The organism is Pelagibius sp. 7325, assembly GCF_037652055.1.
GTDB lineage: Bacteria > Pseudomonadota > Alphaproteobacteria > Kiloniellales > Kiloniellaceae > Pelagibius.
Genome location: NZ_JBBKAH010000015.1, coordinates 1 through 55,531, shown reverse-complemented (window position 1 = coordinate 55,531; position 55,531 = coordinate 1). Strand labels below are relative to the sequence as shown.

At 67.1% G+C, this 55,531-nt stretch carries 52 protein-coding genes (1 of these 52 cut by a window edge); 28 read left to right on the top strand and 24 right to left on the bottom strand.

Going from position 1 to position 55,531, the window contains the following annotated elements; all coding sequences use genetic code 11:
- The 3 genes in view from WDC82_RS24425 to WDC82_RS24415 are tightly spaced (at most 48 nt apart) and all read left to right on the top strand, a layout consistent with a single transcriptional unit that may run on beyond the window.
- On the top strand, positions 1 to 314 hold the end of the coding sequence (locus tag WDC82_RS24425; RefSeq protein ID WP_340120057.1) for a homocysteine S-methyltransferase family protein. It extends 640 nt beyond the left edge of the window; 314 of the gene's 954 nt are visible here — the last part of the coding sequence; its start codon lies beyond the left edge, outside the window; the stop codon is at positions 312 to 314.
- 48 nt (positions 315 to 362) lie between these two features.
- Complete coding sequence (locus WDC82_RS24420; RefSeq protein ID WP_340120056.1) at positions 363 to 1,259, top strand: alpha/beta fold hydrolase; 897 nt, start codon at positions 363 to 365, stop codon at positions 1,257 to 1,259.
- Between the two features lie 34 nt (positions 1,260 to 1,293).
- The gene (locus tag WDC82_RS24415) at positions 1,294 to 2,610 is read left to right on the top strand and encodes a PLP-dependent transferase (RefSeq protein WP_340120055.1); all 1,317 of its coding nucleotides are present in this window, start codon (positions 1,294 to 1,296) and stop codon (positions 2,608 to 2,610) included.
- A gap of 74 nt (positions 2,611 to 2,684) precedes the next feature.
- On the opposite strand, the gene WDC82_RS24410 is transcribed toward WDC82_RS24415, so the two are convergent.
- The gene (locus WDC82_RS24410) at positions 2,685 to 3,104 is read right to left on the bottom strand and encodes a hypothetical protein (protein WP_340120054.1); all 420 of its coding nucleotides are present in this window, start codon (positions 3,102 to 3,104) and stop codon (positions 2,685 to 2,687) included.
- A gap of 186 nt (positions 3,105 to 3,290) precedes the next feature.
- Between WDC82_RS24410 and WDC82_RS24405 the strand changes: the two genes are divergently transcribed.
- The gene (locus WDC82_RS24405) at positions 3,291 to 3,779 is read left to right on the top strand and encodes a YtoQ family protein (protein ID WP_340120053.1); all 489 of its coding nucleotides are present in this window, start codon (positions 3,291 to 3,293) and stop codon (positions 3,777 to 3,779) included.
- Positions 3,780 to 3,945: 166 nt separating this feature from the next.
- Here the strand turns inward: WDC82_RS24405 and WDC82_RS24400 are convergent, their stop codons facing one another.
- The 6 genes from WDC82_RS24400 to WDC82_RS24375 all read right to left on the bottom strand — a co-directional run bounded on the left by WDC82_RS24400 (position 3,946) and on the right by WDC82_RS24375 (position 10,473).
- Positions 3,946 to 4,827, bottom strand: a complete 882-nt coding sequence (locus WDC82_RS24400) for an N-formylglutamate amidohydrolase (RefSeq protein WP_340120052.1) — start codon at positions 4,825 to 4,827, stop codon at positions 3,946 to 3,948.
- Between the two features lie 2 nt (positions 4,828 to 4,829).
- Positions 4,830 to 5,867 (bottom strand): oligopeptide/dipeptide ABC transporter ATP-binding protein, encoded by a 1,038-nt coding sequence (locus WDC82_RS24395; protein ID WP_340120051.1) that lies wholly within the window; start codon positions 5,865 to 5,867, stop codon positions 4,830 to 4,832.
- The gene (locus tag WDC82_RS24390; RefSeq protein WP_340120050.1) at positions 5,864 to 6,853 is read right to left on the bottom strand and encodes an ABC transporter ATP-binding protein; all 990 of its coding nucleotides are present in this window, start codon (positions 6,851 to 6,853) and stop codon (positions 5,864 to 5,866) included. Before WDC82_RS24390 ends, WDC82_RS24395 begins: the two co-directional genes overlap by 4 nt.
- Positions 6,854 to 6,866: 13 nt before the next feature.
- Positions 6,867 to 7,799, bottom strand: a complete 933-nt coding sequence (locus tag WDC82_RS24385) for an ABC transporter permease (RefSeq protein ID WP_370661578.1) — start codon at positions 7,797 to 7,799, stop codon at positions 6,867 to 6,869.
- Positions 7,796 to 8,773: an ABC transporter permease gene (locus WDC82_RS24380; RefSeq protein ID WP_340120049.1), complete on the bottom strand. Its 978-nt coding sequence runs from the start codon at positions 8,771 to 8,773 to the stop codon at positions 7,796 to 7,798. Before WDC82_RS24380 ends, WDC82_RS24385 begins: the two co-directional genes overlap by 4 nt.
- Before the next feature lie 98 nt (positions 8,774 to 8,871).
- The gene (locus WDC82_RS24375; protein ID WP_340120048.1) at positions 8,872 to 10,473 is read right to left on the bottom strand and encodes an ABC transporter substrate-binding protein; all 1,602 of its coding nucleotides are present in this window, start codon (positions 10,471 to 10,473) and stop codon (positions 8,872 to 8,874) included.
- Positions 10,474 to 10,704: 231 nt separating this feature from the next.
- Between WDC82_RS24375 and WDC82_RS24370 the strand changes: the two genes are divergently transcribed.
- The 4 genes from WDC82_RS24370 (at position 10,705) to WDC82_RS24355 (ending at position 14,906) form a co-directional block, all read left to right on the top strand.
- Positions 10,705 to 11,664: a LysR family transcriptional regulator gene (locus WDC82_RS24370; RefSeq protein ID WP_340120047.1), complete on the top strand. Its 960-nt coding sequence runs from the start codon at positions 10,705 to 10,707 to the stop codon at positions 11,662 to 11,664.
- Between the two features lie 32 nt (positions 11,665 to 11,696).
- Positions 11,697 to 13,250 (top strand): M81 family metallopeptidase, encoded by a 1,554-nt coding sequence (locus WDC82_RS24365; protein ID WP_340120046.1) that lies wholly within the window; start codon positions 11,697 to 11,699, stop codon positions 13,248 to 13,250.
- A gap of 2 nt (positions 13,251 to 13,252) precedes the next feature.
- Positions 13,253 to 14,212 (top strand): M14 family metallopeptidase, encoded by a 960-nt coding sequence (locus tag WDC82_RS24360; RefSeq protein WP_340120045.1) that lies wholly within the window; start codon positions 13,253 to 13,255, stop codon positions 14,210 to 14,212.
- Positions 14,213 to 14,300: 88 nt separating this feature from the next.
- Entirely contained in the window at positions 14,301 to 14,906 is a 606-nt protein-coding gene (locus WDC82_RS24355; RefSeq protein WP_340120044.1) for a CDP-alcohol phosphatidyltransferase family protein, read from the top strand.
- Positions 14,907 to 14,913: 7 nt separating this feature from the next.
- Here the strand turns inward: WDC82_RS24355 and WDC82_RS24350 are convergent, their stop codons facing one another.
- Both WDC82_RS24350 and WDC82_RS24345 read right to left on the bottom strand, forming a co-directional pair.
- A complete protein-coding gene (locus WDC82_RS24350) occupies positions 14,914 to 15,276 on the bottom strand; it encodes a hypothetical protein (RefSeq protein ID WP_340120043.1) in 363 nt (120 codons plus the stop codon).
- A 116-nt stretch (positions 15,277 to 15,392) separates the two neighbouring features.
- Positions 15,393 to 17,693 (bottom strand): aconitate hydratase, encoded by a 2,301-nt coding sequence (locus tag WDC82_RS24345; protein ID WP_340120042.1) that lies wholly within the window; start codon positions 17,691 to 17,693, stop codon positions 15,393 to 15,395.
- A 109-nt stretch (positions 17,694 to 17,802) separates the two neighbouring features.
- Between WDC82_RS24345 and WDC82_RS24340 the strand changes: the two genes are divergently transcribed.
- Positions 17,803 to 18,720: a LysR family transcriptional regulator gene (locus WDC82_RS24340; protein WP_340120041.1), complete on the top strand. Its 918-nt coding sequence runs from the start codon at positions 17,803 to 17,805 to the stop codon at positions 18,718 to 18,720.
- Here the strand turns inward: WDC82_RS24340 and WDC82_RS24335 are convergent.
- Positions 18,717 to 19,901, bottom strand: coding sequence for an AAA family ATPase (locus WDC82_RS24335; protein ID WP_340120039.1), 1,185 nt, complete (start codon positions 19,899 to 19,901; stop codon positions 18,717 to 18,719). The two genes, WDC82_RS24340 and WDC82_RS24335, sit on opposite strands and share 4 nt — an antisense overlap.
- Before the next feature lie 178 nt (positions 19,902 to 20,079).
- On the opposite strand from WDC82_RS24335, the gene WDC82_RS24330 reads away from it, so the two are divergent.
- Together WDC82_RS24330 and WDC82_RS24325 are read left to right on the top strand one after the other, a co-directional pair.
- Positions 20,080 to 21,444, top strand: coding sequence for a pyridoxal-dependent decarboxylase (locus WDC82_RS24330; RefSeq protein ID WP_340120038.1), 1,365 nt, complete (start codon positions 20,080 to 20,082; stop codon positions 21,442 to 21,444).
- 171 nt (positions 21,445 to 21,615) lie between these two features.
- Positions 21,616 to 22,908, top strand: coding sequence for an IS1595 family transposase (locus WDC82_RS24325; protein ID WP_340120037.1), 1,293 nt, complete (start codon positions 21,616 to 21,618; stop codon positions 22,906 to 22,908).
- Between the two features lie 46 nt (positions 22,909 to 22,954).
- Here the strand turns inward: WDC82_RS24325 and WDC82_RS24320 are convergent, their stop codons facing one another.
- From WDC82_RS24320 to gcl, 4 genes are all read right to left on the bottom strand, one after another.
- The gene (locus WDC82_RS24320; protein ID WP_340120036.1) at positions 22,955 to 23,656 is read right to left on the bottom strand and encodes a hypothetical protein; all 702 of its coding nucleotides are present in this window, start codon (positions 23,654 to 23,656) and stop codon (positions 22,955 to 22,957) included.
- Positions 23,657 to 23,786: 130 nt separating this feature from the next.
- Positions 23,787 to 24,701 (bottom strand): 2-hydroxy-3-oxopropionate reductase, encoded by a 915-nt coding sequence (gene glxR, locus WDC82_RS24315; protein ID WP_340120035.1) that lies wholly within the window; start codon positions 24,699 to 24,701, stop codon positions 23,787 to 23,789.
- Between the two features lie 42 nt (positions 24,702 to 24,743).
- Positions 24,744 to 25,541: a 2-oxo-tetronate isomerase gene (gene otnI, locus WDC82_RS24310; RefSeq protein WP_340120034.1), complete on the bottom strand. Its 798-nt coding sequence runs from the start codon at positions 25,539 to 25,541 to the stop codon at positions 24,744 to 24,746.
- 117 nt (positions 25,542 to 25,658) lie between these two features.
- On the bottom strand, positions 25,659 to 27,461 hold the full coding sequence (gene gcl / locus WDC82_RS24305) for a glyoxylate carboligase (protein WP_340120032.1): 1,803 nt from the start codon (positions 27,459 to 27,461) through the stop codon (positions 25,659 to 25,661).
- 379 nt (positions 27,462 to 27,840) lie between these two features.
- Between gcl and bhcR the strand changes: the two genes are divergently transcribed.
- From bhcR to WDC82_RS24275, 6 genes are all read left to right on the top strand, one after another.
- On the top strand, positions 27,841 to 28,710 hold the full coding sequence (gene bhcR, locus WDC82_RS24300; RefSeq protein ID WP_340120030.1) for an HTH-type transcriptional regulator BhcR: 870 nt from the start codon (positions 27,841 to 27,843) through the stop codon (positions 28,708 to 28,710).
- Positions 28,711 to 29,045: 335 nt separating this feature from the next.
- Positions 29,046 to 32,402, top strand: coding sequence for an AAA family ATPase (locus tag WDC82_RS24295; protein ID WP_340120029.1), 3,357 nt, complete (start codon positions 29,046 to 29,048; stop codon positions 32,400 to 32,402).
- Positions 32,403 to 32,409: 7 nt separating this feature from the next.
- Entirely contained in the window at positions 32,410 to 33,699 is a 1,290-nt protein-coding gene (locus WDC82_RS24290) for a YcaO-like family protein (RefSeq protein ID WP_340120028.1), read from the top strand.
- Entirely contained in the window at positions 33,696 to 35,096 is a 1,401-nt protein-coding gene (locus WDC82_RS24285; RefSeq protein WP_340120027.1) for a TfuA-like protein, read from the top strand. Before WDC82_RS24290 ends, WDC82_RS24285 begins: the two co-directional genes overlap by 4 nt.
- Before the next feature lie 17 nt (positions 35,097 to 35,113).
- Positions 35,114 to 36,523, top strand: a complete 1,410-nt coding sequence (locus WDC82_RS24280) for a hypothetical protein (protein WP_340120025.1) — start codon at positions 35,114 to 35,116, stop codon at positions 36,521 to 36,523.
- Between the two features lie 121 nt (positions 36,524 to 36,644).
- The gene (locus WDC82_RS24275) at positions 36,645 to 37,199 is read left to right on the top strand and encodes a hypothetical protein (protein ID WP_340120024.1); all 555 of its coding nucleotides are present in this window, start codon (positions 36,645 to 36,647) and stop codon (positions 37,197 to 37,199) included.
- A gap of 61 nt (positions 37,200 to 37,260) precedes the next feature.
- Here WDC82_RS24275 and WDC82_RS24270 read toward each other — a convergent pair whose 3' ends face one another.
- Together WDC82_RS24270 and WDC82_RS24265 are read right to left on the bottom strand one after the other, a co-directional pair.
- Positions 37,261 to 38,157 carry a TIGR01459 family HAD-type hydrolase gene (locus tag WDC82_RS24270; protein ID WP_340120023.1) on the bottom strand — a complete coding sequence of 299 codons (897 nt, stop codon included), beginning with the start codon at positions 38,155 to 38,157 and terminating at the stop codon, positions 37,261 to 37,263.
- A 7-nt stretch (positions 38,158 to 38,164) separates the two neighbouring features.
- Positions 38,165 to 39,361, bottom strand: coding sequence for an acetate/propionate family kinase (locus tag WDC82_RS24265; RefSeq protein ID WP_340120022.1), 1,197 nt, complete (start codon positions 39,359 to 39,361; stop codon positions 38,165 to 38,167).
- Positions 39,362 to 39,542: 181 nt separating this feature from the next.
- Here WDC82_RS24265 and WDC82_RS24260 point away from each other — a divergent pair, with 181 nt between their 5' ends.
- The 4 genes from WDC82_RS24260 (at position 39,543) to WDC82_RS24245 (ending at position 42,088) form a co-directional block, all read left to right on the top strand.
- Positions 39,543 to 39,893: a metalloregulator ArsR/SmtB family transcription factor gene (locus tag WDC82_RS24260; RefSeq protein ID WP_340120021.1), complete on the top strand. Its 351-nt coding sequence runs from the start codon at positions 39,543 to 39,545 to the stop codon at positions 39,891 to 39,893.
- Positions 39,893 to 40,414, top strand: a complete 522-nt coding sequence (locus WDC82_RS24255) for an arsenate reductase ArsC (RefSeq protein ID WP_340120020.1) — start codon at positions 39,893 to 39,895, stop codon at positions 40,412 to 40,414. Before WDC82_RS24260 ends, WDC82_RS24255 begins: the two co-directional genes overlap by 1 nt.
- Positions 40,415 to 40,487: 73 nt before the next feature.
- Complete coding sequence (mtnA, locus tag WDC82_RS24250; protein WP_340120019.1) at positions 40,488 to 41,588, top strand: S-methyl-5-thioribose-1-phosphate isomerase; 1,101 nt, start codon at positions 40,488 to 40,490, stop codon at positions 41,586 to 41,588.
- Complete coding sequence (locus tag WDC82_RS24245; protein ID WP_340120018.1) at positions 41,585 to 42,088, top strand: hypothetical protein; 504 nt, start codon at positions 41,585 to 41,587, stop codon at positions 42,086 to 42,088. The genes mtnA and WDC82_RS24245 overlap by 4 nt, the downstream gene beginning before the upstream one ends.
- A 127-nt stretch (positions 42,089 to 42,215) precedes the next feature.
- On the opposite strand, the gene WDC82_RS24240 is transcribed toward WDC82_RS24245, so the two are convergent.
- Positions 42,216 to 42,581 (bottom strand): cupin domain-containing protein, encoded by a 366-nt coding sequence (locus WDC82_RS24240; protein ID WP_340120017.1) that lies wholly within the window; start codon positions 42,579 to 42,581, stop codon positions 42,216 to 42,218.
- Positions 42,578 to 43,399, bottom strand: a complete 822-nt coding sequence (locus tag WDC82_RS24235) for a DUF2189 domain-containing protein (protein ID WP_340120016.1) — start codon at positions 43,397 to 43,399, stop codon at positions 42,578 to 42,580. The genes WDC82_RS24240 and WDC82_RS24235 overlap by 4 nt, the downstream gene beginning before the upstream one ends.
- A 158-nt stretch (positions 43,400 to 43,557) precedes the next feature.
- Between WDC82_RS24235 and WDC82_RS24230 the strand changes: the two genes are divergently transcribed.
- Positions 43,558 to 44,205, top strand: a complete 648-nt coding sequence (locus WDC82_RS24230; protein ID WP_340120015.1) for a LysE family translocator — start codon at positions 43,558 to 43,560, stop codon at positions 44,203 to 44,205.
- Between the two features lie 122 nt (positions 44,206 to 44,327).
- On the opposite strand, the gene WDC82_RS24225 is transcribed toward WDC82_RS24230, so the two are convergent.
- The gene (locus WDC82_RS24225) at positions 44,328 to 45,176 is read right to left on the bottom strand and encodes a phytanoyl-CoA dioxygenase family protein (protein ID WP_340120014.1); all 849 of its coding nucleotides are present in this window, start codon (positions 45,174 to 45,176) and stop codon (positions 44,328 to 44,330) included.
- A gap of 173 nt (positions 45,177 to 45,349) precedes the next feature.
- Here WDC82_RS24225 and WDC82_RS24220 point away from each other — a divergent pair, with 173 nt between their 5' ends.
- The 6 genes from WDC82_RS24220 to rpiB all read left to right on the top strand — a co-directional run bounded on the left by WDC82_RS24220 (position 45,350) and on the right by rpiB (position 50,587).
- Entirely contained in the window at positions 45,350 to 46,258 is a 909-nt protein-coding gene (locus tag WDC82_RS24220; protein ID WP_340120013.1) for a ribokinase, read from the top strand.
- 264 nt (positions 46,259 to 46,522) lie between these two features.
- On the top strand, positions 46,523 to 47,269 hold the full coding sequence (locus WDC82_RS24215) for a FadR/GntR family transcriptional regulator (protein ID WP_340120012.1): 747 nt from the start codon (positions 46,523 to 46,525) through the stop codon (positions 47,267 to 47,269).
- Positions 47,270 to 47,291: 22 nt separating this feature from the next.
- The gene (locus WDC82_RS24210; RefSeq protein WP_340120011.1) at positions 47,292 to 48,290 is read left to right on the top strand and encodes a TRAP transporter substrate-binding protein; all 999 of its coding nucleotides are present in this window, start codon (positions 47,292 to 47,294) and stop codon (positions 48,288 to 48,290) included.
- A 72-nt stretch (positions 48,291 to 48,362) separates the two neighbouring features.
- Positions 48,363 to 48,827: a TRAP transporter small permease subunit gene (locus tag WDC82_RS24205; protein ID WP_340120010.1), complete on the top strand. Its 465-nt coding sequence runs from the start codon at positions 48,363 to 48,365 to the stop codon at positions 48,825 to 48,827.
- An 8-nt stretch (positions 48,828 to 48,835) separates the two neighbouring features.
- Complete coding sequence (locus WDC82_RS24200) at positions 48,836 to 50,110, top strand: TRAP transporter large permease (RefSeq protein ID WP_340120009.1); 1,275 nt, start codon at positions 48,836 to 48,838, stop codon at positions 50,108 to 50,110.
- A gap of 30 nt (positions 50,111 to 50,140) precedes the next feature.
- Complete coding sequence (rpiB, locus tag WDC82_RS24195; RefSeq protein ID WP_340120008.1) at positions 50,141 to 50,587, top strand: ribose 5-phosphate isomerase B; 447 nt, start codon at positions 50,141 to 50,143, stop codon at positions 50,585 to 50,587.
- Between the two features lie 7 nt (positions 50,588 to 50,594).
- On the opposite strand, the gene WDC82_RS24190 is transcribed toward rpiB, so the two are convergent.
- The 5 genes from WDC82_RS24190 to WDC82_RS24170 form a co-directional block, all read right to left on the bottom strand.
- Positions 50,595 to 51,320, bottom strand: a complete 726-nt coding sequence (locus WDC82_RS24190) for a DUF2161 family putative PD-(D/E)XK-type phosphodiesterase (protein WP_340120007.1) — start codon at positions 51,318 to 51,320, stop codon at positions 50,595 to 50,597.
- A gap of 29 nt (positions 51,321 to 51,349) precedes the next feature.
- Positions 51,350 to 51,880: a rhodanese family protein gene (locus WDC82_RS24185; RefSeq protein ID WP_340120006.1), complete on the bottom strand. Its 531-nt coding sequence runs from the start codon at positions 51,878 to 51,880 to the stop codon at positions 51,350 to 51,352.
- Between the two features lie 8 nt (positions 51,881 to 51,888).
- Entirely contained in the window at positions 51,889 to 52,218 is a 330-nt protein-coding gene (locus WDC82_RS24180; RefSeq protein WP_340120005.1) for a metalloregulator ArsR/SmtB family transcription factor, read from the bottom strand.
- A 111-nt stretch (positions 52,219 to 52,329) separates the two neighbouring features.
- Positions 52,330 to 53,055: an endonuclease/exonuclease/phosphatase family protein gene (locus tag WDC82_RS24175; protein WP_340120004.1), complete on the bottom strand. Its 726-nt coding sequence runs from the start codon at positions 53,053 to 53,055 to the stop codon at positions 52,330 to 52,332.
- A complete protein-coding gene (locus WDC82_RS24170) occupies positions 53,048 to 55,198 on the bottom strand; it encodes a VTT domain-containing protein (RefSeq protein WP_340120003.1) in 2,151 nt (716 codons plus the stop codon). Before WDC82_RS24170 ends, WDC82_RS24175 begins: the two co-directional genes overlap by 8 nt.
- Positions 55,199 to 55,531: the final 333 nt, after the last annotated feature.

Sequence of the window (55,531 nt, the reverse complement as noted above, 5' to 3'; positions counted from 1 at the left end):
CCGCCACCGGCAACGGCCCGGCCTACTTCATGATCAACTGCGCCCACCCGGATCACTTCGACGGCGCGCTGGCGGCCGGCGAAAGCTGGGTGAAGCGCATCCGCGGCCTGCGCGCCAACGCCTCGCGCCTCAGTCACGCGGAACTGGACGAGGCGACCGAGCTGGACGACGGCAATCCCGCCGAACTGGGCCGGCAGTACCGCGACCTCAGGCGCAAGCTCGGCACCATCACCGTGATGGGCGGCTGCTGCGGCACCGACCACCGGCATATCGAGGCGATCTGCCACGCCTGCACCACGGCGGCGGCGGCCTGACGGCCGCCGATGCGGTGGGCCGGCGTCTTCTCAATCGGAGGCATGCTCATGCTGCGGATCAAGCATCGTTGCTACGCTGACCGGCAGGCCGGTGCGACAACAGTGCCGCAGGCCGTCCGGCCGGTGCTGGCGCTGCACAGCTCGGCGGCGACCGGCGGCCAATGGAAGTCCCTGGCCGCGGCGCTGGACGGCATCGCACCGGTGATCGCGCCGGACCTGCCCGGCTACGGCCGGGCGGCGTTCCGCGACGGCCGCCGGGGCGAGCCGGCGAGCCTCGCCGCCGATGCGGCGGCGGTGCTGCGCACGTTCGGCGAGGGGGCGTCGGCCTTTCACCTGGTCGGCCATTCCTACGGCGGCGCGGTGGCCTTGCGCATCGCGCTCGACCATCCCACGCGCGTGCGGAGTCTGACCCTGATCGAGCCCGTGCTTTTCCACCTGCTGCCGCTGGCCGGCGGCGTGGAAGACCTGAAGCTCTATCGCGGCATCCTCGGCGTGCGCGACCGCCTGCGCGGTGCGGTCGCCGCGGGCTGGCCGGCCCACGGCATGGCCGCGTTCGTCGACTTCTGGAACGGCGCGGGCAGCTGGGACGGCATCGCGGTGGAGCAGCGCCAGCGCCTCGCCGGCCAGGCCCGCGCGGTGCTCGACAACTTTACAGCCGTGCTGGACGAGAGCTGGCCGGTCACCGACGTCGCACGGCTTGGCTGTCCGCTGCTGACCATCACCGGCGCGCAGTCGCAGGCGGTCGCCCGCCAGGTGACCGACCGCATCCTCGATGCCGTGCCGGCGGTGACGGCCGCCCGAATTTTCCGGGCCGGCCACATGTCGCCGCTGACCCACGCGGCGACCGTCAATGCCTTGATCGAGCGGCATATCCGTCTGGCCGAGGCCGTGGAGGGCCCCGCCGCGCGGGCGCCCGTCTTTCGCCGCACGTCCGCAGCGGCCTGATTCCCAAAATTCATTCGTATTCAAGGAACGACCCATGAATTTCACCAAGAATCCCGAGACCGCCGTCCTGCACAGCGGCTACCGTGCCGACCCGACCACCGCTGCGGTGGCCGTGCCGATCTACCAGACGACTTCCTACCAGTTCGCGGACTCCGGCCACGCCCGCCGGCTCTTCGCGCTGGAGGAGATGGGCAACATCTATACCCGCGTGATGAACCCGACCAACGATGCCTTCGAGCAGCGCATGGCCGCTCTGGACGGCGGCGCCGCCGCGCTGGCGGTCAGCTCGGGCCAGGCGGCGACGACGCTGTCGATCCTCAACATCGCCGGTACGGGCGACAACATCGTCAGCGCCACCGGCCTCTACGGCGGCACCTGGAACCTCTTCGCCAACACCCTGAAGACCCTGGGCATCGAAGTCCGTTTCGTCGACGCCACCGACCCGGAGAACTTCCGCAGGGCGACCGACGCGCGTACCCGCGCCTACTACGCCGAGACGCTGCCGAACCCGATGCTGAAGGTGTTTCCGATCGCGGAAGTCGCGGCCATCGGCGAGGATCTGGGCGTGCCGCTGATCCTCGACAACACCGCCGCGCCGGTGATCTGCCGGCCCTTCGATCACGGTGCTCACATCATCGTCTACTCGGCCACCAAGTACATCGGCGGCCATGGTAACTCCATCGGCGGCGTCATCGTCGACGGCGGAAAGTTCGACTGGGAAAAGCATGCCCAGCGCTTCCCCATGCTGAACCAGCCGGATCCCAGCTACCACGGCGCGGTGTGGACCCAGGCGGTGAAGGAGATGGGCCCGGTCGCCTACATCGTGAAGGCCCGCTGCACCCTGCAGCGCGACCTCGGCATGGCGCTCAGCCCGTTCAACACCTTCAATTTCATCCAGGGCCTGGAGACCCTTCCCTTACGCATGCGCGAGCACTGCCGCAACGCCCAGGCGGTCGCTGACTACCTGGCGCGGCATCCGCTGGTGAAGAAGGTGATCTACCCGGGCATGACCGCGGACGACCCCACGGCGCGCACCGAGCGCTACCTGACCGGGGGCCGCGGCGGGCTGGTCGGCTTCGAGCTGAAGACCGACGATCCGGAGGCCGGCGCGCGTTTCATCGATGCGCTGCAGATGATCTACCACGTGGCCAACATCGGCGACACGCGCACCCTGGCGATCCATCCGGCGAGCTCGACGCACCAGCAGCTCAGCGCCGAGGACCAGCTGGCCACCGGCGTGACGCCCGGCTACCTGCGCCTCTCGGTGGGGATCGAACACATCGACGACATCCTGGCCGACATTGGCCAGGCCCTCGACGCCACGGCGGACGCCAAGCGCGCAGCCGCCTGACGGCACGGCAGGACCGGCCCCGCGAAGGCCGGTCCTGCCCTGCGGCGTCGTCGCTATGCGGCGCGCCGTCCCGACTAGTCGGTGCTGTGCAGGGTAGAGGAAACGCCACCCAAGGCGCTGTTGAAGTAGCCTGACGCGACGTTCACGTTGGCAATGCCACCGAAGATCCCGGCGCCTACCGCGACCGTGGTCGCGCCGGAGCTGAGCGCTCCGCCAATGCCGGCAATGGCGACGATGGGGGCACCGTTGACCGTTGCCGTCATCTGCTGAACCGAGATGACTTCGATGTCGCCGTTGAACGACTCCGCATAGGCGCTCGCCGCTCCGCCAGCGCCGTTGTTGGCATGGGCGGGAGCGGCATCGGCGTGTGCCATGGCAGCGGCTGCAGCGGTGTTGTTGTCGCCGAACCTGTTCTGCGGGTTCGCCGACGCACCAGCCGCGAAGGCCATGACCAGGGTGAGTGCTGTGGCCCCGGCGAGCATGTGTCTCAGCATGGTTACCTCCGTCGGCGAATATTCGGAGAAACTGGTTAAAATACGCTAAGCGACGTGCTCCGTGCGTTCTCCGACAGGCGCTCACTTCAGACCAATTTGGCCGCCTGAGGGGCTGCCTGGGACGCGCCATTGTGCTAGAACTGCGGATAGACATTCCCCCAATATCCATGACCGAGGATCAGCGAGATGAGCGAACGGCTCTGGAAGGTCTATCTTTCCGGCGAAATCCATTCCGACTGGCGCGAGCAGATCGCGCGGGGCGTGGCCGAGGCCGGTCTGCCGGTGCGGCTCGATGCGCCGATCACCGTGCACGAGGACAGCGACGATTGCGGCGCGGTCATCCTGGGCGAGGAAGAGAACCCTTTCTGGCGCGACCAGAAGGGCTCGCGCATGAACGCCATCCGCACCCGCACGCTGATCGGCGAGGCCGACGTCGTGGTGGTCCGCTTCGGCGAAAAGTACAAACAGTGGAACGCGGCCTTCGATGCCGGCACCGCGGCGGGGCTGGGCAAGGCGCTGATCACGCTGCACGATCCTTCGCTGACCCATGCGCTGAAGGAAGTTGACGGCGCGGCGCTGGCGGTCTGTGAAACGCCGCAGCAGGTGGTGCAGACGCTGGCCTACGTGATCCGGGGCGCGCTGCCGGGGCGGCAGTCGTCGCTGGCGGCGGAGTAGGGAGAACCAAATCCCCCTCACCCTCCCGCTTTGCGGGCCCCTCCCTCTCCCACGAGGGGAGAGGGGACTTCATCGCGATCGCAGTCCTTTTCCCTCTCCCCTCGTGGGAGAGGGTTGCGCAGCCTTGGCGAGGGAACCGAGCCTAGGCGAAGCTGGGTGAGGGGAGCTAAGCCGCCTTGGCTTTCCGCGTCCAGGCGGCGACGTCGGCGATGAGCCGGCTGAGGTCCGCTTTCAGCGTCGCGTAGCCGGCGTTGGCGGTGACGGTCGCTTCGTCCATGTAGAGATTGCGCTTCATCTCGATCTGCAGGGCGTGGCGGTTCTCCGCCGGACGGCCGGAGCTGCGGATGATCTCGGCGCCCTTGTAAGGCTTGTTCACCGAGACGCTGTAGCCGAGCGCGCTCAGGCGTTCGGCGACGAAGGCGGTAAAGGCGGGATCGCAGCTCTCGCCTTCCAGGTCGCCGATCACCATGTCCGGGCGCTCGGCGCCGGGGCCGTCCGGAGTGATCGCCGTGCCGAACGACTTCATCGAGTGCATGTCGATGTGCCAGACGGCGCCGTGGCGCGCGTGCAGGCGGTCGAGACTGTCATCGAGGGCCCGGCGATAGGGCCGCCAGCAGCGCTCGATGCGGGCATGCAGGGCTTCAACGGTCAGCGGGCCTGCCAGGAGCGGTGAGCCGTCGTTGGTGCGGTGGCGGAAGAGGCCGATGCCCAGCGCCGACTTGGGGCCGGGGTTCAGCGGCTCCGGCCAGCTGCCGTCGAGCAGGGCGGGATCGACGTCGTCGAGACGCCGGTTGGGGTCGATGTAGGCGCGCGGGAAGCGCGCGGCGAGCAACGTCGCGCCCACCTGCGGCGCGGCGCCCACCAGGTCGTCGACCATCCAGTCCTCGGCGCCCTGCAAGGTCAGGTGCGGTACCCGGGTGACGAAGTCCGCCGGATAGACGCGCCCGGAATGCGGCGAGTCGATGAGCAGCGGCACCGCGTCGCCGGGCGGCGCGAAGAAGTCGTAGGCATGCGCGTCGAAGGGCGGGGCGCTATCCATCGGGTCCATGGTCAATCGTTCAGGTGACAGGCGGACCAGCGGTCCGGCGCGATTTCTTTCAGGGCCGGGCGCTCGATGCGGCAGCGTTCCGTCGCGTGCGGGCAGCGCGGATGGAAGTGGCAGCCGGACGGCGGGTCGAGGGGCGAGGGGATCTCGCCCTTAACCGGCTGGTACTGGCGGCGGCGCAGCTCGATGCGCGGCACCTCCGACAGCAGCGCCTGGGTGTAGGGATGGTTGGGCGCGTCGAAGATGTCCTCGGTGGCGGCGACCTCAACCACGCGGCCGAGGTACATGATCACGACGCGGTCGGCGATGTGCTCGACCACCGAGAGGTCGTGGCTGATGAAGAGATAGGTAAGGTCGAGATCCGCGCGCAGGTCCATGAAGAGGTTGATGACCTGCGCCTGGATGGACACGTCCAGGGCGGCGATGGCCTCGTCGCACACCAGGAAGCGCGGCTTCACGGCGAGGGCGCGGGCGATGCCGATGCGCTGGCGCTGGCCGCCGGAGAACTGGTGCGGATAGCGGCGGCGGAAGTCCGGGTCGAGGCCGACGCGCAGCATGGTCTCGGCCACGTAATCGGCGAGACCCTTGCGTCCGACCATGCCGTGCACCAGCGGCGCCTCGCCGATGATCTCCTCCACGCGCATGCGCGGATCCAGCGAGGCGAAGGGGTCCTGGAAGATCATCTGGATGGCGAGGGCGGTGTCGTGGCCGGCGACCTTGCCGCCCTGCCACACCGGCTTGCCGTCGAAGGCGAGGCTGCCCTCGGTCGGCGGCAGGATACCGGCGACCATGCGCCCGAAGGTCGACTTGCCGCAGCCGGACTCGCCGACCAGCCCCACCACCTCGCCGGCGCCGACGGTGAGGTTCACGCCGTCCACCGCGTGCACGGTCTCCTCGCGGATCGACGAGCCGAGGCGCCGGGCGATCCGGCCGGCGAGGTCGAGGCGCTTCACGAAGCGCTTGCTGACGTCGCGGGCTTCCAGGATCGGGCGGCGCTCCACCGGCGCGGCCCGCAGATTTGCGATGTCCGGCTGGGCGGTCATCGAAGCACCTCCTCCAGCGGTTCATCGTGCGGATGGACGCAGCGCACCAGGCGCTCATGAGAGGCCGCCTGCACCGGCGGCTCCTCGAGGCAGGCATCGTCGGCGCGCGGGCAGCGGCTGCGGAACGGACAACCCTCAGGCAGGTTCATGAGCGACGGTGTCATGCCGGGGATCTGGAACAGGCGTCCGCCGCGCCGGTTGCGGCTGGGCACCGAGCCGATGAGGCCGACGGTATAGGGATGCGCCGGTCGGTCGAGCACGGCGTCGATCGGACCCTGCTCCACAATACGCCCGGCGTACATGACGCAGATGTGGTCGGCGAGGCCGGCGACGACGGCGAGGTCGTGGGTGATCCAGATCATCGCCGTGCCGGTCTCGCGGCAGAGGGTCTGTGCCTCGTGCAGGATCTGGCCCTGGATGGTGACGTCCAGTGCCGTGGTCGGCTCGTCGGCGATGATGAGCTCGGGCTCGTTCAAAAAGGCGATAGCGATGGCGACGCGCTGGCGCATGCCGCCGGAGAACTGGTGCGGATAGGACATCAGGCGCTCGTCGGGCGAGGCGATGCCGACCTTCACCAGCGCTTCCCGCGCGATCTCCAGCGCCCGCGCCTTGGAGACGTCGCGGTGCGCCAGCACCGCCTCGGTCATCTGGGTGTCGATGCGCAGCACCGGGTTCAGCGTCATCATCGGATCCTGGAAGATCATGGCGATCTTGGAGCCGCGCAGCTTGCGGCGCTCGCTCTCGGGCAGCGGCACCAGGTCGCGGCCCTGAAAGCGGATCTCACCGCCGGCGATGCGCCCCGGCGCGTCGACCAGGCCGAGGATGGAAAAGCCGGTGATTGACTTGCCGCTGCCCGACTCGCCGACCAGGCCCAGCACCTCGCCGGCGCCGACACGGAAGCTGACCCCGTCCACCGCCTTCACCACGCCGTCCCGGGTGAAGAAATGGGTCTGGAGGTCTTTTACCTCAAGCGTCGGGGCCGTCATCGCGCGCGTCCGCTCATCGCTTCAGCCTGGGATTCAAGACGTCGCGCAGCTGGTCGCCGACCAGGTTGATGGCGACGATGGTGACGAGCAGGGCGACGCCGGGGAAGAAGGCGATCCAGTACCTGCCCGACAGCATGTAGTCGTAGCCGTTGGCGATCAGCAGGCCGAGCGACGGCTCGGTGATCGGCACGCCGACGCCGAGGAAGGAGAGCGTCGCCTCCAGCGCGATGGCGTTGGCGACCTGCACGGTGGCGACCACGATAAGCGGCGGCAGGCAGTTGGGCAGCAGGTGGCGGAACACGATGCGCCGGTGCGAGAGCGCAAGGCAGGAGGCCGCCTCGATGTACTCCTTGCGGCGCTCGACCAGGGCGGTGCCGCGCACGGTGCGCGCGTAGTAGGCCCACTGCACGATGATGAGCGCGAAGATCACCTTGTCGACGCCCTTGCCGAGCACGGCCAGCAGGATGAGCGCCACCAGGATCGCGGGGAAGGAGAGCTGCAGGTCGACGATGCGCATGATGATGGAATCGACCCGGCCGCCGAAGTAGGCCGCCAGCACGCCGATCGACATGCCGACCGACAGCGCGATGACGGTGCTCATGGCGCCGACGCCGAGGCTCATGCGCAGGCCGAAGATGATGGCCGAGAGCATGTCGCGGCCCTGCTGATCGGTGCCGAGATGGTAGGTCATGGTGCCGTCGAAGCTGGTGCTGCCCGGCGGCTGCATGCCCTCCATGATGTCGAGTTGCATCAGGTCGTAGGGATTCTGCGGCGTGATGAAGTTGGCAAAAAGCGCCAGGAGGCCGAGCGTCAGGGTGACGAAGAGGGCCGCCACGGCGACCGGGCTGTCGGCGAACTCGGCGGCGAAGCGCGCCATCGGCGTCGCGCGCCAGTGCGGGCGCAGCCTCGCGGCGCGGGTCTCGGTGGCCTTCAGGGTGTCGGTCATGCCCGCACCTCCGAGAGCCGTACGCGCGGATCGAGCAGGCAGTAGAGCATGTCGACCGTGAAGTTGATGATGATGAACATGAAGACCGTCAGCATCAGGTAGGCGACCACCACCGGACGGTCGAGCAGCTGGATCGAATCGATCAGCAGCTTGCCCATGCCCGGCCAGGCGAAGACCGACTCGGTGACCACGGCGAAGGCGATCATGCTGCCCAGTTCGAGGCCGAGGATGGTGACCACCGGGATCATGATGTTCTTGGCGATGTGGACCAGCACGATGCGGCGCTGGGAAAGCCCCTTGGCGCGCGCGAACTTCACGTAGTCCTGCAGCGACGCCTCACGGGTGCCGGCGCGCGCCAGGCGGATCACCAGCGAGGTCTTGAACAGGGCGAGGTTGATCGCCGGCAGCAACATGTGGGACAGGCCGTCCAGCGTCAGGAAGGAGAAGGCGATGCCGAAGACCTCCACGGTTTCGCCGCGCCCGCCCGACGGCAGCAGCTTGAAGATCACCGCGAAGAGCAGGATCAGCATCATGCCCTGCCAGAAGTTCGGCAGGCTGAAGCCCATGATCGACCCGGCCATGATGGTCTTGCCGGCGATGGAATTGGGCTTCAGGCCGGCGATCATGCCCAGCGGCACGCCGATGAAGATGGCGAAGAGGAGGGCCAGGAAGGCGAGCTCGAGGGTCGCCGGCAGCTTGGAGAGGATGAGGGAGAGAGCGTCGGTCGAGTAGACGAAGCTGCGCCCCAGGTCGCCCTGCAGCGCGTTTTTCACGAAGATGAAGAACTGTTCCCACAGCGGCTTGTCGAGGCCAAGACGCGCGATGGCGGCTTCCATCTCGGCCTGGTCCGCATCGGGGCTGATCATGATGTCGATCGGGCTGCCGATCGCGTAGACGCCGATGAACACCAGCACCGCCATGGCGGCGACGACGAAGAGGCTCTGGCCCAGGCGGCGCAGAAGGTAGACGAGCATCGGCTGTGCCCTGCCGCGGTTGGCGGTTCGTCGAACCCGGTTGGCAAAACCGCTGGGGGCGGAGAGGAGTCTCCGCCCCCAGGGCTTAGGTTACGCCGTCAGCTGGCCGGCTTCACGCCAGTGGCCAGGGTGTACTGGTCGGCACGCGGCACGTAGGTGATGCCCTTGCGGAAGGCCCAGGGCGTCACCTCGAAGTGCAGCGGCAGGATGGCGAAGTCGTCCATCGCCAGCTTGCTGGCCTCCTGCAGGATCGCCTCGCGCTTGTCGTCGTCGACCGTAGCCAGGGCCTTGTCGATCAGGGCGTCGAGGTCCGGGTTCGAGTAGCGGCCGGCATTGGTGCCGCCGTAGCCCTTGTCCTTGTCCTTGGTGGCGATGAGGGCGCGCAGCGGCGAGGACATCTCGCCGGTGGCCGAGCCCCAGCCCGCCAGGTACATGGAGAACTCGAACTTGTTGCGCCGCGCGAAGAAGGTGCTGGCGGTGACCGCGTCCACCTGGGTCTCGATGCCGATGCGGGTCAGCATCTGGGCGACCGCCTGGGTGACCTGGGCGTCGTTGATGTAGCGGTCGTTCGGCGAACCGATGGTCAGGCCGAAGCCGTCGGGATAGCCCGCCTCGGCCAGCAGCTTCTTGGCGGCGTCGGGATCGTAGGGCGTCGCCTTGGCGTCGGGGCTGGAGCCGAACATGCCCGGCGGCAGCAGTTCGCCGGCCGGCACGGCCACGCCGCCCATGATGCGCTCCACGATGGCGTCGCGGTTGATCGCCATGGAGACCGCCTGGCGCACCCGCACGTCCTTGAAGGGGTTCTTGTCGGTGCCGGTGACGCCGGGGGTCGGCTCCTGCTCATGGTCCATGTGCAAGTAGATGACGCGGTTGGAGAGGCCCTGGGAAACCTGGAAGCCCTCGCTCCTGATGCGCTCGAGGTCCTGCAGCGGCGGGTTGTCGATCATGTCGACGTCGCCGGCCAGCAAGGCGGCCACGCGCGGACCGTCCGCCGTGATCGGCCGGAAGGTGACGGTGGCCCACTCGGCCTTGTCGCCCCAGTAGTCCTCGTTGCGCTCGAAGACGATCTTCTCGCCGCGGGTATACTCGCCGAACTTGTACATGCCCGTGCCGATGGCGGCCTCGCCGGAATTGAAGGCCTCGGTCTTGGGATAGCTGTCGATGCCGGTGCAGCCGTCGCGGCTGAAGCCGATATCGCCGGTGACGCCGTTGGCGGTGGCCGAGAGCACGCCCCAGGAAGCCAGTTCATTGGGCAGCAAGGGGTAGGGGCCGTCGGTCGTGATGATCAGGGTGTGCGGATCCTTGGCCTCCATGCCGGCGATCGCCTTGGTGTAGACCGTGAAGGACGACGGGCTGTTCTCGACGGTGGGGACACGGCAGACGGTGTAGATCACGTCCTTGGCGGTGAAGGGCGAGCCGTCGTGGAAGGTGACGCCTTCGCGCAGCTTGAACTGCCAGGTGGTCTCGTCGAGCGGCTCGTAGGAGCTCGCCAGGCCCGGATGCAGGCGCTGGTTCTCGTCGGTCAGCACCAGCGACTCGAAAATGTGCCGCCGCATGGCGTTGTTCGGGCCGAGGTTGTGGTAGTGCGGATCGAGGGCCGAGGGTTCGGCCGCAATTCCGATGGTCAGCTCCTGAGCGGCGGCCGGCGATGCCAGAACCGCAGCCAGCGAGACCGCGCACAGCAGAGTGCTCTTTCGCATGAGTTCGTTCCCCGTAAGACGTTGAAGCGCCTGTTCCTGCAATCCCGCGTCTTCCAAAGCGTCGCGCGGATTTTGCTCGGCGGGCCCTTGCCGTCTCTCGACGGCGGAGCCTTCCTGGGTATAATGCGAATGTCTAAAGGGGCTGTCAAAGCGAAATGGCGGCGGCACGCGTTTACGACTTTCTGCAAGCAATTCCTGCCATTTGGGTCATAGAGGCCATAACATAAGATTATGGAGTACAGCTACGATCCCCAAAGTGTTGCGGACGAGCGCCGGCTGCCCACGCCGCGGATGATGGAGGCTTTCCATGCAGTTATGGAGGCCGGTTCAGTCAGTGCCGCGGCACGCTACCTTGGCGTGTCCCAGCCGGCGGTCAGCCGCCTGCTGAAGCAGTTCGAGGAGGAACTGGGCTTTCCGCTGTTCCACCGCGCCAAGGGCAAGCTGACGCCGACGCCCGAGGCGCACCGCCTCTCCATCGACGTCGGCAACGCGCTGGACGGCATCGATCGCGTGCGCCGTTCGGCCGAGGACGTGCGCCGCCACGGCACCGGGCGCCTGCGCGTCGGCATCACGCCGATGCTCTACGAGGCGGTGCTGCACCGGCTGCTGAAGGATTTCCTCAAGGAACAGCCGCACCTGATCCTCACCATGGAGACCGGCCTCACCGAGATGATGGTCGACTGGCTGCTGCGCGACCAGGTGGAACTGGCCTTCGCCTCCATGATGGGCAGCCACCCGGGCATCGAGGCGATCGCGCTGATCGAGACCCACTCGGTGGTGCTGATGCCGCCGGGCCACCCGCTGATGGCCAAGCATGCCATCGGGGTCGAGGACCTGGCCGAAGTGCCGCTGATCACCATGACGCGGCGCTATCCCTCGCGCCACCGCATCGAGCAGATGTTCCGCCGGGCCGGCGTGCCGATGCGCCTGCGCGCCGAGACCAATCTCTCCGGCACCATCTGCGACCTGGTGCGCATGGGGCAGGGGGTGGCGATCCTCAACGCGCTCTCCTGGGGCGGCACCGGGCGCGGCGACCTGGAGGCGCGGCCGCTGACGCCGCGCCTGGTCAACCGCTACGGCGTGCTGCACCTGGCCGACCGCGGCTTCTCGCGTCCGGCCCAGCAGCTGATCGCGGCGATCCGCTGCCATCTGGCGCAGACCATGGGGACCGTGTATCTGGGTGAAGAGTGAAGTCGGGTTGAGGGACGATTGTGAGTAGTCGGGTGAATTCCAAGGCATGGCGTGTCGCCGTCGGCGGCTTCGCGCTGGAGTCGGTATCCTTCCTGCCGGTGGAGACCGGGATCGCGGACTTCGAGCACGAGGCACGCCGCGGGCAACAGCTGATCGAGGACTTGGCCGGCACCGCCAGCGTCGGCGGCGGCTTCCTGCAGGTGCTGCAGGACGCGGGCGCGGAGATCGTGCCGCTGGTCTATACCGACTGCTCGGCGGCGGGGCACGCCAGCGACGAATCCTTCCAGCGCTATCGCGACGAGATCCTGGACGGCATCGCCGGCGCCGGGCCGCTGGACGGCGTGCTGCTGTTCCTGCACGGCGCCATGACGACGCCCAGCCGCACCGATCCGGAGGGCGACCTGCTGCAGGCCCTGCGCGAGCGCTGCGGCTTCGATGTACCGGTGATGGTCGGCTTCGATCTGCACGCCAACCTCTCACCGCGTACCGCCGAGCTCTGCGACGCGCTCTTCGGCTTTCATTTTTCGCCGCATGTCGACATGGCGGAGACCGGTGCGCGGGCGGCACGCTGTCTGCTGGCCAAGCTGAACGGCACCGCCGATCCCCAGGTCGCCCTGGTGAAGCCCCCGGTGACGCTGCCGTCGATCTTCACCGCCACGGCGCTGGCACCGCTGCAGGACATCGTCGCCGACTCGCTGGCGTTGCCCAAGAAGGTGCCCGGCATCCTCGACGCCTCGGTGTTCTGCGGCTTTGCCTATGCCGACACGCCGGACCTTGGCTTCTCGGTCGCGGTGGTGGCCGACGGCAGCCGCGAACTGGCGCAGCAGGAGGCCGAGCGTCTGGCCTGGCGGGTGTGGACGCTGCGCGAGGCGCTGCTGCACGAAGAACTGGTCGACGACCTCGACGCCGGCCTCGCCAAGGCGAAGCGGATCGCGCGGGCGAACGAGAGGCCGGTGGTGCTGCTGGAGCACGCCGACCGATTCAACGATTCCACCTGGGCGCTGCAGCGTCTGATCGAGGACGCCGACGGCCTTGCCGTGCACTGTCCTTATCTGTGGGACGCCGAGACGGCCGGGGCGGCGGTGCAGGCGGGTGCCGGCGCCAGGATCAAGGTCTCGCTTGGCGGCAAGTCGTCGGAGCGCGCCGGCGGGCCGGTCGAGGCGGAAGCCGAAGTGCTCTGGGCGGGGCACAAGGTCTTCACCGGGACCGGGCCCATGCGCCAGGGCCGCCGCATCGACCTCGGCCCGGCGGCGCTGCTGCGTTTGGGCACGGTGACGGTCAGCGTGATCTCGGTCTGCACCTCGGCCATCGACCTCGACGCGCTGGAGCAGTTCGGCATCGACGTCACCGCGCAGGACATCGTGCTGCTGCGCTCCAAGACTCATTTCCGCGCGGTCTACCAGCCGCTGGCCGCCGCCATCGTCATCGTCGACACGCCCGACTGGGGCACCGCCGACCTGGCGCAGCTGCCTTACCGCCACGTGCGGCCTGGGATCTTTCCGCTCGACCGCGAGGCGGCGTGGCCGGGCGGTGCAGGCAAACAACAGGAAGCCCGGCGACTGGCCGCAGGGCAGGGAGACGATTGAAGATGAACGACAACCACCCCATCGAGCTGAAAGCGCCGGACATTGCACCCTACAAGGCCGGCAACACCGGCTTCGATTACATCACCCGCTTCGACAGCGGCAAGCCGGGCCCGCACGTGATGATCACCGCCGTGGTGCACGGCAACGAGCTGTGCGGCGCCATTGCGCTCGACTGGCTGTTCAAGCACGACGTGAAACCGCTGCGCGGCGCACTCTCCCTCGGCTTCATGAACGTCGCGGCCTATCTCAGCTTCGATCCCGCCAATCCGACCGCTTCGCGCTTCATCGACGAGGATTTCAACAGGCTGTGGACGGCGGAGGTGCTGGACGATCCGGCGCGCCAGTCGGCCGAGCTGACCCGCGCGCGGGCGGTGCGGCCCTACATCGACACCGTGGATATGCTGCTCGACATCCACTCCATGCAGCGCAAGCAGCCGGCGATGATGATGGCCGGGCCGCTGGCCAAGGGACGCCAACTGGCCAAGGCCGTCGGCCTGCCGGAGATCGTGGTGACCGACGCCGGCCACGCCGCCGGCAAGCGCATGCGCGACTACGAGGGCTTCGCCGACCCGGCCAGTCCGAAGAACGCCCTGCTGATGGAGTGCGGCCAGCACTGGGAAGCGGCTTCCGGCCCGATCGCCATTCACACGGCGTTGCGCTTCCTGCTGGTGAACGAGATGGTCGATCCCGACTGGGCGGCGGCCGGGCTGGACGGGGTCGAACTGCCCGTGCAGCGCTTCGTCGAGGTGACCGGCCCGGTCACCATCGAAAGCGATGGTTTTCGCTTCATCCAGGAGTTCATGGGCCTGGAGGTCATCCCCAAGGCGGGCAGCATCATCGCCTACGACGGCGACAAACCGATCAAGACCCCTTACGACGACTGCGTGCTCATCATGCCCTCGCGCCGGCTCAACCCCGGCGCCTCGGCGGTACGGCTCGGCCGCTACGTGGATATGGGATAAGGGGATATGGGATAAGGGGATATGTCCTGACGCAAGCGTGATCCGGCAAGCTCTGGCGTCGCGCCTGCCGCCGGGGTAAGGGAAGGCCATGCTGGACGCCCGCCTGCGCAGGATCATCGACCCGCCGCTCGACAGTCTCGGGCGACGGCTCGCGCGTCTCGGCGTCAGCGCCAACAGCGTCACCTGGACCGGCTTCGGCATCGGCGTCGGCGCCTGGGCGCTGCTCGCCTTGGAGAGCTACCCCGCCGCCCTGGCGCTGATCCTGCTGAACCGCCTGGCCGACGGCCTGGACGGCGCGGTCGCCCGCCACGCGCGCCTGACCGATCTCGGCGGCTATCTCGATATCGTGCTCGACTTCCTGTTCTACTCGGGCGTGGTGTTCTTCTTCGCCGTCGGGCGGCCCGAGCAGGCATTGCCGGCGGCCTTCCTGATCTTCAGCTTCGTCGGCACCGGGGCCTCCTTCCTCGCCTTCGCCGCGGTGGCCGCCAAGCGCGGCATCACCACGGCGGCGCGCGGCGAGAAGTCGATCTACTACCTCGGCGGCCTCACCGAGGGGACGGAGACCATCGCGCTGTTTGTCGCGATCTGCCTGCTGCCCGACCTCTTCCCCTGGTTCGCCTGGATCTTCGGGGCGCTCTGCTGGCTCACTACGGCCGTGCGCATCTCCATGGCGATGGACACCTTCAAGCGCTGAGGGGCCTTCACTTCAGCGCCTGAACGAAGATCTTGTAGCGTTTCCCCCGATCGTCTGTGGCCTCCATATATCTCGCCTTCCAGGCCGGCCAGTGAAAGCGCAAGGCGGTCAACTTCGTCACATCGACGCTTTGAGCTTGCAGGAAGCGTTCCAGATCCTTGTGGAAGAAATCGATTGATTTCTTAATCCGGTTAGTCGCCAAAGGTGACGGCTCAAACGTCTTGGTCAGCCAATCGATCTCGATGTCGCGGCCTTGATTGTGAATGGCGTTGAGGTCATCGACGACGAATCCTTCGTCCACGTAATTCGTGAAGCTGACGAAGGAGTCGCCGAAGTTGTGAATCGCCGAATAGATGTTCTTATACTTCATTTTGTCGTGCTTGCTGATCGGCCAGCGCAGTAATCAGATCAACTATACGACAGTGGGACTGGTCGGCATAGGGGGCGTCGGGTGGAACACCCGATGCCCCCTATGCTCAAGTGCCTTCAAGCGCTGAGCGCATCCTTCTCCGTCATCGCCCGCATGACGTTGAGAGCAGAGCCGGCGCGGAACCAGGCGAGCTGTTCCTCCGTGTAGGAGTGGTTCAAAGCCAACTCCTCGACGGTGCCGTCGGCGTGGGCGAGGCGGCAGGCGACCGGCTTGCCCGGCGCCATCCCGGCGAGATCGAGGAGACTCATCCGGTCATCGGCGCGCACCCGTTCGTAGTCCGCCGCGTCGCAGAAGGTGAGGGCCAGCAGGCCCTGCTTCTTCAGGTTGGTTTCGTGGATGCGCGCGAAGCTGCGGGCGATGACCGCCGCGCCGCCCAGGAGGCGCGGCGAGAGGGCGGCGTGCTCGCGGCTGGAGCCCTCGCCGTAGTTGGCATCGCCGATCACCACCCACTTCAGGCCCGCCGCACGGTACTGCCGTGCAGTGGCGGAGAAGGACTCGTCGGTGGCTCCGCTCAGCAGGTTGAGGCCCGTGCCGCGCGCGCCGGTGAAGGCGTTCACCGCGCCAGAGAGCAGGTTGTCGCTGAAGCGGTCGAGGTGGCCGCGCAGCGCCAGCCAGGGTCCGGCGGGCGAGATCTGGTCGGTGGTGGTCTTGCCCTTGGCCTTCACCAGCACCGGCACATCGATGAAGTCCTGACCGTCCCAGGCCGGCCAAGGGGTGAGAGCCTGCAGGCGCTCGCTGTCGGGGGCGATGACGATCTCGACGCCGCGGCCGTCGGCGGGCGGCGCGACGTAGGCGCTGCGGTCGCTGACGAATCCTGCCGGCGGCACTTCCGGCGCCGGCTGCGGCGGTTCGAGTTTGAACGGCCTGCCGTCTGCGCCGGTCAGCGTGTCGCGGCGCGGGTCGAAGGAGAGCCGCCCGGCCAGCGCCAGGGCGGTCACGATTTCCGGGCTGGCGATGAAGTTCATGGTCGCCGGCTGGCCGTCGTTGCGGGCCGGGAAGTTTCGGTTGTAGGAGGTGACGATGGTGTTCGGCTGTGCGGTGGCGTTCTGGCTGCGGCGCCATTGGCCGATGCACGGGCCGCAGGCGTTGGCCAGCACGGTGCCGCCGATTGCGCTGAGCGTCTGCATCTGACCGTCGCGGGCGATGGTGGCGCGCACCCGCTCGGAGCCCGGGGTAACCAGGAAGGGTGCTGCGGCGGCGAGGCCGTGGGCCGCCGCCTGCGCGGCGACGTCCGCGGCGCGGCTCATGTCCTCGTAGGAGGAGTTGGTGCAGCTGCCGATGAGCGCCGTGGAGATGGCATCGACGAAGCCGTTGGCGGGATCGGCGACCTCGGCGGCCAGCGCCGAGAGCGACCTCGCCCGGTCCGGCGAGTGCGGCCCGACGATGTGCGGCTCCAGGGAGGAGAGGTCGAGTTCGACCACCTGATCGTAGTGAACGGCGGGATCCGCTTCGGCTTCGGCATCCGGCGTCAGCAGGTCGCGGGCGCCTGCGACGATCGGCACCAGGGAGCCGCGCCCGGTCGCCTTCAGATAGAGTCCCATGTGGTCGTCGTAGGGGAAGACCGAGGTGGTGGCACCCAGTTCGGCGCCCATGTTGCAGATGGTCGCTTTGCCGGTGGCGCTCAGGGTGCGCGCGCCGGGGCCGATGTACTCGATGATCGCGTTGGTGCCGCCGGCGACGCCGAGCCGGCCGGCGAGCCAGAGGATGACGTCCTTGGGTGCCGCCCAACCGTCGAGCTTTCCCGTCAGCACCACGGCGATGCGGCGCGGATAGAGCAGTTCCCACGGCAGGCCGGCGATGACCTCCACCGCATCGGCGCCGCCGACGCCCACCGCGCAGGCGCCGAGGCCGCCGCCGTTGGGCGTGTGCGAGTCGGTGCCGATGATCATGCAGCCGGGGAAGGCGTAGTTTTCCAGAATCACCTGGTGGATGATGCCGGCGCCCGGCTGCCAGAAGCCGCAGCCGTAGCGCGCGGCGGCGGAGCGCAGGAAGTCGTAGACCTCGCCGTTCTCATTGCGCGAGGCGGCGAGGTCGGAGGCGCCGTTCACCCGTGCCTGGATCAGATGGTCGCAGTGGATCGAGGTCGGCACGGCGACGCGGTCGAGGCCGGTCTGCATGAACTGCAGCATGCCGCTCTGGCCCAGCACATCCTGGAAGGCGACGCGGTCGGGGCGCAGCTTCAGCTGCGTTTTGCCGGGGCGGGCCTCCTGGCGCTGTGGGTCGTCGAGGTGGCCGAGCAGCAGCTTGTCGGCGAGGGTGAGCGGCCGGCCGATCCAGCGGCGCACGGCATTGAGGGTGGCGGCGCTGCGCCCCAGGCTGCGCGCCACCATGTCGGGAGTCGAGTCGATCTCCACCATCTGATCTCTCCAAAGTCTCTTGTTTCACGGCTTTGGGAGATTCCTACTGGCCTTGCGCCCACATATCCAATATATCGATAGCCCAATATCCATATGGAAAGCATATGATATGGACCTGCGGCATTTGCGCTATTTCGTCGCCGTCGCGGAGGAAGGGCACGTCACCCGCGCCGCCGAGCGCCTCGGCATCCAGCAGCCGCCCTTGAGCCAGCAGATCAAGGCACTGGAAACCGAGTTGGAGGTGCAGCTGTTCCGCCGCAAGCCGCGCGGCGTCGAGCTCACCGAGGCGGGCGAGAGCCTGCTGACCGACGCGAGGCGCATCCTCGGCGAGGTGGAAGGCGCGCTCGCCAAGGCGCAGCGCACGGCGCGCGGCGAGCAGGGGCGTATCGCCGTCGGCTTCACCGCCTCGGCGCCCTTTCATCCTTTCGTCACCCGGATCATCCGCGACTTCCGCGCCGCGCACCCGCTGGTCTCGCTCACCTTGGAGGAGAGCGGCACGGCGGAGCTGGTGGCGGATCTCAGGGCCGAGCGCATCGACGTCGCCTTCGTGCGCTCCGCGGTCACCGGGGTGGAGGGGATCACCTTCTACAATCTCTTCGACGAGCCGATGTTCGCGGCACTGCCGGCGAGCCACCCCCTGGCTCGCAAGCGTAAGCCGCTGGCGCTCGCCGAGTTGGCCGCCGAGGCCTTCGTGCTTTACCGCCGCGCCTCAGGGCCAGGCCTGCACGACGCCATCGTCGGCGCCTGCCAGGCGGCCGGTTTCACGCCGCGCACCGAGCAGGAGGCGCCGCGCATTACCGCCACGCTGAACCTGGTCGCGGCGGGCCTGGGCGTTACCCTGGTGCCGCAGTCGCTGGCGGTTCTGCAGCCCGAGGCCATCGTCTACCGTCCGCTGGTCGGCCGGCCGCGGCTGGTCGCGCCGCTGCGCCTCGCCTGCCGCAGCGTCGACCATGCGGCGGCGGCAAGGCGCTTCGTCGCGCTGGTGCGCCGCGAGGCCGGCGGCGCCCGGCGGAAGCGCGCGGTTTAGCGTTTCGGCCAGTTCCAGGCGGGCCCCTCGAAGCCCGGCGCCAGCGTCTCGCCGAGCTGCTTTTCCAGCACGAAGAGTGCGCTGTCCGGCTCGCCTTCCAGCGCGTCGACCAGGGCGCGCGCGTGGGTCACCACGATGACCTGGGAGCGCCGCGCCGCCGCGGCGATGAGGCGCGCGAGCGGCGGCAACAGGTCGGGATGCAGGCTGGTCTCCGGCTCGTTCAGCACCATGAGGGAAGGCGGGCGCGGCGTCAGCAGCGCCGCTGCCAGCAACAGGTAGCGCAGGGTGCCGTCGGAGAGTTCCGCCACGCGCAGCGGCCGCAGCAGGCCGTGCTGGCGCATGGTCACCTCGAAAAGGCCGCCGGCGCTTTCGATCTCGACGGTGCTGCCGGGAAAGGCATCCTCGATGGCGTCGTGCAGGGCGGCCGGGTCGCCGATCTCGCGGACGGTCTGCAGGGCGGCGGCAAGGTCGGCGCCGTCCGAGGCAAGTACCGGCGTGCGGGTGCCGACCTGAGGACGCCGCGCCGGCGCTTCCGGATCGCTGCGGAAATGGTCGTAGAAGCGCCAGCCGCGCATGCGCTCGCGCAGCGCCAGCAGCTCCGGCGCGCCGCGCGGATCGGCCGCGTGGGTCATCATGCTGTCGAAGGGGGCGAGGTCGGTGATGACGGTCGCGCGATTGCCCCGCTCATCCAGGATATGAACGCCGGCGCCGCCGCGCGAGGCGATGAGGTTGCTGCGCTTCAGCACCTCGCCGATCCACACGGCCTCGGCCTTGATGACCGGATCTTGGCTGAACATCGATGGGATCGCCATCTGGCCGTCGTGAAAGTGGCCGCTGCTGACCGGCAGGCCGAGGTCGATGGCGTAGCCGTAGTCTTCCGAGGCGAAGCCGAGCTTCAGGCTCACCCTCTCGCGCCGGACGGTGCCCTGCACCGGCGCCTCGCCGGCCTTCATGGCGCGGGAGAAACTCTCCGGGCCGGCCCAGAGCGTTGACTCGAGGCCGCCCTCGGCGGCGAGCGAGGGAATGATCCGGCCCTGCGCGGCCTCGCCCAGCAGGCGAAGCGCGCGGTAGAAGCTGGACTTGCCGCTGCCGTTCGCGCCCGTCACCACGTTTAGCCGCTCCAACGGCAGGACCAGGTCGCGCAGCGAGCGGTAGCCGGAGACGGCAAGGGTGAGGATCATCGGCAGGCGACTCCCGGGGGGCGGGCAACTGGGCTGTTTCCTGATAGCCGCCGCGCCTGCGCCTGCCAACCGTCCGAATTGAAAAGGCGTCTCCGGCAGACTAGCAATCGGCGGCAGCCTGCGTAATCTGTTCGGGACCCTTCGCCGCCGCCATCGCCGCTTCACCGCAGGATGCACCATGACCGACACGACCACCCGTGAACTCCTGGCCGAAGCCGCGGCGCGGGCGGCCGACTACCTGAGCGCCCTGCCGGAGCGCCCTGCGGGGCCCTTGCCGGGCGCCGTCGAGCGGCTCACCGAGGCCCTCGACGGGCCGCTGCCGGCCGGCCCCGGAAGCGCCGAGGCGATTCTCGACTTTCTCGACGAGCACGGCTCCCCCGCCACGGTGGCCAGCGCCGGCGGGCGCTACTTCGGCTTCGTCACCGGCGGCGCCCTGCCGGCCACGGTCGCGGCGCAGGTGCTCGCTGCCGCCTGGGACCAGAACGCCTTCAGCTTCGTCAGCTCGCCGGCCGCCGCAGCCTTCGAGGCAACGGCGCTGCGCTGGCTGAAGCAGGCGCTGGGCCTGCCGATGCAGGCGGAAGGCGCGCTCTGCACCGGCGCGACCATGGCCAACTTCACCTGCCTGGCGGCGGCGCGGAACAAAGTGCTCGCCGATGCCGGCTGGGACGCCGACCGCGACGGCCTGTTCGGCGCGCCACCGGTCACCGTGATCGTGGGCGAGGAGGCGCATGCCACGCTCTACAAGGTGCTGTCGCTGCTGGGCCTCGGGCGCGAGCGGGTGCTGCGCGTGCCGGCGGACGGCGAGGGACGGCTGCGGGCCGAGGGGTTGCCGGCCGTCAAGGGCCCGGCCATCCTCTGCCTCCAGGCCGGCAACGTGAACTCCGGCGCCTTCGACCCGGCGGCCGAGGCCATCGCCTGGGCGCGCGAGTCCAACACCTGGGTGCATGTCGACGGCGCCTTCGGCCTCTGGGCGCTGGCGTCCAAGGAGCAGGAAAGCCTGGCCGAGGGGTTCCGCGAGGCGGACTCCTGGGCGACCGACGCACACAAGTGGCTGAACGTGCCCTACGACTGCGGCCTTGCCCTGGTGCGCGATCCGGCGGCGCTCGCCCGCGCGATGTCGATCAGCGGCGCCTACCTGATGACCAGCGCGCATCGCGACGCCATGCATTACACGCCGGAGAGTTCGCGGCGTGCCCGCGCGGTCGAGGTCTGGGCCGCGCTGAAGGCGCTGGGGCGCGCCGGTCTTGCGGAGATGATCGAGCGCCACTGCCGCCAGGCGCGGCGCATGGCCGAAGGCCTTGCCGCGGGCGGTGCGGAGATCCTCAACGATGTCGTGCTCAATCAGGTTGTCGCCGCCTTCGGTGACGATGACAGGACAAGGCGTGTGCTCGCCGCGGTTCAGGACGCAGGCACCTGCTGGTGCGGCGGCACGACCTGGAAGGGGCGTGCGGCGATGCGCATCAGCGTCTCGTCCTGGGCGACCACGGACGACGACGTAGAGCGCTCGATCGCGGCGATCCTGGACGCTCACCGATCCTGCTGAATCCCGTCGCTCGATAAAGAAAACGGACCTATAACCCAAACAAAGCTGCGTTGATCTTTGGTCCGCTAACTCATTGATTCTATTTGGCCTGTTAACCCTGTTTCTTAAATCGACCGAAATCTCTCCATCACAAGATGTAGTGGGCTCCTCCTACCTGAGGACTTCTGCATCTTGCTGGACACGATCGACGACATTCAGGCGCCGAAGCGGTGGCGGCCGAAGCGACGGCTGTCCATCGACCAGCTCCGGGAGAAGTTCCCGGACGAAGACGCGTGCCGGCATTTTCTTGAAGGGGCGATCTGGCCAGAGGGTCGCTTCTGCCCCCATTGCGGAAGCCTTCACAGCTCCCCGATTCGTGGTCGGACAGCGCGTCCAGGCCTCTATCAGTGTGCCGAGCCGGAGTGCCGCCGGCAATTCACTGTGACGACAAAAACGCCTCTCCACTCAACCAAGCTGCCGTTGTGGAAATGGATCCAGGGCATCTATCTGATGCTCGAATCGAGCAAAGGCGTGTCCTCGGTCGTAATGGCATCCTGGCTCGGCATCTCTCAGAAGTCGGCCAGGAAGATCTGCCATGCGCTGCGCCTCCTGCTGTCACAACGGCATGAGTTCGGCCAACTGCTGACCTGCACTGTCGAATTGGACGAGAAGTACTTCGGCGGTGCTCCGCGGTTCAAAAAAAGCGTCACGCACAAACGAGGAAAGGGCACAGCGAAGCAGCTCATTGGCATCGCCGCTCAGAGGCTCGGCCCTGTACGGGCCGTACTACTGGAGAATGACTCCGAGGCAAACCTGAGGGGTTTCGCCGGCAGCGTCGTAAGCCCCGATGCCCGGATCATGTCGGATGCTGCCAGCGGCTACGCGAAGATCGGAAAGGACTTCTCGGACCATCGTTCTGTCGTCCACCACAAGAAGGAGTTCGCCCGGCGTGACGATGATCTCGATGACGTCGTTCACTCGAATACGGCCGAGGCCTTCGGCTCAGTGCTTGAGCGTGCGCTGATTGGTGTCTTCCACCTGGTGGGCAAACAGCACATCTACCGTTATATCGATGAGGCGATTTTTTTTCGATGGAACCAGCGGGATGCTGTTCTGGATGACGACGGACAGCTTCTCGGCTTCGACAAGCTGCCCTTCGAGGACCAGCTGAAAAAGATCGCTCGCCGGGCTCCGGGCAGTGAGCTGCGCTTCTCTGATGTAGGCGGCATCTGCTCCCCAGAGGAGCGTCGACAACAGACCCGACGGGGGCGATTCCGCTATCTGCCCGGCTGTGGCTGGGTCCAGCTCAAAGGCCGGCGCAAGAAAGGGGTTCGAACAGTCGAGCCGGTCACGCCGGATGACGCCACCAGGAAGGCTTTCTGGTCCCGCTACCCGGAACAGTGCGCGCCAAAGCTGAAGTATCGTACGATTGACGATTCTGTCTTGATGCCCGGTTCAATCATCGAGTCTTGGGAGGTGAAATAAGGTGGACATTCGCCGACATCGTTATGCTCTTAGCCTTCTAGTCGCCTCACAATGTCTCGAGAGAACGCCGCAAGGCACAAACAGCTTGCGCCTGATCCAAACTCCATGCGGCCAGTCCAGAAATCGGGGTTGGGGTGACAGCAATTTCTTCGTTCGGCACGAAGCAGCCTTCAAAGCGATGCGGCCAATCGTGCAATCGCCTCCGGTGAAACAGCGGTGCGACCTGGCCCTCCAGTCGGCCTTCAAAGATCTGCGACTGAGAATCGGGCCAGACCAGACACAGGAGCGTTTGGAAGAGTGCGCCCCTGTCATCGGGTCCACAGTATCCATTCCGATTCAGGGTGTCCTCTGCCTCAAAAATATCGGCCACAAGGTCCTCTTCCGATCCTGACCAAGGAACCGACCATCGCCATTGAGGCCCACCGCCGCCGTATCTCAACAATGGGTCGATCACAAAATAACGACCATAGACGATGGCCGGCAAACCCGTGTCGGCGGAAATGACCGCCCCCTTGGTTTTGAGAGCGAGGCACGCGTCGCGTTCGTACACCTGCGGTTCCGGCAAATTGAGGTCTGACAACGACAGAAACTCAACGCCAATCGTACTCACTTCTTGCCTCAAGTGAGCTAGGAACTGAAGGTCCTGGCTGACCAGTATCAGCTTTGAGAGTCCGCTCTGTTCAAGCTGGTTGTTGACGATATCCTCCGAAGGGGAAATACAAAAAAGCTGCCTCAGCTTACGCGGCACATGCTACTAGATCTAGTTGTTATCCGACTTAGGGCTGCTTTTTTTGGGTTATAGGTCCGAAAGAAAAAGCCCGCCGGCATGAGCCGGCGGGCTGTCAGTCGCAGGGATAGGACTTCTGCGCAGAAGCAGTTTACTCCGCGGCAGCGGAGGCGGCGGAGTCCTCGGCCACCGGGTGGTTGGCCATCAGCTCCAGGGCCTTCACCATGGCGGAATGGTCCCAGCCCGAGCCGCCGTTGGCGGCGCAGGCGTTGAAGAGTTCCTGGGCGGTCGCCGTGTTGGGCAGGCTGACGCCCAGCGCCTTGGCGCCCTGCAGGGCAAGGTTCAGATCCTTCTGGTGCAGCTCGATGCGGAAGCCGGGATCGAAGGTGCGCTTGATCATGCGCTCGCCGTGCACCTCGAGGATGCGCGAGGAGGCGAGGCCACCCATCAGCGCCTGGCGCACCTTGGCGGGATCGGCGCCGGCCTTGGAGGCGAAGACCAGCGCCTCGCCTACGGCCTCGATGGTCAGGGCGACGACGATCTGGTTGGCGACCTTGGTGGTCTGGCCGACGCCGTTCGGACCGACCAGGGTGATGTTCTTGCCCATCAGGGCGAAGACCGGCTTGGCCTTCTCGAAGGCGGCATCGGTGCCGCCGACCATGATGGTGAGCGAAGCGGCCTTGGCGCCGACCTCACCGCCGGAGACCGGAGCGTCCAGGTAGTCGCAGCCGAGGTCGTTGATCTTTTTCGCGAAGGTCTTGGTCTCGATGGGCGAGATCGAGCTCATGTCGATCACCAGCGTGCCCTTCTTCAGGCCCTCGGCGACGCCGTTCTCGCCGAACAGCACGGCCTCGACCTGCGGCGTGTCCGGCACCATGGTGATGACGATCTCGCTGGCCGCGGCGACGTCCTTTGGCGTCTTGACGACCTTCAGGCCCTTCTTGGTCAGCGCGTCCGGCGGCGCCTTACGGTGAGTGCAGCTGGTGACCTCGTGGCCGCCGTCCAGGAGGTGGCCGGCCATGGGCGCGCCCATGATGCCGAGGCCGATGAATCCGATCTTTGCCATGACTTTCCGTTCCTTTCACTGATCTTTCTGATGCGCGCGCTCTTATTCGGCGGCGGCGCTGGCGGTGAGGTAGGGGCGCAGCCAGCCGAGGCCGGCCGAGGTGCCCGCCTTGGGCTTGTACTCGCAGCCGATCCAGCCCTTGTAGCCCATGCGGTCGATGGCGTCGAAGAGGAAGCCGTAGTTGATCTCGCCGGTGCCCGGCTCGTGGCGGCCGGGATTGTCGGCCAGCTGCATGTGCGGGATCCTGGCGAGGTTCTTCTCGATGGTGCGGGCCAGGTCGCCTTCCATGATCTGCATGTGATAGATGTCGTACTGGAAGTAGAGGTTGTCCGAGCCGACGGTGTCGATCACCGCCAGGGCCTGCGCCGAGGTCGAGAGGTAGAAGCCCGGGATGTCGATGGTGTTGATCGCCTCGATCAGCAGCTTGATGCCGGCTTGCTTGGTCTTCGCCGCGGCGAAGCGCAAGTTCTCGATATAGGTCTCGTCCAGCTTGTCGGGATCGCCGCCTTGCGGCCGCACGCCGGCCATGGCATGCAGCTGGCTGCAGCCCAGCGCCTTCGCATAGTCGATCGCTTTGCCGACGCCGTCCTGGAATTCGCCGACGCGGTCGGGCAGGCAGGCGAGGCCGCGCTCGCCGGCGTCCCAGTCGCCGCCCGGCATGTTGTGCAGCACCTGTACGAGGCCGTTGGCCTTCAGCGCTTCGGCGAGGACTTCCTTCTCGAAGGCGTAGGGGAAGAGGTACTCGACGCCCCGGAAGCCGTCCTTCGCGGCCGCCGCGAAGCGGTCGAGAAAATCGTGCTCACCGTAGAGCATCGACAGATTGGCAGCGAACTTGGGCATTCTTGCGTTCCTCCTCACGATTTTTTCGACAGCTTACAGGCCCGGGGCGGGCCGGAGTCAATGATAGCCGGATGAAATCGCGCGCCGGTCTGGCGCGCAGGCCACTTGGCGCCGGTGCTATTCGGCCGGCTCGAGCGCCCGTTCCTTGCCCTTGGGCAGGCCGTCGGGGCCAAGCGTCGGGTCGAGACAGAGCGTTTCCTCGAACTCGTTCACCGCGTCGATCTCCATGCCCATGGAGATGTTGGTGACCCGCTCCAGGATGAATTCCACCACGACGGGAACCTGGTGCTCATCCATCAGCGCCTTGGCCCTGGCGAAGGCCTCCTTGAACTCGTTGGGGCTGGTCACGCGGATCGCCTTGCAGCCCAGACCCTCGGCAACCTTCACGTGGTCGACGCCGTACTGACCGAGATCCGGTGCGTTCACGTTCTCGAACGAGAGCTGGACGTTGTAGTCCATGTCGAAGCCGCGCTGCGCCTGGCGGATCAGGCCCAGATAGGCGTTGTTCACCACCACGTGGATATAGGGCAGCTTGAACTGGGCGCCGACGGCCAGCTCCTCGATCATGAACTGGAAGTCGTAGTCGCCGGAGATGGCGACGATCTCACCCTTCGGGCAGGCCTTGCGCACGCCGAGCGCCGCCGGCAGGGTCCAGCCCAGGGGACCGGCCTGGCCGCAGTTGATCCAGTTGCGCGGATTGTAGACGTGGAGGAACTGCGCGGCGGCGATCTGCGACAGGCCGATGGTAGTGATGTAGCGGGTGTCGCGTCCGAAGGCCTCGTTCATTTCCTCGTAGACGCGCTGCGGCTTCAGCGGCACGACGTCGAAGTGGCTCTTGCGCAGCATGTTCTGTTTGCGGTGATCGCATTCGCGCGCCCAGGCCTTGCGGTCCTTCAGCTTGCCGGCGGCCTTCCATTCCTTCGCCACCTCGACGAAGAGGGCCAGTGCCGCCTTGGCGTCTGAGACGATGCCGTAGTCGGGCGCGAAGACGCGGCCGATCTGCGTCGGCTCGATGTCGACGTGAATGAACTTGCGGCCCCTGGTGTAGACATCGATGGAGCCGGTGTGACGGTTGGCCCAGCGGTTGCCGATGCCGAGCACGAAGTCGGAGCGCAGGAAGCTGGCGTTGCCGTAGCGGTGGCTGGTCTGCAGCCCGACCATGCCGGCCATCAGGGGGTGGTCGTCGGGGAGGACACCCCAGCCCATCAGCGTCGGGATGACCGGAATGCCGGTCAGCTCAGCGAATTCGACCAGCAGGTCAGCGGCGTCGGCATTGATGATGCCGCCGCCGGCGACGATCACCGGCCGCTCCCCCGCGTTCAGCATCGTCATCGCCTTTTCGACCTGCCTGCGGCTGGCGGCCGGCTTGTAGACCGGCAAGGGCTCGTAGGTCTCGTCGTCGAACTCGATCTCGGCCAGCTGCACGTCGAGCGGCAGGTCGATGAGGACGGGCCCCGGCCGGCCGGAGCGCATCAGGTGGAAAGCCTGCTGCAGCACCCGCGGCACCAGCGCCGGTTCCATCACCGTCACCGCCCACTTGGTCACCGGCTTGGCGATCTCCTGGATGTTGACCGCCTGGAAGTCCTCTTTGTTCAGCTTGGCGCGCGGCGCCTGGCCGGTGATGCAGAGGATCGGGATGGAGTCGGCCTGGGCGGAGTAGAGCCCGGTGATCATGTCGGTGCCCGCCGGCCCTGAGGTGCCGATGCACACCCCGATGTTGCCCGGCTCCGCCCGGGTATAGCCCTCGGCCATGTGGGAGGCGGCCTCGACATGGCGCGCCAGCACGTGGTCGATCGACTGGCGCTTCTTCATGGCGGCATAGAGCGGGTTGATCGCTGCGCCGGGGACGCCGAAGGCGACGCTCACGCCCTCCTTCTCCATGACGCGAACGGCGGCTTCTGCTGCGGTCATCAGGGTCATTTTCGTTCCTCCGCCTCAATTCTGCTGCCGCGGGGCTTGGCGTGCCGCGGATGCCAGCAGACTGGGTGTCGTTCTTGTTCCGGCCCAGAGGATGCCATCGGGCATGTCATGAGTCAAATATAATGGAATAGTGTTCCGTATGATGGAATACATGAGAACGGGTGCCGGAAAAGAGCGGAAAAATAAGAGATTTATCCGGTCTAAAAATGGAAACGTTGGCCAAAACCATCTAATATCGGGGCAGCGAAGCGGCTGCTGACAGGGTGAGGCTTTGCCCTCTATGCTGCGGCGGCCCGACGCAAACGACGCAGGGACCGGGATTCACAGGCCCGGGAGTGCAAAAGCCCGGACAGGGGACAGGGGAGGGGAGATTCGCCGCATGGCCAAGACCGCCACGAAGACGCGGGACGCCAGCCGGGCGGCCGCGCGCAAGAGTGCGGCCCCGGCGGGCAAGGGGGTCGGGCAGGTGCAGTCGCTCGATCGCGCACTGTCGATCCTGGAACGCCTGGCCGAGGCCGATGGCATGACGCTGACCGACCTGGCGCAATCGGTCGGCCTGGCGCCCTCCACCACCCACCGGCTGTTGACCACCCTGCTGCAGCGCCGCTTCGCCGCCTTCGACGAGGAGTACGGCGTCTGGGTGATCGGCGTCGGCGCCTTCAACGTCGGCAACGCCTTCCTGCGCAACCGCCGTATCGTAACCCTGGGCCGGCCGGTGATGCGGCGGCTGATGGAAGACGTCGGCGAGACCGTGAATCTGGCCGTCGAGGACCAGAACGAGCTGGTCTATGTGACGCAGTTCGAGAGCCATGCGCCGATGCGCGCCTTCTTCCGTCCCGGTCGGCGGGCGCCGATGCATGCCTCGGCGGTCGGCAAGGCGATGCTGGCGGAGATGGACGAGGCGACGGTGGCCGACCTGCTGCATCGCAAGGGCATGCCGCGCTTCACCGACAAGACCCTGATCGATCCGGCGGCCCTGCGGGCCGAGTTGGCGCGGGTGCGCGAGCGCGGCTGGGCGGTCGATGACGAGGAGCACACGGTGGGCATGCGCTGCGTCGCGGCGACGATCCACAACGAACACGCAGAAGTGATCGCCGGCGTTTCGCTGTCCGGCCCCTCGGTGCGGGTCACCGAGACCCGCCTGGGCGAGCTCGGGGCGCGGGTCGTCAAGGCGGCCAATGAAATTACCGAGCAAATCGGCGGGGTTGTCCCGTACAACCGGCGCCGGGAGGGGGCCGTGCGCGGCTAGCCATCGCCGGTTGAGAGACCATCGCGCAGCGTTGGTGGTAGTCCCACGGCGCGCCGAAAACATCCTAAAAGTGTAGTAGAACGCACATCAGCGGCATTTCCCCGTCAGTAGGATGGCTACACAAGGGGAGACGCGATTTTGGGACGGCGCTACACTATTAACTCTACTTTTTCGCAACCGAGGGGGCGGGTGCGTCGGCGATGCCGCAAGATACCAGGAAGACAGATCCGTTGTCGCCAACGGGCCGTGACGCCGGTGGGAGCGGGGAGCCTCGGGATACCGCCCCGCAGCCCGAGACGCCGGCTGATTCCGGCGGACGGACGGGGGACGGCGGCATGACGGCCGTGCGGCGCTGGCTCATGGCCATCGGCCTGGGTGGCCTTTCCGACCTGTTCGAGAAGAACGACATCGCCCTCGACATCGTCGGCGAGCTGACGGAAGACGATCTCACCGGCCTGGGCCTTTCGCTCGGCCAGCGGCGGCGCCTGCTGCGGGCCGCCCAGTCCCTGGCCACGGCCGGCTCCGCGCCGGCGGTGGCCCTGACCGCCCGGAACGCGGGCGAGCCGGTGCGTGCCGAGCGCCGGCATTTGACAGTGATGTTCTGCGACATCGTCGGCTCCACGGTGCTCTCCGAGCGCCTGGAGGCCGAGGACCTGCTGGATGTCGTGCGGCACTATCAGAATTTCTGCGCCGGCATCATCGGCAATCACGAAGGCTATATCGCCCGCTTCGTCGGTGACGGCATCCTGGCGTACTTCGGCTATCCCATGGCGCACGAGGACGCGCCCTCCCACGCCCTGCAGGCCGCCCTGGCGATCACCGCGGGGATCGGCGAACTGGCGCTGCCGCAGGACATCAAGCTGGCGGTGCGCATCGGCATCGCCTCCGGTGTCGTCATCGTCGGCGACCTGATCGGCGCCGGTGCCGCGGTGGAGCAGCCGGCGATAGGCATCGCGCCCAACCTGGCCGCCCGCGTGCAGGGCCTCGCCGGACCGAACGAGATCGTGGTGGCCGACGTTACGTACCGGCTGACTCAGGACAGTTTCGATTTCGAGGATCTCGGGCGCCGCGATTTCCACGGCATTTCCGAGCCGGTGCGCATCTGGCACCTGCTGGGCGAACGCAACGGCGGCGGCCAGTCGGTGTCCTACGGCCGCTGGGAACAGTCAACCTTCGCCGACCGCAGCGACCAGCTGGATCTCGCGCGCCAGCACTGGCAGCAAGTCCTGCAGGGCAACGGCCGCGTCCTGACGATCTCCGGCGAACCCGGCATCGGCAAGTCGCGCTTCGTGCACCAGTTCCTGCGCGAGGTCGGCGACGATGCGACGGTGCAGTTCTACCAGGGCACACCTTATAACCAGGACAGCCCACTGCATCCGATGATCCAGCGGTTCCGCGCCATCGCCAACATCGACCACGGCGACAGTCCCGGGACCATTCGGCACAAACTGGACCAGGTGATCCTCGGCGATGACGCGGATCGCCAGAACCGGCTGGAGATTTTCGCTGCCCTGCTGTCGCCTGTCTCGATCGACCGCCCGCAGTCGCAACTCGCCGCCAAGCAGACTCGCGAGCGCACCCTGGAAACCATGGTCGATCTCTTCGTGCGGCGCAGCCGTGAGCGGCCCATTGTGATCGTCGTCGACGACTACCAATGGCTCGATCCGACGTCGATCGAGCTCTTCGAGCGTCTTGTCCGGTCCATCGAACGCGAGCGCATCTATCTCATCTCGACCTCGCGCGAAGCGATCGCGGCCAGTTGGATCGGGCGGGGCTACGTGACCCGTCTGGAGCTTGGCCGCCTGCCGGCGACGGATACCGCAGCCCTGATTGCCAGCCTCGCGCAGGGAACGTCCCTGACCAAGGCGGTGGTTCGCGAGATCACCGAGAAGACCGACGGCATTCCGCTGTTCGTCGAAGAGCTGACGAAGACGGTCATCGAGCTGGATTTCGAGCGGGCGTCGTCCCAGGGCAGGCGCCCGGTGCGCAGCGCCGGCGCGCGTGTGCCGATCTCGCTGCACGACTCGCTGATGGAGCGCCTCGACCGTGTCGGCCAGGCGAAATCGGTGGCCAAAGTCGGCTCGGTGCTCGGCCGGTCGTTCTCGCGCGAGTTGGTTTCCCAGGTCGGCGATTTCGATCCGGCCTATCTGGATGCCGCACTCGCCACGCTCTCGGACGCCGGCCTGATCTATCGCGAGATCGACCAGCGCGGCAAGGAGAGCTTCGTCTTCAAGCATGCCCTGGTGCAGGACGCGGCCTACGACTCGCTCCTGCGCGAGGAGCGCCAGCACCTCCACGCGGCGACGGCGCGCGGCCTGCGCAGCCTGTTCCCGCGCATCGAGGAAGACCGCCCCGACCTGTTGGCGAACCACCTTTCCTCGGCGGGTGCCTTCGAGGAGGCGGCGCGTCTCTGGCTGAAGGCCGGTCGCATCAGCCTCGCCCAGTCGGCCATCGTTGAAGCCGTCCACCATCTGCGCCGCGGCCTGGAAGCGCTTGAGCAGCTGTCCGGACGGAAGGACATGCAGGAGCTACGTCTCCAGATTCTGATCCGGCTCGGCCCTGCGCTCATTTTTCTCCACGGCCCCGGCTCCAAGGAAGTCGAGGAGATCTACGCCAGGGGCTACGAGTTGTGCCGCAAGCTGCCGGAATCGCAGGATCACTTCCCGGTCTATTGGGGATGGTGGCGGCTGTCACGCGACTTCAACGAGATGAACCACCGGGCCGACGAACTGCTGGGCCGTGCCCAGACCCGGCGGGACGAAGGCCTTATGTTGCAGGCACACCACTGCCAGTGGGCCTCGCACTTCAACCGGGGTGACTTCAAGGGTTGTCTCGAGCACATCGACTGCGGCCTGGCGCTCTACGACAAGAGCGATTACCGCGCGCACGCGACGCTCTACGGCAATCACGACGCGAAGGTCTGCGGCCACGGCGAACGCGCGCTGGTCTACTGGCTGCTGGGGCGGCCCGTCGAGGCGATGGAGTCCGAGCGAAGGGGCCAAGAGTGGATGGGGACCCTGGGCCATGGCGGCAGCTGGCTGCATCACCAGGACATCGCCATCATGCACCGCCTCTACCGCCGCGATGCGGCGGAGGTGCTGCGGATCGCCGACGAGATGATCGCCTTTGCCGACGAGCACGGTTTCAGCGACCACCGCGCCAAGGCGCTGATCTTCTCGGGTTGGGCGCATGCGCGCCTCGGCGATCCGTCGCGCGGGTTGACCGAGCTGCGCGAGGGCCTGGAACGCCAGAAGGTCATCGGCACTCAGGAAGATTTCCCAGTCTACTATGACATGTTCGCTGAGGTGCTGGCGCTCAACGGACGCATCGACGAAGCCCTGGAGGAAGCAACCGATACCCAGGCGCGTTTCGAAGCCACCGGCCTCGGCATCTGGCTGCCGGAGCTGCGCCGGCGGGTCGGCTATCTGTTGCAGCTGCGCATGCCGGGCGATCCGGAGCCAGCGCTGGCCGCCTTCCGCGGTGCGTTGGATCTGGCGAAGGCGCAAGGGGCAATCATGCTGGAGCTGCGCGCGGCGACCAGCCTTGCTGGATTGTTGCGCAGCCAGGGTCTCGCCGACGATGCCTACAATATTCTGGCATCCTATCTGCACGGGCAGGAGGGCCTGACCGGTACCGCGGAATACGTCGCGGCGCAGTCTCTGATGACCGCGGCGCACCGCCGCGGGGCGTAAGGCTGCCATGGATGCCGCCAAGCCGAAAGCCGTGACGCCGCTGTCCGATACCGCCCTCCCAGCCGGGGCCGGCGAGGCGAAGGTCTATCGCGGCGGGACGCACCGCAGCCGGCGACCTGAAGAAACGCTGCGCGCCTTCCTGCCGCATGCCGAGCGCATGGGCATCACGCGGCTTGCCAACGTCACTGGCCTCGACACCATCGGCATCCCCGTCTACATGGCCAGCCGCCCGCTGTCGCGCTCCATCGCCGTTTCGCAGGGCAAGGGGCTGACGCCGGCGGAGGCAAAGATCTCTGCCTTCATGGAAGCGGCGGAGACCTGGCACGGAGAGACCATCACCCTGCCGCTGAAGATGGCATCCTTCGACGAGTTGAGCCGCGACCACCGCGTCATCGACATTGAAGGCCTGCCGCGCTCGCGCCTGGGCACTTTCGATCGGCGCCAGCAGATTCTGTGGATCGAAGGAGCCGCCCTCGCCGACGGCGAGACCTTCTGGGTGCCGCTGGAGCTGGTGTCGACGAACTACACCCTGCCACAGCCGCAGGGCAGTTTCGCGTTTCCGGCAAACACCAACGGTCTCGCGTCCGGCAACTCCTTCACCGAGGCGGCGCTGCACGCGCTCTGCGAGCTGATCGAGCGCGACGCCCTTAGTCTCTGGCGCCTCGGCGGCGAAAAGGCGCGCGCCGCCACCAAGCTGGATCCGGCAAGCGTCGATTCGTCCGCCTGCCGCGGTCTGCTGGCGCACTATGCCGAGGCGGGCCTCGACGTCGGCCTGTGGGACGTCACTTCCAATCTCGGCGTGCCGGTCTTCTGCTGCGCCGTCGCCGCGCGTAGCGACGTGGCGGTAGAGGCTGAGCTGGGTGCCGGCTGCCACCCAGACCGCGAGGTGGCGCTGCTGCGCGCCCTCACCGAGGCGGCGCAGTCGCGTACCACCCGCATCGCGGGCTCACGCGACGACTACGTGCCGCAGTCTTATGACGGTGCGGCGAAGCTGGCGCGCAACCGCACTGCGCGTCTGTGGCTTTCCGATCCGCCGCGGCTCAGCTTTGCGGAGACGCCCAGCATTGGCGGCGCCACCATCGACGGTGACCTGGCGCGCGTGCTGGCACATCTGCGCGGCAGGGGCATCACCCAGGTTATGGCAGTCGATCTCACCAAGGCCGACATCGGTTTGCCGGTGGTGCGCGTGGTCGCCGCGGGGCTGGAAGGCGCCTACCAGGGGGCCGGCAGCGACTATCGCCCCGGACCGCGCGCCCGGGCCTGCGGCCTTGGTACCGATCTGGAGGCCGCGTCATGACCGTTGCCGTGTTCCTCGGACCCAGCCTGCCGCTGGCGGAGGCGGAGTCCTTGCTCGCTGCCGACTACCACCCGCCGGTACGCCAGGGCGACATCTACCGGCTCGTGATGCAGCGCCGACCCTCGGCGATTGCTGTGGTCGACGGCTACTTTCAGGAAGTGCCCTCGGTGTGGCACAAGGAGATCCTCTGGGCACTGGACCAGGGCATCCCTGTCTATGGCTCTGCCAGCATGGGCGCGCTGCGCGCCGCCGAACTGGCGGCCTACGGCATGGTCGGCCACGGCAAGATCTACGAAGCGTACCGCAGCGGCCACTACGCGCCCTACGACGGCGAGATATTCGAGGACGACGACGAGGTGGCGGTGATCCACGGCCCGGCGGAGCTTGCCTTCCCCGCCCTGTCCGATGCCATGGTTGATATCCGCGAGACCTGCGCGGCGGCGGCGCAAGCGGGCGTGATCGACGCGGCCCTGCGCGATGCGCTGGTCGCCGCCTTTAAGCGGCGCTACTACCACCACCGCAGCTTCGAGGCACTGTCCGAGGTGTTGGACGCAATCGGCGCCGAACCGAGGCAAGCCGCATTGCTGAAGTCCTGGCTGCCGGAAGGGCGGGTGTTTCAGAAAAAGGACGATGCGCGCAGCCTGCTGGCGCGACTTGCCTCCGGGGAAGTGCGGCAAGAAGGGGAGAGGCAGTCCTTCGTCTTCGAACGCACCACGCTATGGGCGCAGTTCGTCGAGGAAGCGGCTGATGGGGCGGCGGCGGTCAGCAATGCAGAGCGCGACGTGCTGGAGGAACTGCGTCTCGATCCCGATCTCTATCTGTCCCTGCGAGAGGCGGCACTGCTGTGTCTGCAACTGGCCGCGCCGGCGCCGGTTCTTGTGGATGAGGAGGGCCGCCGTGCCGCGCTCGACCGCCTGCGTCACCGTCACGGCCTGATGTCGCGCGCCGCGTTGGATGACTGGGCGGAGTCCTGCGATCTCGACCGCGCCGGGCTTGACCGCCTGCTCGCGTTCGAGGCGGCGGCAGAAACCGCGGCGGCAGAAGCCGGTCCGGCACTCGACGTCGCGCTGCTCGACGTTCTGCGGCGCGAGGGACGCTACGCGGCGCTGGCGGCGCGCGCCCGCGACAAGGCGCAGCGATTGAGTGGACATAAAACAGAGGCCGCTGCCCATTCTGCGCTATCGTCAGGGGCCCTGTTGGACTGGTACTTTGAGAACTGCCTCGGGCGCGGTGTGCCGAGAGACGTAGCGGGCTACGCTGCGGGACTCGGATACGATGGCGTGCAGGGACTGCTGTCTGCGCTTTCGAGGGAACGGGCCTATCGCGTCGTCTCCGCGGCAACGCCGGGGGATGAGCCCGCCGGAGCGGTGCCGAGTGATTGTGGGGGAGTCGGGTGAGCCTGGTCTGGGGGGACATGGATGCGATCGACGGGGTTGCCGGCGGCACGCGCTTTCGTCTCTATGCGCAGATGCCGGAACTGGAAGGCTTCTCGCGGCCCGAGACCGTGCGCGTGTCGCCGCGTCCCGGAGACATCGGGCCGGGCCCCTTTGACGGCGCCATGCGGGTCGTCGATCCCATCGACAAGCCGGCACCCTACGAGTTTCCTTACATGCCGCCGTATCGCGGGCCGGTGTTCCCGCCGGCGATGCCTGGGCGCGACGGTCATTTTGACCACATCCCCACTGGCAGCCGGCAGTTCATCTCTGCACATATGTACGGATCGGTACGCTTCACGCTCGATATCTGGGAGCGCTATCTCGGCAAGACGGTGGCTTGGTACGACCCTAGAGACGGATTCGTTGTCGAACTGGTGCCGGAGGTCGACTGGGACAACGCCCATGCCGGCATCGGCTTCATCGAGACCGGCGGACGCGTGAACGCGCAAGGGCGCTATCAGAGCTTTGCGCTGAACTTCGATGTGCTGGCGCACGAAGTGGGGCATACGCTCTTGTTCTCCGAGATGGGGATTCCCAGCTTCGATAGCCTGACGGCGCAGTTCCTCGCCTTCCACGAGTCGATGTCCGACATGGTGGCGCTGATCTCCTCGCTGCATTTCGAATCGATGCTCGACGACCTGATCGACCAGACCGGCGGCAACCTCTACGTCCTGAACTGGCTGAACCGTGTCGGCGAACTGTCGCGTAACGAGCAGATCCGCGTCGCCTGCAACGAGACCAGTATGCGCGAGTTGGATTCGCTGATCCTGTCGGCTGACGGCGAGTGGATCGACCCGAAGGGCGAGGGGCGCAACGGTCATCACCTGGCGCAGCCGCTGACCGGCGCGGTATTCGACAACTTCGTGGAAATTTACCAGGACGGGCTGGCGCGTCGCGGCCTGATTCCGCCGGAGCTCGACCCGCGCGGCTGGGACCGTGCCGGTGTGGAAAGGAGCCTCGCCCGGTTCCAGAAGGTGCACCAGAATGCCGTCGGCCGTGATCGAGACGCTTTTGTTGCGGCCCTGATCGAGGCGCGCGATATCACCGGCACGGCTCTGGCGCTGTCCTGGCAGCGGTTGCAACCGGAGAACTTCAGCTATGCCGGCTTTGCGGAAACCTTTTTGAATGTGATGGCTGAGCTTGACCAAGCGTCCAATCTTTCGGCCTTCGCCGAGAACTTTCTCGAGCGCGACATCGCGCTAAGTCCGGCGCCGGCGCATTCGGACGACATGCCGCCGCTGCGCTCGGCACCCTATCTCGTGCGCTGGAAGTGGCTGCGGCGGCGTGGTTTGCAAGAACGGGCTGTATCGGCGGCGGCTTCGGGTGATCCCGATGCCTACGCTCGTGTGTACGGCATGCTGAATCACAGTTTTCGTCTGCAAATGTGAGGTAGCTCACTTGTTAGTTGATCCGGCGGTGCTATGATCCGCCCGCTGGATTAGTCGGTGCAATTTTGTATCGGAACGGGATGACTCTGCGGCATACCCGTTTCGAACCATGGAGGGGACGATGAGCATTTTTGATGAGACACCCCTGTCTTCATCACAGGTGGGACTGTTCGGCCGGCTGTTCACCGGGTTGTCGATCGATGCGAAGTGGCTGTCATCTCTGACCGGCAATGCGGCTCAGCGGCTGGAGCCGCGCAAGGACTGCAAGCTGGCCCGCATCTACGGCTTCACCTATGAAGCCAGCTACTACAAGCTCGACGCGCCCTACATATTCCTGGTGCACGGCGACGGCGAGGAGATCGACGTCAACGATCCGGCAATGGGTGACGTCGGCGTCGAACTTCTGGGCGAGAAGTTCCTGAAAGAAGTGCGGGTGTGGTCCTACGACAAGGTCGATTTCTCCATTCGCCTGGAGATCTCCAGCGGTTGGATCGACGACATCCTGCTGAACGCAGCGATCGGCAGCGCCAGCAACATGACCGCACGTGCTGACATGGCCAGCCGGGCCGACATGGCCGGTCGCGCCGATATGTCGTCGCGCGCAGACCTCTCGGCTCGGGCCGACCTTTCGGCGCGCGCCGATCTTGCCATGCGCAGCCGCTTCAAGAGCCGCTGACGCCGACTCCTTGCTACGAAGAAAAGCGCGGCTGCCGGGGGCAGTCGCGCCTTTCACCTTTCTACCAGGCCAGGTGCCGCAGCACGAAGTCCGGCCGGGCGTGATGCTGCCGCTCCAACGCGGCGAGGCGGCTTTCGAACGCTTCGCCGTCTGCCGGGTCGCCCAGTTCCTCCTTGTGGATGCCCTCGATCACCAGCGCCGAGGCGATACCGCTGCGCTGCGCGCCGGCGATGTCGTGCGACAGGGAATCGCCTACCGCGAGCACGCGACCGGCTGAAACCGGTGCGATTTTCTGCAGCACATGGCGGTAGATCAGCGGATGCGGCTTGCCGATATGGACCACCTTGCCGCCGGCGGCCGCGTAGTCGGCGGCGAGCGCGCCCGGCGCGTGGATGAGGCCGTTGGGGCTGACGCCCCGCACGTCGGGATTGGCGCAGACCAGGGTGAGGTGGCGCTGTCTTGCGACCGCGAGGACGGCGTCGAAGGCGTCGCGCGGCGGCGGCTCCTGTCCGAAGCTCGCCACCATGAGGAAGTCGGCGTCCTCCACCGAAGCGGCCTCGGCGACGGCAAGGCCCGCCAGGATGGCGCGCTCGGACTCGCCCCCCATCAAACGGCCGAGCGGCAGGCAGCGCAGCGGTGCCGGCGCCGTCGAGACCGTGCGCAGCTCATAGGGCGACGCCGCCAGGTAGGCGCGCGCGACCTCGCCGGAGGTGACGAAGTCCTCGTAGAGATCCTCGGGGATGCCGAGGCGCGCCAGGCGCTCGCGGTTCGGCTGTTGCAGGGTGCCGGAGTTGGAGAGAATAACGACCCGCTTGCCGGCCTCCTTCAGCGCCTCAAGGCAGGGCAGGACGCCGGGATAGACCGATGTGCCGTCGTGCAGCACGCCGAACTGGTCCAGCAGGAAAGCCTCGTAGCGCGGTGCCAGCGCCGCCAGGCCGTCGATGAGGCGCTCCGTCATCGGCCCATCATGCATTCGCCGCGGCGCGGCCGCCGGCCAGCAGCGCGCGGGTGTGCCGGGCGATCATGCTTTCCTCGTCGGTCGGGATGATCCACAGCCCGAGCCTGCTTTCGGCGGCGGCGATCTTCGCTTCCGCCGCATCGTTGGCGCGCGCGTCGAGGGCGGCACCCAGCCAGGCGAGGCGGCGGCAGACGGCGGCGCGGATCGCTGCCGAGCGCTCGCCGATGCCGGCGGTGAAGACCACGGCATCGAGGCCGCCCAGCAGGGTGGCGAGTTGGGCGATCTGCTGGGCGATGCGGTCGCAGAACATCTCGACCGCCTGCGCGGCTTCCGGCCTCTCGCTGGCCAGCAGGTCGCGCATGTCGGCGCTGACGCCGGAAAGCCCCAGCAGGCCGGACTGCTTGTAGAGCAGCGTCTCGAGATCCTTCGCGCTCATGCCTTTCTCCTGCAGCAGGTAGATCAGCACGCCAGGGTCGATGCTGCCGCAGCGCGTCCCCATGATGAGGCCGTCCAGGGTGGAGAAACCCATGGTGCAGGCCTGGCTGCGGCCGTCCTTCAGGGCGCAGAGACTGGCGCCGTTGCCGAGATGAGCCACCACCGTGCGGCCCCGGGCCGCCGCCGCGTCGTAGCCGGGCAGGGCGCCGGCGATGTACTCGTAGGAAAGGCCATGGAAGCCGTAGCGGCGCAGGCCCTCCTCGGCATAGTGGAGCGGCAGGCCGTAGAGCTGGTCGCGCGCCGGGATCGAGCGATGAAACGCGGTGTCGAAGCAGGCGACCTGGGGCACCTGCGGCGCCCGGCTGGCCAGCGCGCGGATGGCGGCAAGGTTGTGCGGCTGGTGCAGCGGTGCCAGCGGCACCAGCCGCTCCAGCTGCGCCAGCACATTGCCCTCGACCAGTACCGGCGCGGCGAAGCCGGTGCCGCCGTGCACCACCCGGTGGCCGGCGGCCGCGATGCGCACCTCCGGCAGTTCGCGCGCCAGCCAGTCCAGCAGGAAGCCGAAGAAGTGCGCGTGGCCCAGCGTCTTGCCGTCGGGCCAGGCGTCGTGGAAGGTCCGCCCGGCGACCTTGGCCTTGAACTGCGGCTGGACGCCGATGCCCTCGATGATGCCGTCACCCTCGGAGGCGCCGCCTTCTCCCGCCGGAAACAGCGAGAACTTGATGCTGGAGGAGCCGGCATTGACCACGAGAATCATGGATTGGGGCATGGACCTTCACGCGCCCTGCTTGGGCGTTCCCTGCGGGCGGCCGGTCGCGCCCGCCGCCGCCTTTGCTTGTTGTTCTTGCTTCTGGCCGCCCGAAGGGTCGGGCCGCCGCCTCAGTCGGCCTCTCTCATAAAGCTTCCTGAAAGCGCTTGCCATATTTTGATAGTTCAACGATTATCAAATTATGGATGAGACCCAAGCCACCCAGGCCCTCGGCGCCCTGGCCCAGCCCACCCGCCTCGCGGTTTTCCGCCTGCTGGTGCGCGAGGGGCCGGAGGGCGTGCCGGCGGGCGAAGTCGCCGAGCGGCTGGGCGTGCAGCCGGCCACCCTGTCGTTCCACCTGGCGCAGATGGAACGCTCGGGGCTGCTGACCGCGCGGCGGAGCAGCCGGCAGATCTTCTATGCCGCCGACTTCGCCGCCATGCGCGCGCTGGTCGGCTTTCTGCTGGACGACTGCTGCCACGGGCGGCCGGAAATCTGCGCGGGTCTCGGCAAGGATGCGGGCCGGAAGGAGCCCGAGAAGGAGACACTGTGATGGCCGCGAATGAGAACCAGAAAGTCTTCAACGTCCTTTTCCTTTGCACCGGCAATTCGGCGCGCAGCATCATGGCCGAGGCGATCCTCAACCGCCTCGGCGCCGGCCGCTTCCGCGCCTACAGCGCCGGCAGCTATCCGACCGGCAAGGTAAACCCCTACGCGCGCGACCTGCTGGCGCGGCTCAACCACCCGACCGAGGGCCTGCGCAGCAAGAGCTGGGACGAGTTTTCCGCGCCCAACGCGCCGCGGATGGATTTCGTCTTCACCGTCTGCGACAACGCCGCCGGCGAGGTCTGCCCGATCTGGCCGGGCCAGCCGATGACGGCGCACTGGCCGTTCCGCGACCCGGCGTCGGCGGAGGGTAGCGAGGCGGAGATCCGCCAGGTCTTTGCCGAGGTCTACGGGCAGATCAACAACCGCATCAGCATCTTCGTCAGCCTGCCGCTCGACGCCCTCGACCGCCTCAGCCTGCAGAAGCGCCTGAAGGAGATGGGGACACGCCAGCCGGCCGGCGTCTGAGGGGACGGCGGGTCTGGCTCTCGCCGTGCCGAGCCCTTAGGATGGCGCTCTCGCTAAAACAAAGAGCGCGCGCATGAAGGTCGACGGCAAAGCATACAGGACCATCTGGGTAAACGGCGACGGCTGGTCGGTGGAGATCATCGACCAGACGAAGATGCCGCACCGCTTCGAGACGGTGACCCTCACGACGCTGGACGAAGCGGCGCACGCCATCAAGGCGATGCTGGTGCGCGGCGCACCGCTGATCGGCGCGACGGCGGCCTACGGCGTGTGTCTTGCGCTGCGCGACGACGACAGCGACGAGGCTCTCGACCATGCCTACGACACGCTCTATGCGACGCGGCCGACGGCGGTGAACCTGCGCTGGGCGCTGGACGAGATGCGCGCTGCCTTGCGCAACCTGCCGCGCGGCGAGCGTCTCGCCGCCGCCTACAAACGCGCGGCCGAGATCTGCGACGAGGACGTCGAGATCTGCCAGGCGATCGGCCGCCACGGCCTGAAGCTCATCCGCGCGATCGCCGCGCGGAAGCCGGCTGGCGAAGCGGTGAACATCCTCACCCACTGCAATGCCGGCTGGCTCGCCACGGTGGACTGGGGCACCGCGACGGCGCCGATGTACATGGCCTTCGAGGAGGGTATCCCGATCCATGTCTGGGCCGACGAGACCCGCCCGCGCAACCAGGGCGCCTCGCTGACCGCCTGGGAGCTGGGGCGTCACGGCGTGCCGCATACGGTGATCGCCGACAATGTCGGCGGCCACCTGATGCAGCACGGCAAGGTCGACCTCTGCATCGTCGGCACCGACCGCACCACGGCGAGCGGCGACGTCTGCAACAAGATCGGCACCTACCTGAAGGCGCTGGCCGCCCACGCCAACGATGTGCCGTTCTACGTGGCGCTGCCGTCGCCGACCATCGACTGGACGGTGCACGACGGCGTAAAGGAGATCCCCATCGAGGAGCGCGGCGGCGAGGAGGTCGCGCAGATGACCGGCCGCACGGCGTCGGGCACTATCGAGACGGTGACTCTCACGCCCGACGGCAGCCCGGTCGCCAACTTCGCCTTCGACGTGACGCCCGCGCGCTACGTCACCGGCCTCATCACCGAGCGCGGCGTGGCGGAAGCGTCAGCGGAGGGCCTGGCGAAATTGTTTCCGGAGCGGACTGAGAGATGAGGCGGCGCCTGCTCCGGCATTTTTCTGCAATTCTTCTGGCTACAGCGGTACTTGTCTTGCCGGCGTTGCCTGCAAACGCATGCATGATCAATGAGCGCTATGAGCCGGACAAGCCCTTCTACGAACACTTCTTCAATGGAGCGATGGTCATCTTTCGCGGCTATCCCATTGCGTACCGTCATCCCGAGCCAAGTGGTCAGACTGTTTTCAGCGATCGGGTAGAGATTACTTTCAGCGTCTCTGAGACCTACCAGGGCGAACAAAGGAATAACTGGACTGCTGTTTGGATTACTACGGCCTTTTCCAAGCCGGTCGATCTTGTGACTTTCAAACAAGAGATTGGCGACGACCTCGTGGTCGTCTTGGCGGAGTCGAGTAACGTTGTCGCCATTAAATTCGGCGACTTGCCTTTCGTTGCCCATGAAAACTGCGGCCAACCGGGCATGCGGAGTTACGCTGTGATGGAACCCGTTTTGCGTAGTAGGAAGCTGATCGACTGAGTTGGCACCGGCCCATCCTTCGAGACGCCGCCGTGCGGCGGCTCCTCAGGATGAGGTAGCGCCACGGAACTGAGACCTCATCCTGAGGAGCGCTGCGAAGCAGTGCGTCTCGAAGGATGGGCCGCCGCTAGATCCACACGTCGTTTTCGGCCGTGCGCGCGCTTGCCTCGTGACCGGTGTTCGTCACGCCGCGCGGTTCGATGAGCATGACCTGCGTTTCAGTCGCCGCGTAGGGCTTGTGCTCGACCCCCTTGGGCACCACGAACATCTCGCCGGGGCCGAGGGTGACGGCGCCGTCGCGGAAGTCGATGCGGAGTTCTCCATCCAGCACAATGAAGGTCTCGTCGGTGTCCTGGTGGTCGTGCCAGACGAAGTCGCCTTCCAGCTTCACGATCTTGAACTGGTAGTCGTTCATCTCGGCGATGACCTTGGGCTGCCACGGCTCCGAGAACAGCCCGAACTTCTGCGCCAGGTTGATTGCTTTATAGGTCATGGGCTTGCTTCCGGTGCGACGAGTTTACGGTAGAGATGCCAAGTGGTGTGTCCGAGGATCGGCAGCGCCACGAAGAGCCCGAGGAAGAAGGGCGCCATGGCGATCATCAGCAGCACCATGATGATGAAGGCCCAGCCGATCATGGGTACCGGGTTCTGCACGACGGCGCGCACCGAGGTGATCATGGCGGTGACGAAGTCGACCTCGCGGTCCAGCAGCAGCGGGAAGGAGACGACCGTCAGCGAGAACAGCACCAGCGCCATGAAGGCGCCGATGACGTGGCCGACGGCGAGAAACATGAGGCCCTCCGGCGTGCCGACGATGACCTGCACGAAGCCTTCCAGGGAGGTCGGCGCGCGCAGGCCGATGAAGAGCGCGATGAGAATGCGCACCTGATACATCCACATGACCAGGACGAAAAGGGTGACGAAGGCCATCCAGCCGGTCTCGCGCTTGCGCTGGGCGACGACGACGCCGAGGACCGGCTTCCACTGCAGCGGCTCGCCGGTCTCGCGCCGTCGGCTCACCTCGTAGAGGCCGACGGCGACGAAGGGCCCGATGAGGGCGAAGCCGACGGCCAGGGGATAGGAGATGTAACCCATGTCGAGGGCGGCGGCGGCCAGCACGATGAGCATGCCGCCGACGGCATAGATGCCGCCGAAGAAGAGGCCGAAGGCGGGCGCCGCGCGGAAGTCGCGCAGGCCCTGCTCCAGGGAATCGATGAGGGCCGCAAGGGTGATGGTCTGGACCCGCGGGGCGGGTTTCGGCGCCGCTTCGCCGGTCTCAGCGGGCGCGGGGTGGACTTGCTCGTCGGCCATGGTCCCTTCCTCCTGTTCTGCCGTGCCTTTCTTTGCTGTGAAGGCAACTTCCCTGGCGCCGATTATGGGGTGACGATTATGGGGTGCCGATTATGGCGGATTTCCGCCGGTGGATATAGCCCCTGCCGCCGGCGGCGGCGTTCTGCTAGAACCGGTTCATGACGATCTCGATGTCGCTTGAAACCCTCGCGGCCTTCACCCTGGCCATGTTCCTGCTCTCGGTCTCGCCGGGGCCGGGCTTCCTCATGGTGGTCGCCCGCGCGCTCTCCGGGGGCTTCGCCGCGGGTCTCGCCGCCGTCGCCGGGCTCGTGGTCGGCGACATCGTTTTCCTGGTGCTGGCGATCCTAGGCCTCAGCACCCTGGCGGCGGTGATGGGCGAGTTCTTTCTGGCAGTGAAAATTCTCGGCGCCGCCTACCTCGTCTGGCTGGGGGTGAAGACCTGGCGCAGCCGGCCGAGCCTGCCCCCCCTGGAAGCGCCCGAGGCGGCGGCGTCGCAAAGGCCGCATCCCAAGTCACTGGGGCGTTCGGCGCTGCTGGGATTCTTCGTCACCCTCGGCAATCCCAAGGTGATCCTGTTTTACGGCGCCTTGCTGCCCACTTTCGTCGACCTGGAAGCCCTGACCGGCGGCGACATCGTCGTGCTGGCCATGGTGGTCACCGCCATGCTGTTCCTGGTGCTCGGCACTTACGCCTTCCTCGCCGCGCGCGCCGGCCGCGTGGTGAAGAGCGAGCGCGCCCTGCGCTGGGTGAACCGCGCCACCGGCGGCCTGCTGGTCGGCGCCGGCGTGGCGGTCGCGACGCGGTAGGGGCGGCTGATCCATGGACCCTCGGGCCAAGCCCGCGGGTGACAGTTGAAATGGTCGCTTGCTCTTTGCGACATCCGGATAGTCATGCTCGGGCTTGACCCGAGCATCCAGGAACCGCAGCCTCAATCCACGAACATCGGGCCGGGTTTCGTGTAGAGCTCTTCGTAGTGCACCAGGCTGTGTTCGCCTTCCAGCGGGCAGGGCTGGCCGTCCTGGAAGGCCCATTCGCCGCGCTCGCAGTTCGCCGCCGTTACATAGCCGTTGATGTAAAAGCGCCGGTCGATGCGCGAGGTGTTGGGGCCGGAGCCGTGCAGGGTGTGCACGTGCCACAGCGCGATGTCGCCGGGCTCCAGCTCCAGCGTTACGGCGCTCGCCGGATCGATGCCGAGGCGCGCGAGGTCTTCGGTATCCATCGCCTCCTTCATGGAAGGCCGGTCCGCATCGAACGGCAGCTCGCCCAGGCGGTGGCTGCCGGGCACCACCACCACGGCGCCGTTCTCGCGGCGCTGCGGGTCGACGGCGATGCCCGTCTGCACGTAGGAACTGGCGAGGTCGCGGTAGGCTTCGCGCGGGCGGCGCGAGCGCGAGTCCTGGTGGAAGCCAAACTCGGCGCGGGTGCCCGGCGGCTTCCAGTGCAGCTGGTTGATGATCTGCTTGATGTCGCGGCCGATGAGTGGCTCCAGGATCGCCAAGAGGCGCAGGTCGCGGCGCACCAATTCCAAGTCCGGCTCCAGCCAGGCGGTCCACTGGGCGTAACGCAGCAGGCTGCCCGCTCCGGCTTCCTCGGCCATGCAGAAGAAGACGTTGCGGTCGCGCCAACTCCGGCCGCCGGCCAGTGCCCGGGCGTGGAGGCGGTCGAAGGCCGCGGCCATGGCGGCGACCTCCTGGGGCGCGAAGACGCCGCGCACCACGGCATAGCCCTCCGCCCGGAACTGCGCCACGTGCTCGCCCGACACCGAAGATCCGCTCATGAAGGCTTGCTGCCTTTCCTGCATCGCATCGCCGGGTCTAAATACCACAGATCGTTGAGAAAAGCGCGCCCCTCTTCGGCTTCGGCGTCGGGCAGGGCTCAGCCGTCGGCCGGTTGAACCGCGGTGAAGGGGCGGATAAGGTCTTGGCCGTTTTTACGCGAAATGGGGTATCCATGATCACCGTCTTCGGATCGCTGAACGCCGACCTGGTCTGCCAGGTGCCACAGTTGCCGGTGCCCGGCGAGACGGTGACCGGCCCGAGTTACACCGTGGTCGCCGGCGGCAAGGGTGCCAATCAGGCGCTGGCCGCCGCGCGCGCCGGCGCCGCGGTGCGCATGGTGGGCGCCGTCGGCCGGGACGCTTTCGCCGAGGCGGCGCTGGCGAGCCTGCGCGAAGGCGGTGTCGATCTCTCGGGCATCGTGGAAAGCCCAGAGCGTACGGCCTGCGCCTTCATCGGAGTCGACCCGGCGGGGCAGAACCTCATCATCGTCGCGAGCGGCGCCAACCTGGAGACTCGGGCGGAACAGCTTCACCGCACCGGCCTTCAGCCGGACGACCTGCTGCTGCTGCAGATGGAGGTGACGCACGCCGAGAACTGGAAGGCGGTGGCGGTCGCCAAGGCGGCCGGCGCGCGCGTGGTGCTGAACCTGGCGCCGGCCGGTGCGGTACCGCCGGAGACCCTGCGGCAGGTGGACTTCCTGGTGGTCAACGAAACCGAGGCGCGCCAGCTCGGCGAACAACTCGGCCTGGCCGAGCGCACGCCGGAAGAGATCGCCGCGCGCCTGGCGGCCGATTTCGTCGCCCATTGCATCGTTACTCTCGGGGCCGAGGGCGTCGCCGCCTACGGCGCCGGCGGTACCCACCGCCTGCCGGCCCTGTCGGTCGAGGTGGTGGACACCACGGCGGCGGGCGATGCTTTCGTCGGCGGCTTCGCGGCGGCAATTCACCAGGGGCAGCCGATGGAGCGGGCGCTGGCGCAGGGCGTTGTCACAGGCGGCCTCGCCTGCCGCAGGTTGGGCGCCCAGTCCAGCCTGCCGCCGCGCGATGAGATCGACGCCGCCCTTCAAGGCTATCGCTTCTAGACAGTCCTTTACCCCGTGCGGAGTTGCTGAAACGCGCGCCGCGATTCCGCCTGATCACGCGCCCTTCCCGCAGGGGGCGCGGTGCATCGGCGCGGGTGAGAACCCTCCGCCCCAACCCGTCCGGCACTGCTGAAAGATCCAGTGGTCTTACCACTATTCTTGGCACTGGGCCCCTGTATGCCAAGATAATCTGAAACATAAATTGACAGTGCTATGCCAATTGGTCAAAAGTGGTCAGGCCAGTTTTGACCTGTGGGAATACGGATGACCCTGAGCGAGCGCGCCATCGACCTGCTGGGAACGGAAAAGGTCGTCGCCTACTTCCGCGAGCAGCTGCTGTCCGGGGCCCTGAAGGCCGGCGACCGCCTGATGAGCGAGCGCGAACTGTCGCTCGCCCTGGGGGTTTCCCGGCCGGTGCTGCGCGAGGCCTTACGCTCGCTCGCCATGCTCGGCGTGCTCGACATCCGCCACGGCAAGGGCGCCTACGTGAAGCCCGCCAACCTCGCGGTGCTGTCCGACTTCCTCACGTTCTGCCTGGCCCAGCAGCCGGATATTCTGGACGACGTGATGCAGGCGCGCATCGCCATCGAGTGCCAGGCCATAAGACTTGCCTGCGAGCGCGCGGGTGACAGCGACCTGACGCGGATCAGCGGCCGGCTGGCGCACCTCATGGAGACGATCGACGATCCCGAGCGCGGCGGCGACGCCGACTTTGCCTTTCATCTCGCCATCGTGGAGGCGGGCCGCAGTCCCGTCCTGCTGCAGCTCTACCAGGCGCTTGCCGAGCTCCTGAAGCGCAGCCACGTCGAGCGCCGCGAGCAGACCGTCGCGATCCCCGGCATCCGGGACTACCTCGTCGACGCCCACCGCGAGGTTTTCCTCTCCATCGTCGCGCGCGATCCCAATGCCGCGGAGGCGCGGTTGCGCGAGCACTTCGCGATCGGCGACGAGTTCCGACGCAAGAGTTACATAGCCGCCTATGCAAAGGCGGCATCACAAGAAGAAGACTAAAACTACAGGGAAAGGAAATGCCATGTACCCGTTGAACGCCCGCCGCGCCCTGGCGGGCGCAGCCCTCATTGCCGCCCTCGCCGCAGGCACCGCCGCCGGCGCCGAGGAGTTGCGCTACGCCCACGTCGGCTCGGAAGGCGACATCCAGACACGCTACGCGGCGGAAGCCGCCGCCGCCATCGCCGAGGCGACCGGCGGTTCGGTGACCGTTCAGGTCTATCCGGCAAGCCAGCTCGGCGGCGTCGCCGAGATGGTCGATGGCGTGCGCATGGGCTCGATTTCCATGGGCCACCACGACTTCGCGTCCCTGGCCCGCATCGTTCCCGAGGTGGCCGTTTTCAATGCACCCTTCGTCTACCGCGACGGCGCCCACGCCCTGGCGGCGACAGATCCGACCAGTTCCCCCGCCTTGCAGGCCATCAACGAGAAGCTGGTCGCCGAAGGTGGCGTGCGCATCGTTGGCCGCATCTATCGCGGCGCGCGCCATATCTCTTCGAACTTCCCGGTGAAGTCGCCGGCCGATCTCGCCGGCAAGCCCTTCCGCGCCGTGCCGCTGGACCTCTGGGTTTCCATGGTGAAGGGCTTCGGCGCCACGCCGACGCCGGTCGAGGTTGCCGAACTGCCGACGGCGCTGATGACCGGCCTGGTCGTCGGTCAGGAAAACCCGCTCACCATGATCAGCGCCAACAAGCTCTACGAAGTGCAGTCGCACGTGGCGCTCACCGGCCACATGCAGTCGGTGCTGGCGGTCTTTGTGAACGAGGAGGCCTGGCAGGCGCTGTCGGAAGAGGACCGCGCGGCCATCACCGAGGTGCTTGACCGCAAGGCCGAGGAATCGCTGCAGTGGGCTAACGAATCGCAGGCCCAGCTGGTCGAAGAACTGAAGGGCCACGGCATGACGGTGATCACCGAACAGGAAGGGCTCGACATGCCGGCGTTCAAGACCTCGGTGCTGAAGCAGATCAGGGCCGACTTCCCGAACTATCAGCCCTACATGGAGCAGATCAACGCGGTCGAATAGACCGGTCTTCCGGGCGCGGGGGCGGATCGTCGCGATCCGTTCCCGCCGGTTCTGCGCTAGGAGGACCACGCCATGCCGATCGTCAGCAAGCTGCTCTCCGCCTGTTGCGTCCTTGTGCTGGTCGCGCTTGTGGCCGTGCCCTTCATCCAGGTCGTGATGCGCGATCTCTTCGGTGCGCCCATCATCGGCGCCGAGGAGTTCACGCGCTTCTTGCTGATCGTGCTGGTCTTCACCGCGTTTCCGATCGTTGTCATGCAGCACGAGAATATCGTCATGGCGGAGTTCCGCGAGGCATTGCCGGCGCGGCCGCGCAAGGTCGTGGCCTTCGTGATCGCCCTCTCGGCGGCGCTCGCGGCGGGCTTCATCGCCTATGTTGCCTGGATCACCATTTTCAAGAACCTCAACAATGCGACGCCGACCCTGAAGATTCCCTTCTGGCTCTTCCTGGGGTCGACCTTTGTCGGCTTCGCGCTCGCCGCCGTCGTTCACCTGCTCGACACGCGCCACCCGCCGCGTGAAGAAACCACCGTGCTCTGAAGGGCGTCATGGGCCTCATCGTCATCGCCGCCTTCCTGCTGCTTTTCATCGCCGGTTTCCCGGTGGTCTACGCCATCCTCATCCCTTCCATCGTCTATGTGCTGCTGGAAGGGCTGCCATACGGGCTGCTTGCCCAGCGGGTGACCTATGCGCTCGATTCATTTCCGCTGGTGGCCGTGCCGATCTTCATCTTCGTCGGCAACCTCATGAACTCCGCCGGCATCACCGACCGTATCTTCCGCTTCGCCGACACCCTGGTGGGCCGTGCGCCGGGCGGGCTGGCCCAGGTGAACGTCTTTTCGAGCCTGATTTTCTCGGGAATGTCGGGGGCGGCGCTGGCCGATGTCGGGGGGCTGGGCCGCATCGAGATCGCGGCGATGCGCAAGCGCGGCTTCACCGCGCCTTTCGCCGCGGCCGTGACCGGGGCCTCGGCGGTCGTCGGGCCGATCTTTCCGCCCAGCATCCCGCTGATCGTCTACGGCTCGGTCACCAGCGTCTCCATCGTGCAATTGCTGATCGCCGGCATCGTGCCCGCGCTCGTCTGCGTGGCCCTGCTGATGCTGACGGTCGCCGTGCTGTCTTACCGCCACAGGATGCCGCGCGCGGAGCGCTGGCCGACGGGCGGTGAGGTGCTGCGCGACCTGCAGCCGGCCCTTCCGGCGCTCTTCGCGCCCTTCCTGATGATTGCCGGTATGCTGGCCGGCCTCTTCACCCCAACCGAAGCGGCGTCGGTCACGGCCGTCTACGTCATGGTGATCAGCGCGCTGTTCTACCGCGACCTCACCTGGCCGCACCTCTGGCAGGCCCTGATCATCACCGTGCGCAGCACCAGCGCCATCCTCATTATCGTCGCGGCCGCGGCGCTGTTCGGCTGGATCCTGGCGGTCGAGCAGGTCCCCCAGGACTTCTCGCGCTGGATTCTTCAGTTCAGCGCCAATCCGATCGTCCTGATCCTGATCGCCAATTTCATCTTCTTTGTCGCGGGTATGTTCCTCGACTCCACGACGGCGACGCTGCTGGTGGTGCCGATCATTGCACCGCCGCTGGTACTGGCCGGAATCGATCCGGTGCACCTCGGCATCATCGTCATCTTCAACCTGATGTTCGGCCTCTTGACGCCGCCCATGGGGCTGTCGCTATTTTTGCTGACGAGTATCGCGGAGATCTCGCTGCGGCAGCTGCTGCGGGCGCTGCTGCCGTTCTATCTGCCGCTGCTGGCAACCCTTGCCGTCATATCCTTTGCGGATTGGCTGGTCCTATGGTTGCCGGGCCTGCTGCGCTGAGCCAACCTGAAACCACAAGGACCATCTGCTATGCGTATCGTCATCGGGTCAGACCATGCGGGCTTTCCTCTCAAGGCCGCCATCGTCGAGTTCGTGCGAGGCCTGGGGCACGAGGTGGAGGACGTCGGCTCGCATAGTCCCGAACCCGTCGACTTTCCCGACATCGCGCGCGCTCTCACCGACAGGATCGCGGCCGGGCAAGCCGACCGCGGGCTGATGGTCTGCGGCACCGGGGTCGGCGCCTCGATCGCGGCAAACAAGGTCAGAGGCATCCGCGCCGCCGTCTGCCATGACGTCCATTCGGCGCACCAGTCGGTCGAGCATGACGATGTCAACGTCATGTGCATCGGCGCGCAGATCGTCGGACCCTGGCTGGCGAAGGATCTGGTGGCCGCATACCTTGGCGCCGAGTTCTCCACCGACGAAGACTGCCGCCGGCGGGTGGCGAAGCTGGCGGAGCTGGACGCGGCGCGCTAGCAGCCTGCTAGCGAGGGCCCCGGCGCTTGTGCTGCGGGACTTCGGTCGAATCGAGGTCCGGCAGCATATCGGCATAGAGCGCGAGGGCCTCGCGGCCCTTGGGCGAGAGGTCGTAGATGCCGCGCTCGACCCGCAGGAACCAGCCGTAGACATCGCGCTGCAGCAGCGGGGCGGCCTTGGCGACGCCGCTGCCGGCGGCGATGAGGGCGGCCTTGGTCGGGCCGTCGCGCAGCAGCAGGGCGGCGCAGCGCAGGGCGTTCTGGCGGTAGGCTGTGACGATGGGGCGGCGCGTCTGGCCGCCGGTGTTGGGGTCGCCGACGCGCTGGGCGAACTCGCGCAGCAGCAGCGCCTGGCGCTTGCGGTTGGGACGCGGCTGGTAAGGCAGCGGGTCGAGCAGGGGTTCGACGACGGCCTTTTCGGGATGCACGACCAGCAGTCCGAGGCCGAGCCGTCGGCACAGCTTCAGCATCCCCTTGCGGTCGCGCCGCCAGCTTGCCGCCCGCGCCGGCGCGGCGAAGGCGAGATAGACCTGGTCGCTCATCGCCAGGCGGTCGACGCCCTGCAGCACGAGGGCGAGGTTGAAGGCCTTCTTCAGTTCGACGATGACCGGCGGCTCCTCGCCGCGGCGCGCGACCAGGTCGCAGCCGCGCACTTCCGCTTTCACGGCGTAGCCCTGGCCTTCCAGGAAGGCCTTCACCGGGGCATAGAGGTCTTCTTCGCGGGCGACGGTCACGCCGGCGAGTCTAGCCGCAGTGACGGAGTCTAGACCAGCATCCTCCGGTTCCAGGGCATGACGGCCAGCAGGCTCGCCATGGCGCAGGTCCCGGAGACCCCGGCAAAGGTGAGGCCGGCGCCGACAAATCCGGACAGCAGGAAGAACCAGGGCGAGAGCGCAAAGCCGAGGATGACGCCGGCCAGCACCATCAGGCCGGCGGTAATCTGGACCTGGCGCTGGATGGGGATCGGCATTTTGCGGTTCACCACGGTCGCGAGACCGGCCTTCTTCCAGCCGCCGAGGCCCTGATCCAGCTGATAGACCTCGGCGAAGCCGGTGCCGAGGATCTGCGGCGCCGCGCCAGCGGTACGCGCGCCGCTGGCACAGTGGAAGATCGCGATCTTGTCGCGGTTCTGCGGGAAGTCCTTGGGGCTGAAGCCGGACAGCGGTACGTGGTGGGCGCCCGGCACGTGCTCGCGCGCGAACTCGTCGCTTTCGCGAATATCAATCAGCACCGCCCTGCCGCTGTCGATCAGCGACTTGGCTTTCATGGCATCTATTCTGTTCAGTGTGGTCATGGCGGCTTTCAGTCTCCAGAGACGCCGGTTTTGGCACCCGCGGTCTTCGCCTGTCCGGCGGGGGCGCAGTAGAGGTCATAGAGCAGCGCGATGACGGCGCGCGCCTGCGGGCCCGTCAGGCTGTAGTGCACCTGCCGGCCATCGCGCCGGGCGGTCACCAGCCCGTCGCTGCGCAGCAGGGCAAGCTGCTGAGAGACGGCGGCCTGGCGCAGGCCCAGGATCCCGGCCAGTTCACCCACGGTCTTGTCGCCCTCGGCCAGCTGGCACAGGAGCAGCAGGCGGTTCTCGCTGGAAAGCGCCTTCATCAGGTCCGCCGCCGCGCGGGCCTTGGTCAGCATGTCCTCCGCTTTCATGAATTCATAAATATGAATATGTCGGGCGTTCGTCAAGGGGGCCCGCGGCCGCGGCATCAAACGCCTGGAAAACCGCGGGAACCGGGCCGAGAGGCCTCAGCGGGGCACCGGCAGGGCCAGTTCCGCCACCACCGGCAGGTGATCGGAGGCGCCGCGCGCCTCGCTGGCGATCCAGGTGCGGGCCAGCAGGTCGCCGGGCCGGCAACAGATGCGGTCCAGCGCGAAGAGCGGGAAGCAGGCCGGGAAGCTGGCATGGTGGGTCCAGCTGTGAAACAGGCCGAAGAGATCCCGCTGCACGCGGAGCGGCCAGAACCATTCGTTGAAGTCGCCCAGAAGCAGCACGGGTCCGTCCAGGTCGTCGCTGATGATCTCCTTGAGGGCGGCGACCTGGCGCCGGCGCTCGCGCCGTCCGAGGCCCAGATGGGTGGCGATCACGCGCAGGCGCGCGGTCGGCAGCTCGACGCTGGCCGACATGACCTTGCGCGGCTCGCGGCCGGGCTGGGAGATGTCGTGGACCCGCTTATTCTCCAGCGGAAAGCGGCTGGCAAGAATCTGGCCATAGCGGCCGTCGGCGCCCGAGATCGCCCAGGCATCGTGGCCGTGCTCGCCGACCTCGGCGCGCAGCAGGTCGTAGACTTCGCCGACGCCCGCGGTGCCCGGCACGCTGCGGCGCCGCGAGTCGATCTCCTGGAAAGCGGCGATGTCGGGCGACAGCGCCCGCACGCTGGCGCCGACCCTTGCGATATCGTGGCGCCCGTCGCCGCCGATGCAGCCGTGGACGTTCCAGGTCAGCACCCGCAGGTGGGGCTTCAGGTCAGGCATGGCTGCCCCGCAGTCGCGAGGCGAGGGCCTGCAGTCCGAGTGACGTCGCCAGCCAGGCCAGGATGAAAAGGCCGAACAGCGCCAGCTCCATCGGCTCCGGGTCGGTCAGCACGCGGCCCAGCTGATTGCCCATCAAGGTGATGATCAGGATACCCGGCGCCATGCCGAGGACGGTTCCCATCACGAAGTCGGCGAACTTCACATGGCTGGCGCCGGCGGCAAGGTTGATGAAGCTGAAGGGCGCAATGGGCAGCATGCGCAGCGCCGCCACGGACAGCACGCCGCGCTTGGCCAGCGCGCGGCTGATCCGGTTGATGCGCGTGCCGAGCAGATTGCGCAGCGGCTGCGCGCCGGCGGTGCGCCCGATGATGTAGTTGAGGCAAGCAGCAAGGATCGACCCGGCAAGGGCGCAGCCGAAGGCGAACAGGGGATCGAACATCAGCCCTGTCATGACGATCAGCACGGTAACCGGGAAGAACACCAGGCTGCCGAGCAGAAAGGCGGCGATGACGATCAGTGGCGTCCACCAGCCGCTGCCCAGGGACTCCAGGATCGCCTTCAGACTGTCGGGATCGGTGAAGTCCGAGAGCGGCGTGTAGCGCCACAGAGCAACCAACCCGAGGATCACCGCGCCGGCCGCGGCCAGCTTGACGAAGCGGGAGATCGGTTGTTTGTCGTGGCTGCCGCCGAACATGTCGCCGACGAACTCCGGCGTTCCGATGGGGCGCTCGGGGTCGGCGAACTGTCCGACGGCGCGCGCCAGATCGTCGGCCGGAACACCGCTCAAGTCGATCGGCTTCAGGCCGCCGTCACCGGCCGAGAAGCGCTCCAGCACGGCAAAGAGCGAGCCTTCAGCCGCCATCGCTTCGGCGACCTCGGCGGCCTCGCACCCCAGGTGTTCGGCCAGCAGGCGGTCGCGCAGGCCGCGGATGGCGGCGCGCTCGGCATCATCGCCGGCCTCCAGCGCCAGGTCGCACTCGCTGTCGGTGCCCATCGAGCGGTTGTTGAGGTTGGCGGAGCCAACGCGCAGCAGGCGGTCGTCGACGATCATCACCTTGGCATGCACCATGACGCCCTCGCCGGTGTCGTCGCCCGGGATGGTGGGGAAGACCAGCTTTACGCGCTCCGCGACGCCGGCTTTCTCCAGCCGCTCCACGAAGTGGCGGCGCCCGGTATTCATGGCGCGCTCCTCCAGCCAGCTCTGGTGGACGTTGGGCGCGACGATGAGGACTTCGAGGTCGGGCTTCTGCTTCAGGCGTTCGATCAGACTGCTGCAGACGCTCTCGGTGGTGAGGAACTGGTTTTCTACGTAGATCGAGCGCTCGGCAGCCTCGATCGACCTGAAAAACAGGCGTTCCACCTCGCGCACTTCCTGCTGGCCGTCATAGGCGGGATAGGTGCGGGCGATGCCGACCCTGCAGTCGGCGAAGTCGGGCTCGAAACCTTGCGGCCAGGGGTCGTTCGCGGACTTCGTGGCGGGCGGCGTTTCGCAGGCGGCGCGCTGCCAGCGATAACGCACGAGCTGACCGAGCGCGCGCGCGGCCTCGCCGTCGACCATCATCTGGATGTCGTGAAAGGGACGGTAGTCGGCGCCGTGCGGATCGCTGCGTTCCGGGTTCTTCAGGCTATGATCCGACGTATCCCAGCGTCGCACGGTGATGTCGAGGCCGCCGGAGAAGGCCAAGGCATCATCGATCACCACGACCTTCTGGTGATGGCAGGCGCCGATCGGCAGCACGTCGTCCAGGCAGACGGAGATCTCCGACGGGGTCGACCAGTCGAGTTTCACCTCCGGCAGCGGTTCGCGCTCCAGGGCATAGAGCATCGAGTAGTCCCACAGCAGCAGGTGGATCCTCAGACCGGGGCGGCGCTTGACCAGTTCGACCAGGAACGCTCCGAAGGCCACCGGCAGATCGTCGTCCTTGTCCTTCTCGCCGCCGGGCCCCACCAACCGCGTGCGGCTGTCGATGTCCCAGCCGACGATGAAAACCGTCTCCTTGGCGTTCAAGAGGGCACGGCGCAAGGCGAGGAAGTAGTCGGCGCCGTCGATCAGCACCCGCGCCCGCGGGCAGGCCGCCCGGCGCCAGCAGGTTTCGTTTTCCTCGAGGATCGGGGCAGAGGGCGGGGCGGTTTTGGCGGCCATGTCTTTGCTGACGAGGGTGATTCCCAGGGTTCACGGCTCATCGGGACGGCCGCGCATTCTGGTAACGTAGCGCGTCGGGGATTGGTTCCCAAGAGCGGCGCAAGCCGTTGGAATATTAGCAAAAAAAAGGGGGCCCGGTCGAAACCGGCCCCCAAAAGCGGTTCTGCCCTGCTTCGTGCAGAAGGGATTGTGGCGGCCGGGCGAGGCGGGGGCGCGCTGCGTCCCCGCCCGGTCCCGATCCTTTTAGGCGACGTTGAACATGAAGTCGTCGTCGTGGAGGTCGTCGGTGTTGAGGCCGACGAGGCGCAGCTCGTCGCCGGCGATCTCATCCAG

Bases quoted from the DNA above. Each gene is read 5' to 3' on its own strand.
- WDC82_RS24225 (WP_340120014.1), bottom strand. From the start codon at position 45,176: ATGAGCGGATCTTCGGTGTCGGGCGAGCACGTGGCGCAGTTCCGGGCG.
- gcl (WP_340120032.1), bottom strand. From the start codon at position 27,461: ATGACCCTGATGACCGCAGCAGAAGCCGCCGTTCGCGTCATGGAGAAG.
- WDC82_RS24215 (WP_340120012.1), top strand. From the start codon at position 46,523: ATGACCCTGAGCGAGCGCGCCATCGACCTGCTGGGAACGGAAAAGGTC.
- WDC82_RS24400 (WP_340120052.1), bottom strand. From the start codon at position 4,827: ATGGACCCGATGGATAGCGCCCCGCCCTTCGACGCGCATGCCTACGAC.
- WDC82_RS24335 (WP_340120039.1), bottom strand. From the start codon at position 19,901: ATGATCCTCACCCTTGCCGTCTCCGGCTACCGCTCGCTGCGCGACCTG.
- WDC82_RS24275 (WP_340120024.1), top strand. From the start codon at position 36,645: ATGAGCATTTTTGATGAGACACCCCTGTCTTCATCACAGGTGGGACTG.
- WDC82_RS24185 (WP_340120006.1), bottom strand. From the start codon at position 51,880: ATGACCACACTGAACAGAATAGATGCCATGAAAGCCAAGTCGCTGATC.
- WDC82_RS24205 (WP_340120010.1), top strand. From the start codon at position 48,363: ATGCCGATCGTCAGCAAGCTGCTCTCCGCCTGTTGCGTCCTTGTGCTG.
- WDC82_RS24350 (WP_340120043.1), bottom strand. From the start codon at position 15,276: ATGAAGTATAAGAACATCTATTCGGCGATTCACAACTTCGGCGACTCC.
- WDC82_RS24385 (WP_370661578.1), bottom strand. From the start codon at position 7,799: ATGACCGACACCCTGAAGGCCACCGAGACCCGCGCCGCGAGGCTGCGC.
- WDC82_RS24355 (WP_340120044.1), top strand. From the start codon at position 14,301: ATGCTGGACGCCCGCCTGCGCAGGATCATCGACCCGCCGCTCGACAGT.
- WDC82_RS24340 (WP_340120041.1), top strand. From the start codon at position 17,803: ATGGACCTGCGGCATTTGCGCTATTTCGTCGCCGTCGCGGAGGAAGGG.
- WDC82_RS24235 (WP_340120016.1), bottom strand. From the start codon at position 43,399: ATGGCCGACGAGCAAGTCCACCCCGCGCCCGCTGAGACCGGCGAAGCG.
- glxR (WP_340120035.1), bottom strand. From the start codon at position 24,701: ATGGCAAAGATCGGATTCATCGGCCTCGGCATCATGGGCGCGCCCATG.
- WDC82_RS24270 (WP_340120023.1), bottom strand. From the start codon at position 38,157: ATGACGGAGCGCCTCATCGACGGCCTGGCGGCGCTGGCACCGCGCTAC.
- WDC82_RS24210 (WP_340120011.1), top strand. From the start codon at position 47,292: ATGTACCCGTTGAACGCCCGCCGCGCCCTGGCGGGCGCAGCCCTCATT.
- WDC82_RS24240 (WP_340120017.1), bottom strand. From the start codon at position 42,581: ATGACCTATAAAGCAATCAACCTGGCGCAGAAGTTCGGGCTGTTCTCG.
- WDC82_RS24220 (WP_340120013.1), top strand. From the start codon at position 45,350: ATGATCACCGTCTTCGGATCGCTGAACGCCGACCTGGTCTGCCAGGTG.
- WDC82_RS24410 (WP_340120054.1), bottom strand. From the start codon at position 3,104: ATGCTGAGACACATGCTCGCCGGGGCCACAGCACTCACCCTGGTCATG.
- WDC82_RS24360 (WP_340120045.1), top strand. From the start codon at position 13,253: ATGAACGACAACCACCCCATCGAGCTGAAAGCGCCGGACATTGCACCC.
- WDC82_RS24265 (WP_340120022.1), bottom strand. From the start codon at position 39,361: ATGCCCCAATCCATGATTCTCGTGGTCAATGCCGGCTCCTCCAGCATC.
- mtnA (WP_340120019.1), top strand. From the start codon at position 40,488: ATGAAGGTCGACGGCAAAGCATACAGGACCATCTGGGTAAACGGCGAC.
- WDC82_RS24170 (WP_340120003.1), bottom strand. From the start codon at position 55,198: ATGGCCGCCAAAACCGCCCCGCCCTCTGCCCCGATCCTCGAGGAAAAC.
- WDC82_RS24380 (WP_340120049.1), bottom strand. From the start codon at position 8,773: ATGCTCGTCTACCTTCTGCGCCGCCTGGGCCAGAGCCTCTTCGTCGTC.
- WDC82_RS24370 (WP_340120047.1), top strand. From the start codon at position 10,705: ATGGAGTACAGCTACGATCCCCAAAGTGTTGCGGACGAGCGCCGGCTG.
- rpiB (WP_340120008.1), top strand. From the start codon at position 50,141: ATGCGTATCGTCATCGGGTCAGACCATGCGGGCTTTCCTCTCAAGGCC.
- WDC82_RS24375 (WP_340120048.1), bottom strand. From the start codon at position 10,473: ATGCGAAAGAGCACTCTGCTGTGCGCGGTCTCGCTGGCTGCGGTTCTG.
- otnI (WP_340120034.1), bottom strand. From the start codon at position 25,541: ATGCCCAAGTTCGCTGCCAATCTGTCGATGCTCTACGGTGAGCACGAT.
- WDC82_RS24405 (WP_340120053.1), top strand. From the start codon at position 3,291: ATGAGCGAACGGCTCTGGAAGGTCTATCTTTCCGGCGAAATCCATTCC.
- WDC82_RS24345 (WP_340120042.1), bottom strand. From the start codon at position 17,693: ATGGTGGAGATCGACTCGACTCCCGACATGGTGGCGCGCAGCCTGGGG.
- WDC82_RS24330 (WP_340120038.1), top strand. From the start codon at position 20,080: ATGACCGACACGACCACCCGTGAACTCCTGGCCGAAGCCGCGGCGCGG.
- WDC82_RS24230 (WP_340120015.1), top strand. From the start codon at position 43,558: ATGACGATCTCGATGTCGCTTGAAACCCTCGCGGCCTTCACCCTGGCC.
- WDC82_RS24180 (WP_340120005.1), bottom strand. From the start codon at position 52,218: ATGCTGACCAAGGCCCGCGCGGCGGCGGACCTGATGAAGGCGCTTTCC.
- WDC82_RS24285 (WP_340120027.1), top strand. From the start codon at position 33,696: ATGACCGTTGCCGTGTTCCTCGGACCCAGCCTGCCGCTGGCGGAGGCG.
- WDC82_RS24175 (WP_340120004.1), bottom strand. From the start codon at position 53,055: ATGCCTGACCTGAAGCCCCACCTGCGGGTGCTGACCTGGAACGTCCAC.
- bhcR (WP_340120030.1), top strand. From the start codon at position 27,841: ATGGCCAAGACCGCCACGAAGACGCGGGACGCCAGCCGGGCGGCCGCG.
- WDC82_RS24295 (WP_340120029.1), top strand. From the start codon at position 29,046: ATGACGGCCGTGCGGCGCTGGCTCATGGCCATCGGCCTGGGTGGCCTT.
- WDC82_RS24395 (WP_340120051.1), bottom strand. From the start codon at position 5,867: ATGACCGCCCAGCCGGACATCGCAAATCTGCGGGCCGCGCCGGTGGAG.
- WDC82_RS24260 (WP_340120021.1), top strand. From the start codon at position 39,543: ATGGATGAGACCCAAGCCACCCAGGCCCTCGGCGCCCTGGCCCAGCCC.
- WDC82_RS24255 (WP_340120020.1), top strand. From the start codon at position 39,893: ATGGCCGCGAATGAGAACCAGAAAGTCTTCAACGTCCTTTTCCTTTGC.
- WDC82_RS24415 (WP_340120055.1), top strand. From the start codon at position 1,294: ATGAATTTCACCAAGAATCCCGAGACCGCCGTCCTGCACAGCGGCTAC.
- WDC82_RS24390 (WP_340120050.1), bottom strand. From the start codon at position 6,853: ATGACGGCCCCGACGCTTGAGGTAAAAGACCTCCAGACCCATTTCTTC.
- WDC82_RS24245 (WP_340120018.1), top strand. From the start codon at position 41,585: ATGAGGCGGCGCCTGCTCCGGCATTTTTCTGCAATTCTTCTGGCTACA.
- WDC82_RS24290 (WP_340120028.1), top strand. From the start codon at position 32,410: ATGGATGCCGCCAAGCCGAAAGCCGTGACGCCGCTGTCCGATACCGCC.
- WDC82_RS24420 (WP_340120056.1), top strand. From the start codon at position 363: ATGCTGCGGATCAAGCATCGTTGCTACGCTGACCGGCAGGCCGGTGCG.
- WDC82_RS24280 (WP_340120025.1), top strand. From the start codon at position 35,114: ATGGATGCGATCGACGGGGTTGCCGGCGGCACGCGCTTTCGTCTCTAT.
- WDC82_RS24200 (WP_340120009.1), top strand. From the start codon at position 48,836: ATGGGCCTCATCGTCATCGCCGCCTTCCTGCTGCTTTTCATCGCCGGT.